Genomic DNA, 57,671 nt, shown 5'->3' on the forward strand with positions numbered 1-57,671 from the left:
CAAAAATCATTTGATTGTACAGTGCTACTTCTCCGATAGCGTAGATATTAGGATCTGAAGTTTGCATTTTCTCGTTTACGACGATACCTCCACGGATGCCCGTTTCCAAGTCGCACAATTTTCCCAGTTCATCCCTGGGGCGAATACCGGCCGAAATTATCAACATGTCCACATCCAAGGAGTCATCTTCACCAAAGTCCATACCGGTGACGACACCGTTCCCTAGAATTTTGTTCGTTGCTTTCCCGGTATGAATGGTGATGCCCATATTTTCTAGAGTCAACTGTAATACATTACTACTTCTTGCATCCAATTGCCTTGGCATCAACTTGGGGGCAAATTCTACTACATGAGGCTCAAGTCCCATATCCATAACCGCTTTGCCCGCTTCAAGACCCAAAAGTCCTCCGCCCAAAATAGCGGCTTTTCCGTTTTGTTTTTCCTGCTTTATTTTATCTGCATAGGCAAGCATATCCTCTAAATCTTCAATGGTCCTGTATACAAATACTCCCTTTTTTTCAACCCCTTGAATAGGTGGTACAAATGGGGAAGAGCCTGTGGCGAGCACCAAATAGTCATATGTGAATTCCTTATCGCTTGCGGTAGCAATGCTTTTTTTGACTCTATCAATATCAACTACGCGTTCATTGGTCACCAGTTTTATATTGTTATCGGAATACCAATTTTCAGGGGCAAGTTCCAACGCTTTCGCGTCCTGATTTTCAAAATATTCGCTCAAGTGCACTCGGTCATAAGCAGCTCTAGGTTCTTCACCAAAAACAATAAGTCCGTAATTTTTGCTTTCTTCCCTCGCTACGAACTTTTCACAAAATTTATAGCCCACCATTCCATTTCCTACAACGATTATGGTTTTCATATGCTTCGATTTAAAATAACAAAGCAATATTACGTATTAATACTTATTTTTTAAATGATAATTTGAAAAAAATTACGTATTCTTGTTGTGAAATTGATAATCAACCACTGAAAGTTAAAATGATGCATATTCCCGAAAAAGAGCCCAAAGTGACACTGGTCGGTGCAGGACCAGGCAGTAAAGACCTCATAACCGTTAAGGGCTTAACGGTTTTGCAGCAGGCCGATGTAATCCTATACGATGCGCTAGTGAGTAAAGAGCTACTTATGGGGATTGATGCTACTGTTCCAAAGATATACGTAGGAAAAAGATGCAGTGAGCATTCTTTTACCCAAGATGATATTAATATGCTTTTGGTAGAAAAAGCATTTGAGTATGGTCATGCGGTCCGATTGAAAGGAGGGGATCCTTTTGTCTTTGGAAGGGCTTCGGAGGAAATTGAATATGTGGAATCTTTTGGTATTCCGGTAACAGTAGTACCTGGGATTACAAGTGCTATATCTGTTCCAGCAAGCCAAGGAATCCCTGTGACGAAACGTGGAATAAGCAGTAGTTTTTGGGTGATGACCGCCACAAAACACGATGGTTCTTTTTCGGAGGATTTAAAGTATGCCTCGCAATCCTCGGCAACCATGGTTATCTTGATGGGAGTTCGAAAATTATGGGAAATAACGAATGAAGTCAGTAAATATAGAGGTTCATTGATGCCAATCGCTTTAATCCAAAATGGAACTTTGGATAGTGAATCCTGTACCATAGCAACACTTGGGACTATGGAAAATCACATTTCCTCTATTGATATAAGAAAACCAGGTATTATTATAATCGGTAACGTAGTAGCGGAGCATCCTTCCTTTTTTGAAGAAGAAGTGCTACGGGTTTTACACTCCAATATATAATGAATGTAGGATTATAACATTCCCTATTTAAGTTCGAAAGTCAGCTTTTAAAGTTTTTTGTTTTTTCAATTATTAAGCATTCCTCAAATTTCAGGGATGCTTTTTTTATTGTTATCAATTTTGGTATGGATGAATTCGGATTCAAATAAAAATACGTATTTAAGTATGTTAAAACTTTCAAATAAGTATAAATACGTATATAAGTACGTATGTTTGTTTTATTGAAAGCGAATAAATCAATAAATATCAAATTATGAAAACCACATTAAAGAAGTACTTAGGATTTTTACTCATGGCAATGGCTGTAGTTGCTTGTGGGGAAAAAACCAACAAGAAAGCAAAAGAGACTGCTGAAGCGGACATACCGTCAAATAATCTTGAGATAGAAAAGCCACAATTGACTTTTGGTTTTATTAAGCTAACGGATATGGCACCCTTGGCCATTGCGAAAGAAAAAGGATTTTTTGAAGATGAAGGCCTATTCGTTTCCGTTGAAGCGCAATCCAATTGGAAAAATGTTTTGGACCGTGTAATAGATGGTCAGTTAGATGGATCACATATGCTCGCAGGCCAGCCTATTGCCGCCGGTGCAGGTTTTGGTCGCCAAGCAGAATTGGTAACACCTTTTTCCATGGATTTAAATGGTAACGGTATTACCGTTTCCAACGATGTATGGTCAAAAATGAAACCAAATGTACCTAAAGGCGCTGATGGTAAACCTGTACACCCTATTAAGGCAGACGCTTTAAAACCGGTGATTTCCGAATATAAGAATAGTGGAAAACCATTTAAAATGGGAATGGTTTTCCCAGTTTCCACCCATAATTATGAAATACGATATTGGTTGGCAGCAGCAGGAATTCACCCGGGAATGTACACTGCGGATAACGTTCAAGGACAGATAGATGCTGAAGTCTTACTCTCCGTAACACCACCTCCACAAATGCCTGCGACATTGGAGTCGGGAACTATCTACGGCTATTGTGTAGGTGAACCATGGAACCAGCAAGCCGTTTTTAAAGGGATAGGGGTTCCGGTTACTACAAACTATGATATTTGGAAAAACAATCCGGAGAAAGTTTTTGTGATGACAAAGAAATTTGTGGAGGAAAACCCCAATACTGCGGTGGCCGTGACCAAAGCACTGATTCGTGCTGGAAAATGGTTGGATGAGCCAGAAAACAGACCGGAAGCGGTCAAGATTCTTTCCATGCCCCAATACGTGGGTGCAGACGAAGTGGTATTGGCAAACTCCATGACGGGAACGTTCGAATTTGAAAAAGGCGATAAAAGAGAAATGCCCGATTTTAATGTATTCTATAAGTACAACGCCACCTACCCTTTCTATTCCGATGGTGTTTGGTTTTTGACGCAGATGAGAAGATGGGGGCAAATTCCCGAAGCAAAACCAGCGGACTGGTACGATACCACTATCAAGGATATCTATAGACCGGATATCTGGAAAAAGGCAGCCGAGTTTTTAGTGACCGAGGGTCATATACCGGCAACGGATATTCCTACAACGGATGGGTATAAGCCTGCAACATCCGATTTTATTGATGGTACTATGTATGATGCCAAAGACCCTATTGGCTATATCAACAGTTTTGACATCGGTAATAAGGACGAATCCTCTTTGTAACGCTAATCTTTTAATCTTTCCAATGATGAAACAAAGTGTAACCGTAACGAAAACGAACGATTTAAAATTAGGAGGAGTCCTGAAAGCAACCCTCTATAAATTCAAACTAAAGACGCCAAAGTTTGATATTAAGACTATTTTAAAAAAAGTATTGATACCTACGCTTTCTATTTTAGTGTTTATTGGACTATGGTATGCTGGTTCCAAGGCCCTGTTCAATACGGAGGCCAATTACAAAATAGAAAAAGCCCTGGCGGACCAAGGAAAGGAAGCGGCAGATGCTATGGCGACCTGTATTGCTTCGGGCGATGTGAGTTGCCAGCCCAATACCTTGCCCTCTCCGGCGCAGGTTTGGGAATCGTTTAAGACCTTGATAAAAGATCATCAGGTCATCAGTGCCGACAAATTGGCTTTTAAAGAGAAAACGGCGGTATTGAACGAGAAACGTATAGCGCAAGGAAAGGACCCGATAACCTATACCGGAAGACCTTCTTTTGTAGATCAAATTTTTACGAGTTTAAAGACAGTTTTTGCAGGTTTCTTGTTGGCCTTGCTCATAGCGGTGCCTATTGGAATAATCATTGGACTAAGCGAAACCCTTAGGAACTCCTTTAACTGGTTGATCCAGATTTTTAAACCCGTTTCTCCTGTGGTTTGGTTGTTATTGGTTTTTATGATCGTAAAAACGATGACTAAGGATTCCAATCAGGACAGTGCGTTTATCATTTCCTTCATCAGTGTGGGGCTATGTTCCATGTGGGCTACATTGGTCAATACGGCCATGGGTGTTTCCTCGGTAGATAAAGATTATATCAATGTGGCTAAAGTATTAAAGTTGGGCCCCTTGCAAAAGGTGTTCAAAGTGATTTTACCTTCATCCTTACCCTTGATATTTACGGGACTTCGTATTACACTTTCCGTGGCCTGGATGGTATTGATAGCAATAGAACTATTGGCACAAAGCCCCGGGTTGGGATCTTTCGTATGGGAAGAATTCCAAAATGGTGCTATTGATTCCAACTCCAAGATTATTGTAGCGATGTTCATTATTGGGATTATCGGATTCCTATTGGATAGGATTATGTTGACCATTCAGAATATGGTGTCCTTTAACAAAAATGAAATCGCATAAAATAAAAAGCTATGGCGTATTTAGAACTGAACAACATCAATAAAACCTATGGGGAAGGCAACAATGCCACTGAGGTTTTAACGGATATTAATTTAAATATCAAAGAGGGGGAGTTTGTAGCGATCGTAGGCTTTACCGGAAGCGGGAAAACTACCTTGGTCAACCTCATCAACGGACTTTTAAAACCTACAAGCGGGGAAGTGCTTTTTAAGGGGAATCCCGTAGTGGATACCAGTCATGAACGCGGTGTAATTTTTCAAAATTACTCGCTTTTACCTTGGTTGACGGTAGGTCAGAATATTTCCATGGCCGTAAAGGAGGCTTTCCCTAAAAGTAGCAAAACTGAAATAAATGAGCGTGTTGCGGAATATGTGGAAATGGTGAGTCTTACACCGGCCATAAATAAAAGGCCTAAGGAGTTGTCCGGGGGTATGCGCCAACGTGTGGCTGTAGCAAGAGCTTTGGCCATGAATCCTGAGATGATCATTATGGATGAGCCATTAGGAGCCTTGGATGCCCTTACCCGAGGCAATTTACAGGATGAAATCTTAAATATCTGGAGCAAGGATAAACGTACAGCGCTATTAATCACGAATGATGTGGATGAGGGTATCTATATGGCAGATAGGATTATTCCACTACGTCCAGGGCCAAAAGCCACTTTGGGACCGGAATTTAAAATAAATATAGACCGTCCTCGAAATAAAACCGCACTGAACGATAACCCGGAATACAAGAAAACCCGAAATGCCATCATTGAATATTTAATGGATATCGGGGAAGAAAGAAAAACTAAATCTACCGAGACCTATATTTTACCGGATATAAGTCCAAAGAGTTTTGTAGCCTAACCTTAAACCCGAGAAGATGACCAATACTATAGCAGTAGATAAAAATATGACCGTAGAAAATGGAATCGTTTATCCATCTAAAGTCATGTTGAATTTAAAAGACCTCAAAAAAATATATCCCACGCCCAAGGGAGATTATGTAGTCCTTGAAGATTTGAACCTTCAGATTATGAAGGAGGAATTTGTAACTATCATAGGACATTCCGGTTGTGGAAAGACTACTATGCTTAGTATGATTGCCGGTCTCAATGAGATTTCGGGTGGGAATATTTCAGTATTGGGCAATCCTGTAAAAGGTCCCGGCCCTGATAGAGGCGTAATTTTTCAAGCCCCTAGTTTAATGCCATGGATGACGGCTTTGCAGAACGTGTTGCTCGGGGTGAACCGTGTTTTTCCCCATGCTACCAAAGCGCAGCGAACGGATATTGCCAAATACTACTTGCATAAAGTGGGGTTGGAAAATGCCTTTAACAAAAAGGCAAGTGAATTGTCCCAAGGAATGCAGCAACGCGTAGGAATAGCCCGTGCCTTTGCCATAAAGCCCAAAGTACTGCTATTGGACGAACCTTTTGGAATGTTGGATTCGCTAACGCGCGGAGAGCTACAGGACATCCTCATAGAAATTTGGAACAAGGAAAAAATTACGGCGGTCATGATTACACATGATGTGGATGAAGCTATTTTTCTGGCAGACCGCGTGGTTATGATGACAAGCGGTCCACGTGCCAAGATAGGGGATATCTTAGAAGTGGATTTTGAGCGACCCAGAACAAGAAAATCTGTCTTGGAACATGATGATTACTATGAATATAGAAAACACCTAATTGACTTTTTAGAACATTAAATAACTAATTCCAACCTTTAAAATTAACAATATGAAAAAAGGATGCATTATTGCCCTAATGGTACTGCTTACGCTACAATTTGGCTATTCACAATTTACCATAGACGGTCAGTTTAGGCCTAGAACGGAATACAGAAACGGATTCCAAACCCTAATTCCCGATGGTGCGGATGCCGGTTTTGCCATTAATACCCGTGCACGGTTAAATGCAGGTTTTACGGCAGAATCCTTCAAAGTGTACATAAGCCTTCAAGATGTGTTGGTCTGGGGAGAAAATCCGCAGATTATCCCTGTAGATGAAAACAATTCGTTTTCGCTCTTTGAGGCTTGGGCTTCCCTAAAATTAGGGGACAAATGGTCCACAAAATTGGGGAGACAGGTTATCTCCTATGATGATCAACGCTTTTTTGGAGGACTCGATTGGGCGCAACAGGGCCGTAATCATGATTTAGCATTGATTACATATCAAGGAGATACATTTATGCTAGATTTTGGGTTGGCATTTAATCAAGATTTAGATGGAAATGGAGGGCCGCTTTTTGGATTTCAAAATGAAGGAACGGCTTATCCCGCCAACAATCCCTTTCAGTACAAAACCATGCAGTACGTATATACCAAACAAAAATGGGACAGCTTTTCGGCAAGCCTTTTGGCCGTAAATTATGCGCATCAAAATTTTGATGATGCCGGAAATGCGGATGGCGTCAATAGTCTCATTACTCTGGGAACGCACTTGAATTATAAAAAGGGAAGTTTTGGTGCTGCCGCAAATGCATTTATCCAAAACGGGGAATTCTTTAATGGGGCTACAGATGTAAAAGGGGCTTATTTGTTAGGCTTGGATGTAACATATAAAGCATCTGGTAAGGTAGGTTTGGGAGTAGGTGTAGAATTGATTAGTGGGAATGATGTAAATACCACCGACAGAACGGAAGCTTTCCTGCCCACTTTTGGAACCAATCATAAGTTCAACGGATTCATGGATTATTTTTATGTAGGAAATCATGTGAATACGATCGGTCTGTTTGATGTTCACGCAAGTGCCAATTTAACCTTGGGAAAAAGCACAAGTTTGTTGGCCAAAATATTGAATTTCTCCGGTGACCAAGAGCTGCCAAGTGGCGAGAAATCCCTAGGTACCGAAGTGGATTTTGTACTTACCCAGAAATTTAAGGGCTATGCGCTCAAAATAGGATACTCCCATCTTTTTCCTGCCGATGGTATGTATGAGCTAAAAGGAATTACCGAAGATGCTGCCAAAAGCACACAAAATTGGGCTTGGGCCATGCTGATTTTAAAACCAAAATTTTTAAATACGGCCAAAGAATAAAAGATGGTATAAAGTTGAATCATTGGAAGGATGCTTCGATAAGTCATCATGGCGCTTTAGGGTGTTGTGGTGGCTTTTTTTCAGATAATAGCTCAATTATAATTAAGTATTTAAGTTTTTTGTTCCTTCACAAACCACAAACCACAAACCACAAACCACAAACCACAAACCACAAACCACTAATAACTAATAACTATTTCATTACATTTGTCCGTATAACTACGCATGTTTTGGATACGATAAAGATTGTTCTGGCCGATGATCATTTGCTCGTGCGCAATGGTATCAGGGCCTTATTGGAAAGTGAAACGGATTTGGATGTCATTGGTGAGGCCGATAATGGCAAAAAAGCATTGGAGATGGTAGCTGAAAAAAATCCCGATATTTTGATCATTGACATTCGTATGCCGGAAATGGGTGGGATAGAAGCCGTGGAAGAACTCAATAGCAGTCCAACTAATGTCAAGTGTATAATTCTTTCCATGCATGACTCGGAGGAATATATTTTAAATTCTGTTAAGGCAGGTGCCAGTGGTTATTTGTTGAAGGATACGGATAAAACGGAATTTATAAAAGCCATACATACCGTGAATGGTGGGGGCAAATATTTTAGCGGTGATATTTCCAATGTGTTGGTGAATAATTTATTGAATCCGGAAAAGGCGACTTCCGTTTTGCCTGAAGTCTCCAAAAAAGCGAAAAGCAATCCTTTTGATTTGACCAATAAGGAACTTAAAGTATTGGAATTGGTCCTGGCCGGTTTTACCAATAAGGAAATCTCCGAAAAACTACAGAATAGCAAACGTACTATTGAAACACATCGTTTTAATTTGATGCGTAAAATGGAAGTAAAAAATCTTATTGAGCTTTCTACAAAAGCTAGGGAGTTTGAGCTGGTATGATTTTGAATTACCAAAACCCCAACACTTTCCATCAATTATTATCAATCCTCAAAAATACCCCCTAACTATTATCATATCTTCACTACGTATTAGTACGTAATTTTTTAATTTTCTGCTTTATAAAAGTGCTGTTATGTCGCAGAAAAGGAATACCTACAATACTATTTGCTCTTATTGCGGAGTGGGCTGCGGCATTACGGTTCATAAAGATGCTCGGGGAACACTTTCGGTCACAGGTGACGAAGACTATCCAGTGAACAAAGGGATGTTATGTTCCAAAGGAAAGAATTTGAATTATGTTGCACAGGATATAAGCGACCGTATCCTGTATCCTGAAATGAGGTGGAGCAGAAATCACCCAATGCAACAGGTCAATTGGGATACGGCGTTTAAAAGGGCAGCGGCAGTTTTCAAGAGTATTATAGAAAAACACGGTCCCGATAGTGTTGGGTTTTATGTTTCAGGACAATGTCTTACGGAAGAATATTATCTGGCCAATAAGATTACCAAAGGTTTCATAGGGACCAATAATATTGATACCAATTCTAGGCTCTGTATGAGTTCTGCCGTAGTGGGCTATAAAAAAACGGTTGGGGAAGATGCCGTGCCCATAGCCTATGCGGATATTGAGTTGGCCGATTGTTTTTTGATAGCAGGTGCCAATCCGGCTTGGTGCCATCCTATTTTATTTAGAAGACTGGAAAAGCACAAGGAGGAAAACCCGAATGTGAAGATTATTGTGGTAGACCCAAGAAAAACACAGACCTGTGCCTTGGCGGATGTTCATTTACAGATTCTGCCGGGTACGGATGTCATTCTTTTTAATGCCATTGCCCGTTGGCTGATTGAAAAGAAGAAAATAGACCTGCCTTTCATCAAAAGATACACGGCCAATTTTGAGGCCTGTAAGCAAAGTGCCTTTCAGTTGACCTTAAAAGAAGCGGCAAAGAAATGTGGCATCTCGCTGGATAGTTTAAAACTGGCGGCGAAGCATATCGGCACGGCTAAAGGCTTTATCAGCATGTGGACTATGGGGCTCAATCAAAGTGTAATTGGTGTCTCCAAGAATGTAGCGCTATTTAATATTTCATTGCTTACCGGACAGATCGGTAAACCCGGTTCCGGTCCTTTTTCATTAACAGGTCAGCCTAACGCCATGGGCGGTCGTGAAGTAGGGGGAATGGCCAATCTTTTGGCAGTTCATAAGGATTTGAACAATGCCGAACATCGTAGGGAAGTACAAGAATTTTGGGGTGGAAAACCTATAAAACAACAAGCGGGACTAACCGCAACGGAAATGTTCGATGCCCTTGAAAAAGGAACTTTAAAGGCCATCTGGGTCATTTGTACCAATCCTGTGGTGAGTATGCCCAATGCACATAAAATAGAAAGAGCACTTGAAAAAGCCAATTTTGTAGTCGTTCAGGACATATCCCATAATTCGGAAACCACCAAATATGCGGATTTATTACTGCCTGCTGCAGGTTGGTTGGAAAAAGAGGGCACCATGACCAATTCCGAACGCCGCATCAGCTATTTGCCCAGAGCTATCGATGCACCGGGGGAAGCACTGCCCGATGCCGAAATTTTATGGCGATTTGCCCAAGAAATGGGATTTTCGGGCTTTGATTATGCTTCCACAAGTGAGGTTTATGACGAATACTGTCTTATGACCAAAGGGACGAATATCGATATTTCGGGCTTGTCATACGAGCGATTAAAGAATGAAGGGAGTTTTCAATGGCCGGTTCCACATAAAACCCATAAAGGAACTGCCCGACTTTTTGAAGAAAAACAATATTATACAGCGGATAAAAAAGCGCACTTTAATGCACCCGCCAAAATTTACAATCAGTCGGAAGAAACGAACGAAGAGTATCCCCTAATCTTAAATACGGGAAGGGTACGTGACCAATGGCATACACGGACCAAAACCGGAAAAGTAAAGCGATTGCTAACACATATTCCTACGCCCTTTCTGGAAATGAATATGGTAGATGCCTACTTGGCCAATTTAAAAGAAGGTGATATCGCCATAGTTAAAAGCAGAAGGGGCAGCGTTCAGGTAAAAGTGAAGATAAGCCCGGATATTCGTGAGAAAGTGGTATTTCTTCCCATGCACTGGGGAAAAATATTGAACAACAGTTTCAGTAGGGCGAACAATATTACGAACGATTTGGTGGATCCCATTTCCAAGGAGCCAGATTTTAAGTACTGCGCGGTAAGTGTCGAGAAGTATGAAAAGGCGTTTCGAAAAATCGTAATCGTAGGAGCAGGTGCAGCGGCATACCGATTTATACAATCATACCGGGAGAAAAACGAAACAGACGAGCTACATGTATTTTCCAAAGAACCGCATCCGTTTTACAATCGGGTATTGCTTCCGGAATATGTCAACGAGGAATTGCCTTGGGAATCGCTTCAAAAGATAAAACAGGGAGAGCTGGAAAAGCTCCAAATTAAATTATATGCCAGTAACGGTATTGCTGAGGTGGACGAGAAATCAAAAACCGTAACGGACGATAAGGGAGAAAAACACAAGTATGACCTGTTGGTGATGGCGACCGGTAGCCGGGCTTTCGTGCCCAGTGAGGTTCGTATGGATTTGCCGGGCCGTTTCACCATGCGGGAACGTAACGATGCCGACCGACTGAAACGGTATTTAGATGAAACGGGACTTCCTACGGAAGAACAGCATGTTGTAATCGTAGGTGGTGGATTGTTGGGTCTTGAACTGGCGGCATCCCTGAAAAAAATAAATATCAACATCAGCATCATACAGCGTGCCCCACGGCTCATGGAGCGCCAGTTAGACCCGGTGGCAAGCAGATTACTCGGGGAAGATGTAGCGGAAAGGGGAATTCAGGTCTATTTTGATAATGAGGTGAGTACAGTCTTTGAGGAAGAGGGAAACAGGAATTCCATTTTGGTCAACCTGAAAACGGGCCGTACCATAAAGTGCAATGCCATTGTCTATGCAATAGGCACACGACCGAATATCGCTTTGGCTAAACAGGCAAATTTAAAAGTCCAAAGGGGTGTTGAAGTAAATTCTTATCTCCAAACCAGCAATCCTGATATTTTTGCGCTAGGAGAAATTGCCGAGTTCAAAAACAACTTGTTCGGAATAACATCCGCTGCAGAACAACAGGCAGATATTGCTGCAAACTATATTCTGGGAGATTTGAGCAGTATCTATTCAGGCTCGGTTTTAATGAACATTTTAAAATTTGAAAATTTGGATTTGTGCAGTATCGGAATGGTCAATGCACCGGCCAATGACGATACTTATGAGGAAATTATTTTGATGGATGTTCGCAAGCGATTTTATAAAAAATGCATCGTAAAGGATGATACGCTCAAAGGTGCTATTCTCATGGGTGATAAAAATGAATTTGCCGAATTCAAAAGACTCATTGAAGAAGAAATAGAATTGTCCGAAAAACGGGATGAACTACTTCGCGGAGCCAATAATACCGAACCTTTAAAGGGAAAGCTGCTGTGTTCCTGTAGTCAAGTTGGTGAAGGGAATATTAGGGACACCATAGCGACGGGCTGCACAAATTTCAATGAAATATGTAAGCAGACCGGAGCAGGATTGGGTTGTGGCAGTTGTAAGCCCGAAATAAAGGCGATACTGGATAAGGAACTGAAAATGGTTACCGCATAAATATGGCTATGAATGACGATTTACATAGAATAATGCTCAAAGGCGGAGTAACCTCCCCGGGCGAATTAAAGGATATCATTACCATGCTGGAAGCTGCTGGGCTCAATGAGGTTTATTTTGGTTCTCGGCAAGATTTATTGTTCCCGCTAAAAGGACAGGAAGAGAAAACACTTGAAAGTATTTCTCAATACAACACGGATATCATCTCGGAAAGGAGTTATCAAAATATTGTTTCTTCCTATGTTTCGGCAGATGTTTTTGAGATGACCTATTGGCTTAAAGGGTCAACCTATCTTTATATTTTGGAGCGTTTTGATTATTTGCCCAAGCTTAAAATCAACATCACGGACCCTAAACAACGTTTGGTTCCCATTTTTAATGGTAATCTTAATTTTATAGCTTCGGAACAGGAAGATTATTGGTATTTGCACATTAACCTGCCCCATTATGAGTCCGTTACATTTTACCCTGTTTTGGTCTATAGTTGGGACATTGTCACCATCTCCAAAGCTATTGAGGAATATTATGAGACTACGAAGGATGTTGCTTCACTTTTTGATGTGGTAAACCAAGTAGTAGATACCAACAGCAGGACCATAGACAAAGATTTGCAAACCCCATATTTGACCTTCCCCTATTACGAGGGTATGAACCGCATGGGGCTGGACCAATATTGGTTGGGGCTGTACTGGAGAAACAATAAATATGATCTAAAATTTTTAAAGGATTTCTGTGGTTTCTGCTTGGATAACAGCATTGGTAAAATAAGCATTACCCCATGGAAATCGTTCATTGTAAAAAATATAAAACAGTCCGCCAGACAGGAATTGGAACGTTTTCTAGGCCGATGGGGAATCAATGTGAGGCATTCCCAATTGGAGATGAACTGGCACGTGCCCGTAGACGATCAGGATGCCTTGGAACTGAAGAAGTTTTTGGTGCGGAGTTTTGACCAGAATGATATCAGTACCTATGGCTTGACCTTTGGTATCAGCAACGATGTTGGAAAACGTTCTCATTTTTCATCGGTAATTATAGAGAAAAATCAGGCACCCGCCATTGTCAAGGATTTTGAGGTAAGGCCTACCTATAACGTACTGCATTTCATGAACTTTGACCCGAATACGCAATCCTATATTTCCTATGCGCAAGATGTGGATAAAATTGAGCTTCCGGGCTTGTTGATGGAATTAAGCAAAAAATATTTTGATCAATTGGGAACAGTAAATATAAAACGGGAAGAACCCATAAAGCACAAAGCCAATTTTACCAAAGTGTATCAGTGTAAGTCTTGTCTCACTATTTATGATGAGGGTTATGGCGACGAAAAGGGTGGTATAGCCCCTGGAACCTCCTTTCTAAAATTACCGGAATCCTATCAATGTCCTATGTGTGAGGGATTGAAATCAGATTATGAAGCGTTGGAAATTAGTTACAATACGACGATTTAAGTATTTAGATTTTCTAAGATCTGGCGGGTCATAAATTCTTTTTGTTCCGATGCTTTTTTTGCAAAACAAAACAGGCTTAAAGCCCTGTCCAGATTCTGATTTTCATAGGATACTTTGTAGTACTTGTTATGATTAAGATAATCTGTCAAAGCCCGAAGGCCATGAATGAAGGACATGAATATAGGCCCCAACGACAGTGAACTTAATTCTTCCTCGGAAAGAAAGGGTTTATGTAACACAATACCTTTTACGAAAGATGTAAATAAGTTTTGGTCAAAAGTAATTTTACCCAGGTCTTTCTCATCTTCGGGAGCAGTATTGACAATGGTTCTGACGGCATCTCCAAAATCATAAAAAAAATAGCCGGACATTATCGTATCCAGATCAATTAAACATAACGCCTCTTTGGAAGTTTTTGAAAATAAAATATTGTTTAGTTTGGTATCGTTATGACAGACCCTGAGCGGTAAATTTTTCAAATCGACTTTACCTAATTCTTGAAAGAACCCTTGCGCAAAAGTTATGGCTTCTTGTGCTGTTTTTAATTTTTCTTTCTGTGCCGATTGCAGCGCATCTTGAAATTGTGCTTTACGGAGTTCCAAATCATGAAACTGTGGAATCGTGTCAACAAATTCTTTTGGATTTTCCGCCTGTAGCAAAGAATGGAATCTTCCTATGATTTTACCAGCTTCAAAAGCGATTTTAGGGTTCTCGGTAGTGTCAAAGGTTGTGCTGTTAGGAATGTAATTCATTAACCGCCAGTAACCCTTTTTGTGTTTTAAAAAGGACACTTTCTTATTTGTTTGGAATAGTGTCAAGGTAACGTAGTCATCAGCTTTAAGAAGGCCAAGTGCTTTTTTTACGTTGTGCATTAATCCGTGTATGTCCTCAAAAACGGAATCATTTATGCGCTGCAAGACATATAAGGGATTGCCCTGGGCCGAGACCAAAAAAGTATTGTTGATGAATCCCGCTGTTAAGGGTCGATACGTAAAAAGGTATTGGGGAATAGAAAAACACCCTAGAATTTCTCGAAGTTCATCTAGGGTGTATGTGCTGTTTTCTAATTCCATAAAGGGGAAACGTACTGACCTTCCCTTGTTTTGTTTTGAAGGCTTTCCATCGCTTTTTCTTTATCGCTGGCATAGGTAACCCCAAACCAATCTCCACCTGAAGGAATACACTTTACCTCCACTTCATTGGCCTGAAGCATTTCCTGAATGGTAATGGGCAGATACAGTTCACTGTTCGCAATACGTTCATCATCGTTCAAAAAGATTCTGAACTCGGATTCAATTTTATCAAAAATAGAAGGTCTGCAAACCCAAAAGTTCATGCTGGCCTGTTCCTCTCCAGTAAATTCCAGACCAGTGTCTTCATCTATGATGACATCGTTTTTCTGTATCAATTTCAATCGTTCTTCAACAGAGAGCAAATCATCGCCCTGTACTTTACAAACCCCTCTGGAAACGGAGCCGTGTTCTGACAACGTATTTTTTAAGGTATATCCCAACAAGGCATAAGCGTTAGTATTGGCAGACATGAAATCTGCCGCTTTTTGATATGCCGATTGTCCATAAAAATCATCGGCATTGATGACAACGAAAGGACCTGAAATAACGTTCCTTGCGGTCCAAACGGCATGCGCCGTACCCCATGGTTTTTTACGCTCTGCCCTTGTTCCGGTAAATTCCACCCCATCCGGTAAATCCGTTAATTCTTGGGCCAGGACATTTAATTGAACATGTTTCGGAAGTCTAGTGCTCAAATGCTCCTCCAAGAAAGTAACATTTTCTGCTTTGGTAATCACGACAATTTGTTCAAAGTTATTCTTGATGGCATCATACATGGCAAATTCCATCAAGAACTCCCCCTTGGGTCCCAAATCATCAAACTGTTTTAGTTTTCCGTATCTACTACCGCTTCCAGCGGCCATTAAAAGTAATGTCATGGTTGACTTTGTTTATGTTGCAAAAATAGGCATTGTCCCTAAACACATGAAATATTTGAAGATGTGTATATTAAGTTGAGGTTATTTTATCCATTCTATTAACTTTTTCATAATTTATAACGAAATATAACGGGGCACTTATGACTACGAGAAGAGACTTCATCAAAAATACAAGTTTGGCAGGAGCGGGATTATTTGCGATTCCGTCATTCGCTACCAAAAGATTTCATGAGAACGATAAATTAAATGTAGGCCTTATAGGGGTTGGTCTTCGTGGGACCAATCACTTATCCAACCTATTATTGCGAAAAGATGTGAACATCACCGCAATATGTGATGTAGACCCTACAAGGGTAGCATTGGCGAAAAATTTGATTTCGGAAGCAGGTTTTAAGAAGCCTATGACTTTTGGAAAGAACAATGATGATTATAAAAATCTCTTAATGCTTAAAGGGGTAGACGCGGTCATCATTTCTACGCCTTGGTTGTGGCATACAAGAATGACGGTAGATGCCATGGAGGCCGGAAAATATGCCGGGGTAGAGGTGTCTGCCTCAAATACCTTGGAAGAATGTTGGGATTTGGTGAATACGCATGAAGCTACCGGTACGCATATGATGATTCTAGAAAACGTGAATTATCGCAGGGATATCATGGCCGTACTAAAAATGGTGAAAGAAAATATTCTTGGAGAGTTGGTACATTTTAGATGTGGATACCAACATGATTTAAGACACGTGAAATTCAATGATGGTAAAACGGCTTATGGAAAAGGGGCGGAGTTTGGCGAAAAAGGAATTTCGGAAGCCAAATGGCGTACCGCGCATTCGGTCAAAAGAAATGCGGATGTGTATCCTACGCACGGATTGGGACCTATTGCGGTGATGGCCGATGTGAACCGTGGAAATCGCTTTGTTTCTTTGACTTCCCATGCCACAAAGGCCATTGGTCTTCATAATTATATCGTTGACGTTGGAGGAAAGGACCATCCGAATACCAAAGTGAAATTTAAACAGGGAGATGTTATCACCACAACCATAGATACGGCCAATGGTGAAACAATTATCATTACCCATGACTGTAATTTGCCAAGACCTTATTCCTTGGGTTTTCGGGTACAAGGTGCAAAGGGATTATGGGAGGTAGATGGGAATAGGATTTATATTGAAGGCCAGTCAGAACCCCATGAATGGGACGAAGCTACTGCTTGGCTAGAAAAATACGACCATCCTTTATGGAAGAAATATGGGGAATATGCATCGGGAGCCGGGCATGGTGGGATGGATTTTTTTGTGCTGAATTCTTTTATAGAGTCTGCCAAGGCGAATATGGCCCCGCCCTTGGATGCCTATGATGCCGCAGCATGGAGTGCCGTGACCCCTTTATCTGAAGTTTCTATTGCCAACAACGGCGAACCTCAGGATTTTCCTGACTTTACCAGAGGACTTTGGATGAAAAGGAATCCCTATAATTGGATGAAAGCTACCTTTTAAAAAATCATAACCTGATAATTATCATATTTTATGGAAGCATAAGGCAATAGGTTTGTAAAAAACCTTAACAGCCTATGTGTAGTCTTGTTCAAAAGTATAATGTTCCCGGCCCTAGATATACCAGTTATCCAACGGTTCCTTACTGGGATATCCACTCGTTTTCAGGAAAAAAATGGGAAGCTTCAGTTCAAAAAAGTTTTATAGAATCCAATAATCAGGAGGGTATCAGCTTGTACATACATCTACCATTCTGCGAAAGTATGTGTACATTTTGTGGTTGTCACAAACGCATTACAAAAAGGCATGATGTGGAGCTACCTTACATATATTCCGTGTTAAAGGAATGGTCCTTATACTGTAATTTATTTTCAGGACGCCCCACGGTGAAGGAATTGCATTTGGGTGGCGGTACACCTACTTTTTTCAGTCCGGAAAACCTAAAAGTATTGATCAATGGTATTTTTAAGAGAGCGGATAAAGCAACAGCCTATGAGTTTAGTTTTGAAGGGCATCCCAATAATACCACAAAAGAACATTTACAAGCTTTATATAATGTTGGGTTTAGAAGGGTCAGTTACGGGGTTCAGGATTATAATGAGACGGTTCAAAAAGCAATACACCGCGTGCAACCTTTTGGGAACGTAGAAAGGGTTACCAATTGGGCTCGGGAAATAGGCTATATCTCAGTTGGGCACGATATTATTTTTGGGTTGCCGCATCAGACATTGGAACATGTGATGACGACCATTCAAAAAACAAAAGAATTGATGCCGGACCGTTTGGCTTATTACAGTTACGCGCATGTGCCCTGGTTAAAAGGAAACGGACAAAGAGGCTATCGGGATTCGGATTTGCCGACCGCAGAACAAAAACGCAGGCAATACGAAAAAGGAAAAGGTTTATTGCAAGCGTTGGGCTACACAGAAATAGGGATGGATCATTTTGCCCTTAAAACGGATGCGCTTTACAACGCAGTGGAAAAAAACGAACTGCATCGTAACTTTATGGGATATACCGCTTCCAAGACCCAGCTAATGGTCGGTTTGGGTGCGTCAAGCATAAGCGATAGTTGGTATGGATTTGCGCAAAATGTCAAGAACGTAGAAGAATATCAACATTTGGTAGAAAGTGATATCATTCCCATTTTCCGCGGACATATTTTAACCTCCGAAGATGAAAAAGTAAGAAAGCATATTTTAAACCTTATGTGTAGGTTAGAAACCTCTTGGTCCGATAAGGAGCTATATTTTGATGATTTGTCACAGGTCCTGCATAGGCTTGTTGAAATGCTAAACGATGGTTTGTTGGAAATGAGTGAACATCGACTTAAAATAACGGAAAAAGGGAGGCCCTTTGTCCGCAATATAGCTATGGCCTTTGATTTAAGATTGCACGAAAAGGAAATGGAAACACGTCTGTTTTCAATGACGGTCTAGTGAATTAAAAGTATATATCTACTTTGTTTAAATCCTCTAAAATAGAATTGTTATGAAGAATATAATTGTCCCAATAGATTTTTCCGGTCAATCGGAATACGCGCTAGAAGTAGCCGCTACCATGGCAAAGAAAAATAAGGCTACCATCTATGCGATTCATATGTTGGAGCTGAACGAAGCCATAATCTCTTCAGGAGAAAGTGTTCACCCACAACATACCGTATTCTTGATCAAATTGGCGGAAAAAAGATTTACAGAGTTTTTGGAGAAGCCTTTTCTAAAGGATATTGAAGTGGTACCTATAATTAAACATTTTAAGGTATTCAAGGAAGTAGGGGAAGTTGCGGAAGAATGTAATGCGGACCTTATAGTTATGGGGAGTCATGGTACGGAAGGCCTTAAAGAAATTTTCGTTGGCTCCAATACGGAGAAAGTAGTACGCAATTCAGATGTCCCCGTTTTGGTTATTAAATCGAAATTTGAAAACTTCGACCCCCAGCAGATGATTTTTGCCTGTGATTTAAAAGAAGAAAATATTCATGCTTTTCAAAGGGCTATGGCCATAGCAGAGTTCATGTCATGTGAACTAAAACTTGTCTATGTAAATACTCCCGGAGATGATTTTTTAAGTACTACCGAAATCCAGGAAAAGATAGAGACTTTTTGTAAGATTACTGGTCATGATGTACTCATCGCTATCCATAATGATTATTCCGTAGAGAACGGGGTACTCAATTTTGCCAAGGAAGTGGATGCGGATATCATTGGAATCCCCACACATGGGCGTAAGGGTCTGTCACATTTCTTTATGGGGAGTATTGGGGAAGATGTAGCCAATCATGCGGTATTGCCCGTGCTCACCTTTAAAATTTAAGATAGTAGTTCTACTATTTTATACATTGGTTTTAAAAGAGGGTGAAAGGCCCTCTTTTTTTGGTCGATAGTTTCATTTTAGCGATTATTTATGATTTAAAAAGGGGGAATACTTCTTTTGGGACGTAGCTTTGCAAATTATTAAAGCCCAAATCTGGATGAAGGATTTAATCATAGCTATGTTATGGAGTATATCACCTTTCGGAGAGGCCAAAGTGGGTATTCCTTATGGATTGGCTCAGGGTGTGAATAGTTATTTGGTGCTTTTGGCCTGTTTTATAGCAAACGTTCTGGTATTCCCGATCATGTATTTTTTTCTAAGGCACATCAATAAATATCTCCTTAAATGGAATTTTTACAAGAAGTCGGCTATATATGTTGCGCGTAAGGCCAAAGTAGGGTCTGGGGATAAAATCAAAAAGTACGGTTTTTATGGTCTCATTTTTTTTGTAATGCTTCCCGTTCCCGGAACTGGCGTCTATGCCGGTAGTATTGCAAGCTATCTTTTTAATATCGAAAAGAAACGGGCTTTCGTGGCCAATACCATAGGCATATTTTTATCTTCGCTCATTGTTTGGACCGCTACTTTACTGACAATGAAAGGAATGGCTTAAGGTTTATTGTTTTGTAAGTTGTGAATTCTAATTTTGCCAATCGATTTCTAACTTTATGAATATCATTATTGATTTCACTAATGTTAATTATCCGCAGTTTTGAAATTTCCAAAAATTAATGACATAAATAATAATCCAATTCCAATACCTACAAAAGAACCTTTTGCTAAATCAGACACTTCATAGTATTGAGAAAATACTCGTGAAGCAGCAATGACAAACATTCCAATAGATAATAGAATTAATGTTTTTCTTTTAGTTATTTTTTTCATTTTACTCAGATTTAAATAGTTTGTATTTCAATTTAGATATTCGTTACAGATTTTTTGTCGAATGATTGTCAATGGAATCTGTATATGGCCTGTGGGGGCAGCCCCACGGGTAGGTCATCGTTGCGCTCATGGGTTACATGAAAAGTTGGAGGCTGTGCTTTTTGGCTATTGAGCATTGCTTGTAAGATAGGAAAACCTGTATCATGGGGGGCGACGTACAGATTCCATTGGGAGACATAGAGCGAAAAAGGCGCGTCCCGTACGCCTAACTTTTTTTTGCGTACCGGTAGGTCTTGATCCCTAACGGTTTTAAATTAGAGTAGCAGTGTGTATAAGCCCTAGTTCAGCAAGTAAAGATTGAATAGAAAACGCGTAAGGATTTTGCAAGTATGCTTGCACCAACAATTGATTTATTAGTGTTGTAGCCAGTTGTATTTTATAAAATTTCTTTTGTTAAATTATGTATATCATTTATTAATCGTTCAATTTCTTTATTGTTCGTTCCATCATAAATTCCACGTATTTGTTTTTTCTTATCCACGAGTATAAAATTCGGTGTATGAATAAAATCTTGAAGTCCTCCATCGCCTTGTTCTACAACAGCAAAGTAGCTTTTTCTGGCTAATTCGTAAATGTGTTTTTTATTTCCGGTAGTTATATTCCATTTGGAGTCTATCACACCTTTTTCGGTTGCATATTTTCGTAATACAGGAATACTATCAATAGTTGGAGTTACAGATATGGACAAGAACATAATATCTTCATTTTTTAAAAATTGATTTTGTAGTTCAGCTATATTAGTCGTCATTATTGGGCAGATGGTGGGGCAACTTGTGAAAAAGAAATCGACCACATATATTTTATCCTTATAATGGTTTTGAGTTATCGTATCTCCATTCTGATTTATTAATTTAAAATCCGCAACGGTATGATTTTTACTTGTGTTTTGTAGACCTGCATCAACCAATTCTGGATTAAAATCTGATGGATTATAAACTGGCAATTCTTTTGTTTGATTACAAGAGATTGCGAAGCATGTTATAAAGGCCATAGACATTAGATATGATATTTTAAATCTCATATTAAATAATATTCTTCTTAAGAAAATCATTTGCTTCTTTAATTTCTGGTCTATCGCTATTTACCTTCTTGGTTTGCTTAAGTAAGCTTTCAAAATACAGTGTTGCTTTTTCCATATCACCAGATTGTTTCGCAGCCAGTGCTGCACCATAAATACCATTGAACCTGTTTGGACGCCTATCTAAATTTATTTCATAAGCCGTTAAAGCATCTTGTGGTTTATTCAATTCTAATAACATATCTGCTAAAAGTTCATCAGCTGGTAAGATTTCACCTGGGGTTACGGGATGTTTGGATGTTTTACTTTCCATATCTGCAGCAATGGTCATAAGAGATAACGCTATATCATGATTACCCTTTTTCAATTCCATCCACGCTTCAATGGTTTTTATTTGGATAGCGACTTGGTTCGCTTTATAGGCATCTTCCAATGTTATCAATTCTTGTTCAAAAGAACGTAATAAGTCAAGCTCATTTTGAGCAGATTCTAAATTATTGATATGAATATTTCCCAAAGCTCTTGCAAAATGTAACAATGATTTTTGCCAAGGGAATTTCTGCCACTCTAATCCCGCAATTTGAGGTAACTCAATACTTGCAGCTTCTTTCCAATTTTTGTTTTCCACAGCTAAACGTGCAGGAATAGCAGCGGCCGTATATGCGATTTTAAAGTTTGGCGGAAATATTTCGCTAAAAGATTTAAGATACTCGTATTGTTCATTAGCAAGTTTATTGTTTCCTACCTGCAAATAGGCATAAACCAAATAGCCCATGGCATGTACTTCTTCATCCCAATGCGCTCCAGGTAAAATGCTTTCTGCATAACAAATTGCTGATTCAGCAGAACTAAGATTAGTGTCAATTGATTCATTCCAAAGACCCAGACGTGTAAATATATGTGATGGCATATGTTGGGCATGTGCAGAATTTGGTGCGATATCTGCATAGCGCCTTGCTGTGCTCAGTCCTAGTTTGGCCAATTCCGGATAATCATAAGAATGAATAATATAATGTGCTATTCCTGGGTGATTCGGTTCTGTTATAAATAATTTTTCCAGTATTTTCCCAGCTTCTTGTTGTTTTGAATAGGTTTTATCAGAAGGAACAGCTGAAGCTCGAAGTGCCAAAGCATAAAAAATGGCGATTTCTGTATCGCCTTTATCTTCTTCATACATATCTTGCATCTTTTTTGCATAGATTTCTTTTCTGGATTGATTGTCAACGGTCTCCCAATCTTTATAGAACGCGCCAATAGCTTCTAAATACTGTTCTGCTTTTTTGGATTTGGGCAATTGTTTAGCTACGGCAAGCAGTTTTGTCCCTTTTTCTAAAACTGATTGTTCTGGCGGTGCCCATAATCCGTGATAAATACTCATGGCAACTCCCCAATATGCCATAGCACATGTAGGGTCTTTGTCTATAACTTTCACAAATGCTTTTTCTGCTTCAATATATTCAAAGGAATGAAGCAAAGAAATAGCAAGGTTGAAAGTTTCTCTTGTTTCATAACTACAGGGCTCAGAAAAATTGACGTTTCCAAACTCACCATTACCACACAGCTGTAGTTCACCTCTCAGTAGATTTAACGATGATAAATTTGCATTTGGCGTGTTGTTTTTACAGGAAGAAACTAGAAAAAAGAGAATAGCCCCTAGACTTAGTAAAGTACTTTTAGAATATTTCATTTCATAAGGTACTGAATTAATTTTTAAGGGTTTGGGGCTATTGGGGATATGTAGCGAAAAAAGGGAGGCGTACGGGGTACACTGTCTTTTGCGTACCGATAGGTCCATTATCCCCCAACGGTAATGTTTATAATTGGTTGTGGATTTTTCCAACGGAAAATATCCACTTTTTTCGTTAAAAACAAAGTCTCCGTTTATTCTATTTGGAAAATCTATACTTTAATCTGAAAAAAGGATTTGCTAATAGAAACAGTATATAAAACCTATATCTGTTGTTTATTAAACGTATTAAGAAACGGTGATAAGTTTGATTAAAATCATGCCCTAAAAAATGAGTAATTGGATAGGATTTTATATCTGAAATTTCCTTTACTATTAATTTTACTTCATTGAACCTGATAGTTGATTTAATCATTCTCATCATGGCTAAAAAAACAAATGATTGTTGTTTGGTTTTTATCTGTTCTATGGTGTTCGGATTTGTTTCTCTGGTCTTCAGATCATTTATTATATTATTGAAATAGATAGCTGCGTTTTTAAAATCCCTGGTCAATTTAAGATAGTGAGCCGGTTCTTTACTTGTCATGGCAGAGCCAGGAGCAATTCTATAGTTATGTGCCATCAAGTTATAGTGGGCTATTCTTTTAGCTTTCAGAAAGAGGTGTAACATAAAAATAGCATCTTCCATCCATTGTCCCTCAAGGAACTTCAAATTTGTGGCAACCAGGAATTCTCGTTTTATAAAAAACCACCAGACCGCACTACTATGGGCCATAGATGCGATATAGTCCTCTCCACTGATTATTTTTGACAGGGTAGCAGATTCCTTGGTTTTAGAAGAAGAATTACTGGGACCGGATTTGATGGTTTTAAAAGTTGTTGAATTGAATGTCATAACATCTAAATTGTTTGTTTCAATGACATTAACAAGTTGGGATAATACATTGGTTGTCAAAAAATCATCAGGGTCTAAAAAATAGATATATTCTCCCTTTGCTTTTTCCAGTCCATAATTTCTGGCGCTGCCCACTCCGGCATTTTTTTGAACATATAAATGGACGTTGAAATAGTTTTTACAATATGATTTTGCTATATCCTCACTTTTGTCTTCCGATCCATCATTAACTAATATGATTTCATAATCTTCTTGATTTAAATCTTGATCAATAAGACTGTCGATACATTGAGAAATGTATTTTTCAACGTTGTAAATAGGCAATATAATACTAAGTCTCATTTAGTAGTTAATCTATGTATTCGAGCTTGAAATTATTTGAGAATAGGTATATCGTCCCAATTCTTTCGAAGGATGGCGTACGAAAATACAAATGTTTTGAAAGTATATTTTATTTTTACTTTGAATTTGTGAACAATTAAAATACATAAGGTTTTAGAAATAGGACAAAGCGTTTAGTTTTGCATTTTTTTAGTCATGGAGAAATTGATAGTGGGCGATAAAATGTACAATGTGGAACAACAGGGCTTTGATGATTTTGCCCGATATACATTTTTGGAGGTGGTACGCCTTACGGAGACGTTGGCAATTTTAAAGAACGGCGTGCGCTTGGTGAACAGGGCCAAGCCTTCCTATATTATGGAAGATGTGGGTTATTCCGTATCCCGAAAAAAAGGCTCGCATTGGCATAAGGTTTCGCTAAACGCCATCCGAAAAGCACAACTGGAAAACGAGAAGATAAAAGTGCATGATTGGTTTGCGGCCAAGGAATTCACATTAGCTGAAAAACAACTCATTTACGAACAATTTGCTAAAACCAAAACACTGGTTCAATCTTGATTTTTCCGATGTTGATAGATTTGTAGGTATAGCATGGTACTCATTTTTTGAGCCCTGTTTTTAGCAATCCATGCGGTTTCGCCCTCAAAAAGCGTATCAATGGTCTCAAACCAGATGTTCAGCCACAGGCCAAAATGTTCTGAAGAGATAGAGTGGTGCATTTTCTCGTCCATTTCTTGGTGGGCGGTTACTGGATTGCCGTGGTATTTTCGCTTTAGAAAAAGTTGGGTCTCCCAAAAATCCGTCAACAACTCCAAGTGCGCTTCCCAATCAACAATAATGTTATTAAAAATTGGCCCCAACGTGTCGTCCTTTCTAATTTTTGAATAAAAGGTTCTGACCAAGGTTTGTACATCGTCCCTATCGGTTATTGCTTTTTTTGCATTGGTATTATCCATTTTTGAATCGCTTATGGGCATCGCGTTCCAATTGTTCCCTATAATCTGGATGGGCTATGGAAATTAAAGCTTTGGCCCGCTGTTTTAAATTTTTTCCAAAAAGATCTACAATTCCATATTCCGTGGCAACATAATGTACATGTGCTCTGGTAGTAGTGACCCCGGCACCTTGTTTCAGGTAGGGCGTAATCTTGGAAACACCTTTGGCCGTAACGGAAGGCATGGCAAAAATAGGTTTTCCGCCAGGGGACAAAGAGGCTCCGCGAATAAAATCCATCTGTCCGCCAACACCGGAGTATTGTCTGCTTCCAATGGTGTCTGCACAGATCTGTCCTGTAAGATCTATTTCAATGGCACTGTTTATAGCAGTGACCTTGGGGTTTTTTCTAATAATGGCGGTATCGTTTGTATAACCGGCTTCCTTGAAATGTACTAGTGGATTGTCATCTACAAAATCATATAGCTTTTGGGAACCCACGGCAAAACAGGTCACTATCTTTCCGGTTTTCACCTCTTTGTCCTCACCTGTGACCACTCCCTTTTCAATAAGTGGGAGCACCCCGTCCGAAAACATTTCGGTGTGAACGCCCAAGCGTTTGTGATGCTGAAGGTTATTGAGTACTGCGTTCGGAATGTTCCCGATGCCCATTTGTAGGGTAGCCCCATCTTCGATAAGCTCGGCTACATTTTTTCCAATACTGCGCTCCACTTCGGAAATTTCCGTGATGCCATGGGTATGGATAGGGGCATTTACGGTAACGGCACAATCAATATTTTTTATATGGATGATGCCGTCCCCATGGGTGCGCGGCACAAAAGGATTTATCTGTGCAATTACTTTTTTTGCGGTCTGTATGGCCGGTAGGGCAATATCTACGGATACGCCCAAGGAGCAAAAGCCATGCTTGTCCGGTGGGGAAACTTGCACCATGGCCACATCCAAGGGTAGAATCCGCTTGCGGAACAATAAATGTATTTCACTTAGAAAAATAGGAATATAATCTCCTTGCGTACTGTTCACTATATTGCGGACGTTGCCACCTACAAAGCAGCTGTTCATTCTAAAACTATTGCTATAGGGTTTCCGTGCGTATTTGGCATCGCCCTCGGTGTGTATGGAAATGATTTCTACGTTCTCCAGTTCGTGATATCGCTCACAAAGGGCATCGACCAAAGTATTGGGTGTCATGGCAGCTCCTTGTATAAATACGCGATTGCCTGATTCTATAAGGGAAGCAGCCTCCGCTACTGATACTGTTCTCATAATTTTTTCAATTTAAAAATGCAAATATCAGCAGCAAAAGAATACTAGAACATGATAATATTCATAGTAATGGGATAATTTATTTTCCGAGATGTTTGTTGTAGAATTTCCAACTTTCAGCAGCTACGTCCCGTCCCAATTCCAGTCCAGCTATATTGTCGGATTGTATATGGTATCCCCCCATAACGCGGGATATTCCCGCCATATTCGCTGCTTCCGTAAAAGTAGGGAATTTGATGGTGACGGGTTTTCCAAAATTAGAGGAGTCCGTTTCCGTTAAGGAACCGGGAATGAGCGTTACTTCCTCTCCAAAATAATCATCTCCCGTAAAAAGGCGTAACACTTCTCCGCAGGCACCACTTATGGTACTGTGACCGGAAGTATAACTGGGAAAAGGAGGACAAAGGAAAACATCGGGAGAATAGGGTCTCCATTCTTCCCCTTTCATTTTTACGACACCCTTTCCGGGTCCGCCCCAAGCCTTGATAATCTGGTCTTGGTAATAATCGTGTACCAGCGCATAGGGCCTTGCATAATCATAGAACATTTTAGAATCCCAACTAGCTATAAAGGCATCCATGGCGGTAATTTCCGTTAGAAAGTACATTTTAACATCGTCATCCAAAGTGTGGTTGTCCCTCCGGGAAACATCCTGTGCAAATTTTAGCCAATGTCCCGCTTGTTGAACGGACTGCGGCCCATCTCTCATGAATTCTACGAGCGCCTTGTCTTCATCCGTAAGGTTGGCCTGTAAATCTATGACTTCCCTGACCTCTTTCTCCAATTGTTTGGAACCTACCATAGGTGGTGGACCGGGACGGAACTGTGCCGCGGATTGTAAGGTAATCGGTTTTACCAATTGCCAATAAGGCGTTAGGCATCCCGGGGCGTATTGGCCACCTTTACCATCCGAGAAATATTTTGGTTGCCAACGGTTAATGTCCGTATTCTCATCTGCGGAATTTACCGGTTGATAGTTCGTGTAGTCAAAATAGGGTTCTCCGTTGGAACCTTCAACTTCCCCATATTGATTGCTACCATCATTTTTCCGAGCTTCTATTACTGCTTTGGCGGCCAAGTTCCCAATGCCTACAGGTGTGTTCGGGTCCAAGGATACATCGTCCGGATCCAACCCAAGTTCTTCCATTAAACCACGGAACATTTCAGTATCGGAATAATAATATTCCATCATGGCTCCAAAGGCGGCGTAACTAATTGCGATTTCCTTGTTTTTCAACGTCCGTTCTTCAGAGGGTCTACGCGCAACATCAGCTAAATAAACCGGAAGTGCACTTTTGTCATAGCGGGACCACGCATCAAAAATAGAGGTAAAAATCAATCCTAAATATCTGGACGTTATCGTAGGTCTGGGTTTAAAACGTTCCGTATCCGAGGCCGTGGCATCCAATGCCATTTTGCCCCATTTGTAGGCCACGTTTTCAGTACCCGTTGGTTCTTGGTTATTACTTTCCTGTGACGATAAAGGTCGGACAGTCGCTAAAACAAATAAAATTAATATTGCTCTTATAAATTGTTTCATAATTGGTTCGTTTATAATCAATCAAATATATAAATCGGTCAAGTTTTCTCAAAAAGATGGATTCAAAACTTCCATCATAAATGTATAAAGCTCGTGCATTTGTGGTTTCCCCTTTTTTTTGCCCGCTCTGCCAAAGGCATAAAGGATAAACCAAAGGATAATCATAAAAACCATAAGCCCCACCTGCAGACCATAAGGTTTCCCCAAAGAAGCACTGGAATAGGCCCATATTCCCAAGATAATGAACAAAGTGGCCACCCCAAAATGCAAGAACATAAAGAAGGTCCACAAAGTAGGATTGGGACCAAAAAGCCCATAGACCTTACTATTTTTTAAATCGATTTCAATAATTTCCAGTTGAAGCTGGGGCGACCAAAAATGGATTTCCTTGGAATTGAACTTAATGAACACATGGTCGTCCAACCGCTTAATAACAAATGGATGTTTCTTGATGGTCTCAAAAGCGGTCAGTACAGTTTCTTTTTCTCCAAGGAGCTCAAATTGAAACCGGGGCCTGAGTACAATATCATTTGGGATTACTTTCATGGGAATCAGGGATGACATTCCATTTGCGCAGTAACCAGCTCCGTAACAGGTTTAGGGGACACATAAGGAATGCCGAGTCCTAAACCTCTTAAGATAAATAACGCCCCCATCACAACCACAAAAACAGGGACTAATTTTTTTATCCGCTTTTTGGTATTTTGTTTAAGGATACCGCTAAAATAGATAGCAGAGGTCATTAACGGAACGGTCCCTGCCCCGAATAAAATCATATACAGACTTCCTTCCCACACATTGCCCATAGCTATGGCACCGAACAGGGCCATATACACCAGGCCACAAGGAAGAAAACCGTTTAAAAAACCAATGGTGAAGAAGGTGTCCGCCGTTTTCTTCTTTAATTCTTGTCCCAATCTATTTTTAAGGTTGGAAACAATCTTATAAAACGGTTTGGACAGGTTGTATTTGCTAAAAATGCGATGCGGTAACAATATGATAAGAATCATAAGTACACCAATGCCGATGGAAAGATGCTGTTGGATGCCAAATACGTAAAGCCCTTTTCCTAGCAACCCAAAAATCAATCCGATAATACCATAGGCCATCAAGCGACCCAAATGGTATAGAAAGGTCTGTCCGAATTTCCTGTAGGAATCGGTTCTGTCTACCGGCAGCATAAAGGCAATAGGGCCACACATACCAATACAGTGTAGACTTCCCATAAAACCTAATATGATAGCGGACAACAACATTAATAGGTTATTTTTTCTTTATGTAAATACTGTTCTTCATTGTATTCCCAAGCTACAGCAATGTCCCAGCGGCCATCCAACAAGCGTTTGTCAGGTATGAGCAAATATGAATTGGACAAACTTACGGGTAAGTCAAAATCCAAGTGCTTATTAGATGGCCTATAGAAGGACACTGTTCCTTGTATATTTTCGGGGTTCATATCTTTTGGGAATACTATTTTTAGACCATCCGTAACCTTGGTCACCCATAGCTCCGCATTTTTTTCGGAAGCATTGTTCTGAGCATTTATTTCCGTTTGATATTCCAATTCTTTCTTGTAATAGTCTGCCGTTACCAACTCGTGATTGGAATGTGTTTCAATGGACATTCTAACCACAAAAAATAGAATAAACCCAATGAACCCAATAAATGCCAATACGATTCCCGTTCCCCAATGTAGTTTCATAACCTATACTTATTTTAGTTAATGATGCTAAGGCAAGACAAAATGCTTTACCTATAACTCCTCGGTGCCATAAATGCGGTGAGGGTGGTCTCGATCAATTCCCCATCACTATAGACCCCGATTTTTATTTTTTCTTTATCGCTTTTAACAGCGGCATTGTTTATCTCTACGAACAGTGTACCTTCCGCCAAATCTTGAGCGGGAACGGTAAAAAGTTCGTTTCTTACTAGTTTTATAGCTCCTTTATGTGACAAAAGTTGAAAGCTCACACCTTCTACATCATCAGAAGTTTTATTTACCAATTTATAGGTGTACACATTACTGATAATATTTCCTTCTTTGTGTTCATACAGCTGCCCCGGTAATCTGAGGATATTGGCTTCCAGGTCGTTCCTTAAAAAAAGCATTCCTGCCAAAACCCCGATCAGAATGGTCAACACCGCAGTGTAACCTTTTAATCTTGGAGTAAACTTGAACTTCTCTTTTTTTACGATTTCGTCCTCACTGGCATACCTGATTAATCCTTTAGGAAGATTTACCTTTTCCATAATGGTATCGCACTCATCAATACAAGCGGTACAGTTCACGCATTCCAACTGGGTTCCGTTTCTAATATCGATTCCCGTAGGGCATACGTTTACGCATTGAAAGCAATCAATACAATCGCCGTGTCCCAACGCATTTCGATCCTCATTTTTACGCCATTTTTTTCTACCGTTCTCCGCTTCTCCTCTTTTATGGTCATAAGCCACTACAACGGACTTGTTGTCCAACAATACACCTTGCATTCTCCCGTAGGGGCAGGCAATGATGCAGACTTGTTCCCGGAACCAGGCAAAGACAAAATAGAATACCGCCGTAAAAATCAAGAGCGATATCAAAGTGCTCAAATGTTGAAAAGGTCCATCGATCACATAACGTACCAACCGGTCACTTCCTATTAAATAGGCCAAAAACACATTGGCGATAAGGAATGAAATGATGAAAAAAATCGTCCATTTTAAGATGCGTTTCCTAATCTTTTTTCCATCCCATGGTTGCCTGTCCAATTTGATTTGTGCGCCGCGGTCCCCATCTATCCAATATTCTATTCTTCGGAAGACCATTTCCATAAAAATAGTCTGTGGGCACATCCAACCGCAAAAAATACGGCCATAGGCTACGGTGAACAGCGCAATAAAAATGACCCCTATAATCATGGATATGACAAAAAGGTGAAAATCCTGTGGCCAAAACGGGAAACCAAAAATATTGAATCGGCGTTCCAACACGTTGAACATCAAAAACTGGTTCCCGTTTATTTTAATAAAGGGCGATGCAAAAAGAAAGGCCAATAAAAAGTAGCTTACGTATTTACGGTATTCGTAAAACTTGCCACTGGGCTTTTTAGGAAATACCCAAGCGCGTTTGCCTTCCTCATTGATCGTTCCTATGGAATCCCTAAAATTATCTTGCTCTTGTGACATTAATTATGACCCAATTTTTCATTCCCGTGAAGGTGGGAATCTGTTTAATGTTAGTTCCATGTTTGCTGCGACTTAGGCTTTCAACCCCTCCGCTTTTTCTATCCGCCTTATGGCGGAGAAAACCACCTCCCCTCGTCTGAGGGGAGGTGCCATTTACTTTTGGTTTACCGCAACCGTCGTTGAATCGGTTACTATTACCGTGGAATCTTTTTCTTGCTCAGGGGCCTCTCCTTTTACAGGGGCATCAGGGTCCGCCCAAATCTCACCCTCTGCCGCTTTTGGATTGGCTGGCATGGTTCCTTGAAATTGCAATACATAACTTGCTACCTGTGCTATTTCAGCTGGTTTTAGTATTTGTTTCCAGGCTACCATTCCCTTACCGTCACGCCCTCCTTCCGAAACTGTATTGAAAACGTTCTTAATGCCGCCCCCTAAAATCCAATATTCGTCGGTTAGGTTAGGTCCGATACCGCCACCACCGTCTGCCATATGACAGGCCACACAGTTAGTCTCGAAAATAGTTTTACCGGTAGCAATATCGGAAGCATCTGTCAGCAGCGTAACTGTGCTGGCATCCACCAAACCCTTAGCGGTTAATTTATAAGCTTCTACCTCCAACTTTGCTGCGGCCATTTCCTGCTCAAATTCCAGTTCTTGATCATAATCATTGAAAATATGAAACCGTACCAAGTATATTAATCCAAAAACAATAGTAGCATAAAACATATACACCCACCATGGTGGTAATTTGTTGTCCAACTCTTTTATGCCGTCATAATTATGGTCCAAAATGATTTCGCCCTCTTCCTCAATAGGTTTGGAACCGAGCAATTTCACATACATTTTTTTACCCCAGGCCCATTCCCATTTTTGGGATTTGGATTTTAAATACCGTTCCTTGGCTTCTTCGGATAGTGTATGGAACATCACATTTTCTATAGAGGCCAAAATGAGTTCAATGCCTATTAATAGCAATAATACAAAGCCCAAGAACAGGCCTGCCATAGGAAATGCCAAGAATGCGGGTTGTTCTCCGGAATCGATGAAATACTCCATCAATCCGAAGACTATAAAAAATAGTACAATGACTCTTAGCCATGAAATGGAACTGCTTCTCATATCTCTGTATTTTGTTGGTTGTTGTTGTCTAACGGTAATTCGCTCACCTCTTTGATATAGCTTTTGGAGGCGGTAAAGACCCACCAAAAAAGCACTACGAAAAAGACGAAGAAAATTAATAACGATAGCATCGGGTAGGTGGCTACACCTTCTATGCTTTCCATATATCCTTTTACAAATTTTAGCATGGCCTATTTATTTTGCGATAGTAATTTTTCTGTATCCTTAATTTTAATGTCCGTACCCAGACGTTGTAGGTAGGCAATCATCGCTACAATTTCGCGATCCCTCATTTGAACGAATTCTTCCCCGTTCTCAACGGCATATTTTTTATCGGCATCATAGGATGCTGCAAAATCCGGATCGGTGTATAAATTCTTTTCAATCTGGAGTGCCTGTGCAGCCATATTATCCTGCGCATTGGCAATATCATCTTCGGTATACGGTACGCCAAGGCTTACCATGGCTTTCATTTTGGCCTCCGTATCACTGCGGTCATGTTCATTTCTTACGAGCCAAGCATATGAAGGCATAATAGAACCGGAAGAGGTAGATTGTGGGTCGTACATATGGTTTAAATGCCAATTGTCCGAATATTTTTTACCGACTCTTAGCAAGTCGGGTCCGGTACGCTTGCTCCCCCAAAGAAACGGATGGTCATACACGAACTCTCCTGCCTTGGCGTACTCGCCATATCGTTCCACCTCGCTACGGAAAGGTCTTACCATCTGGGAGTGGCAACCCACACAGCCCTCACGGATGTATAAATCCCTGCCCTCCAATTCCAACGGGGTATAAGGTGTAACACTAGTAATTGTGGGTATATTCGATTTTACCAAAATGGTGGGTACGATCTGGATGATTCCTCCAATAAGGATGGCAATCGTTGCTAAAACGGTTAACTGTACAGGCTTACGCTCCAACCAGGTATGGAAGGTTTCCCCGGCAATCCTTCTTTTGGAAACCCTTGTGAGCGCAGCAGCTTCTGCCAGTTCATCCTCAACCTTGGCACCGGAGCGTATTGTAACAATAATATTGTAGACCATTACCAGCGCCCCTAAAATATACATGCTTCCCCCAATGGCACGCATCCAGTACATGGGCATGATTTCATTTACGGTTTCCAAGAAGTTTCCGTACACCAGTGTTCCATCCGGATTAAAATCTTTCCACATTAAAGCTTGAGTGAATCCGGCAACATACATAGGTAGGGCGTATAGAATTATGCCCAATGTGCCTATCCAAAAATGGAAATTGGCAAGGCCCGTGGAGGCCAATCTGGTTTTGAACATTTTTGGCACGAGCCAATAAATCATCCCGAAGGTCAAGAACCCGTTCCATGCCAAGGCACCAACGTGTACGTGCGCTATGATCCAATCGCTAAAATGCGCAATGGCGTTTACGTTTTTAAGGGACAACATAGGGCCTTCAAAAGTGGCCATACCGTAACCCGTTATCGCCACGACCATAAATTTTAAGGTCGGGTCCGTTCGTACTTTGTCCCAAGCACCGCGCAAGGTCAATAATCCATTGATCATACCGCCCCAAGAGGGAGCGATCAGCATTACCGAAAAGGCAACACCCAAATTTTGTGCCCAATCCGGTAAGGAGGAGTACAACAAGTGATGGGGTCCCGCCCAGATGTAGATGAAAATCAAGGACCAGAAATGCACTATGGATAACCGATAGGAATATACCGGTCTATTCGCTGCCTTTGGAACAAAATAATACATCAACCCTAAGAAAGGTGTGGTCAGGAAAAATGCCACTGCATTATGCCCGTACCACCATTGTACCAAAGCATCTTGAACGCCCGCATAAACGGAGTAACTTTTTAAGGCCCCAACAGGAAGTTCCAAACTGTTGAAAATATGTAATACCGCAACGGTAACAAAGGTGCCCAAGTAGAACCAAATGGCCACATACATATGCCGTTGTCTTCTTTTGATGATCGTTCCGATGAGGTTTACCCCAAAAGCGACCCAAACCAGTGCAATGGCAATATCTATGGGCCATTCCAACTCGGCATATTCCTTGGAGGTAGTATAACCCAAAGGAAGGGTGATGGCCGCGGCCACAATAATAAGCTGCCATCCCCAAAAATTGAAATTGCTCAGAAAATCACTGAACATCCTCGCCTTCAACAAACGTTGGGTGGAATAATAGACCCCGGCAAAAATGGCGTTTCCTACAAAGGCAAAAATAACCGCATTGGTGTGCAATGGGCGCAAACGCCCAAAACTTAACCAAGAAATACCATCGGTCAAGTTGGGAAACATAAACATAAAGGCCAATAATAGTCCCACCGACATCCCTACGATACCCCAGAGCATGGTGGCGTAGATGAACTTTTTTACGATTTTATTATCGTAATAAAACTGCTGTACTTCCATAGTTGATTAGTTATTTGATTCTATTGATTTATCCAATTCTGATTCTTCGCCCAACTTTTCGGTGTTTACCAATTCATCTTCAAAAAGCATTCTTACGGAAGGTGTATATGAATCATCATACTGTCCATTCTTGACCGAAAAAATAAATGCTGCAAAAAAGATGACCGCAACAACAATGCTGATGGCCAACAATACATATATAACACTCATACCTACCTGAATTCTGGTGTAAAACTACGCTCCAAGGATTTCAAAAAACATGACATATATCAGGTTTTGGCTTAAAAATGCTGAACAGAGCATGTTAGGTATTTAAGTAATTGATTTATAGTGATTTAATATTAATATCGTTCTAGCTAAAACTCCTTTTTTCGAACTTGAAAATAGAGAGCAGAACGGCCACCAATACTAAATTCTTTATGATATATTGTCCTACCAAGGTCAACGCTATAGGACTGCCGTTAAAGGATATTTCGCTAAAAAAGAAGAGCGGCGTAAAAGTGCAGACCAAGTGTGCCAAGGCCACTAAAATCATTTGTTTTCTATAAATATTGAACAAAAAAGAAATACCGATAAGCACCTCTACCAATGCCAATAAAATGATGGACAAACCTTGTGGAACAACACCGAAAGTAAGTTCATGGATAGTATCTATCGCCAGCCCTTCCGCCGGACTTAACTCAGGAAAAAATTTAAGGGTGCCAAACCATAGATAGACAATTCCTAAAGAAAGGGACAGTAATTGAACGGGCTTTAAATTTTTGAACATTATTATTTGATTTTAATGAAGTTTTCTCCCTAAAAGATTCGTCATTACCGTGGCGAAGGCCACAACGCTGATAGAGCTCAAAGGCATTAGAATTGCCGCGATGACCGGTTGCAACTGTCCCGTAACGGCAAAATAAAGACCAATAAGATTATAGCAGAGCGATAGGACAAAACTCAACTTGATAATTTTCATCGCTTTTTTGGAGGCTAAAATGTATTTGTGGATATTTTTAAATCGTGAAGCATCCAAGATGCCATCACAGGCAGGGGAAAAAACATTTACGTTTTCTGATATGGCAATGCCTACTTCCGCTTGTGCCAAGGCTCCGGCATCGTTAAGCCCGTCCCCGACCATAAGCACCTTTTTTCCACTTTGCTGTAGGGATTGGATAAATTCAAGTTTGTCCTCGGGTTTTTGGTTAAAATAGAGTGGAGTAAGTTTGGGCAACAACTCCTGAAGTCTTTGTTTTTCACCTTCGTTATCCCCGGATAAGATGGCCAAGTGAATATCGGAAGACATGGTTTTGAATAATTCGGAAACGCCCTCACGATATTCATTATGAAAAATATAGCGTCCCAAATAAGCGTTGTTATTGCTTATGTGTACCGAAGTATTCAATTCATTTGAAAGTTCTTCTTGCCCCACAAAAGCTGCCGAACCAATTTTCATGTGTTCTTCTCCAACGCTTCCGGTTACGCCCTTGCCCAAATATTCTTGATAATCATCTAAAGTGATGATATTCTGTTCTGCCAACATGTTATAAAGACTTCTGCTCAAAGGGTGGTTGGAAGCACGTATCGTATTTTTTAATAGTGACGCTTCGGCTGCCGTAAGGGGCATGCCTTCATAGGTAGCCGTATTTTTTAGCGCAGTGGTAATCGTACCGGTTTTGTCAAAGACAGCGGTGTTGATGTGTGCCAACTGTTCAATGGTCTGTGTGTCCTTTAGATAGAATTTGTTTCTACCAAAGATTCGTAACATGTTTCCTAAAGTAAAAGGCGATGCCAGCGCAATGGCGCAGGGACAGGCGATAATCAGTACGGCCGTGAAAACGTTCATGGCTTTGTTCGGGTCCAAGAACAACCAAAAGGAAGTAGCCACCAGGGCAATGGTCAATACGGTAATTGTAAATCGTTTTCCGATACGGTCCGTGATGGTCTGGAACGCACTGGATTTATCTTTCTGAAAAACCGAATTGCTCCATAACTGTGTGAGGTAACTTTGGGAAACGGATTTTAAGGCTCTCATTTCAATGGCACCTTGCAGTTGTTTGCCTCCGGCAAAGACTTTATCGCCAGATATCTTTTGTACAGGTTCGGATTCTCCGGTCACAAAACTGTAGTCGATACGGGCATTACCGCCCATCAAAACCCCATCTACCGGAATCAATTCTTCGTTTCTGATCAACAATCGGTCGCCTTTTTGAATGTTGTGTACCTGTGTTATTTCTTCTCTTCCATGGGTAGTAATTCTCGTTACGGCTATGGGGAAATAGGATTTGTAATCGCGTTCAAAAGATAAAAAAGAGTAAGTTTTCTGTTGGAAAAACTTACCCAATAAAAGAAAGAATAGGAGTCCGGTGAGGCTGTCAAAAAAACCAGGTCCCCATCCAAAACTAATTTCTAAAGTACTCCTCAGAAAAAGGACTAAAATCCCCAGTGCTATCGGTACATCTATATTCAATAATCTGGAACGCAACCCTTTAAAGGCCGAAATAAAATAATCCCTTCCCGAATAAAAAACAACGGGCAATGAGAAAATAAACATCAACCAACGGAAGACATCTTGGTATTGATTGAGCCAAAACTCCCCGCCGTTGGACTGGCTTGTTTGCAAATCAAAATAATCCGGAAAGGAGAGGAACATTACATTCCCGAACGCAAAACCTGCTACACCCAATTTGTAAATAAGGCTGCGGTCCGTTTTCTTTTTGGTGTTGTCATAATCATCTAACGAGATATAGGGTTCATAACCGATCTTGGATAACAATAAAACCAGTTCCTTTAGCGAAATGCTATTGCTTTTATAGGTAATGCGAACTGTTTTCTTTGGAAAATCTACTTGTGAGCCACTAATGGCAAGATTAAGTTTGTTTAGGTTTTCAAGTACCCAGATACAGGAGCTGCAGTGGATATGCGGAATATAAAGATTGATGATCTGAACGGTACCATCATTGAATTCCGTTAGTTTTTCAACAATAGCAGGAGTATCGAGAAAATCGTATTTTCCTTCAATTTTGCTTGGAGTTGCCCCAGCGTTAGACTGTAGATCATAATAATAGGATAGATCATTGGAAGCAAAAATCTCGTAGACCGTTTTACATCCATTACAGCAGAAGTTCTTCTCATCAAAAATAAGTTGTGTGCGGCCACAATCGTCACCACAGTGATAACAGTTTGGTTTGTCCGTATTTTTGCTCATACCTAACACAAAGGTCAATTGCATTCTCTTTTTAAAACATGATAATTGTCAGGTTTTGATTATCTTTTGCAAAGTACTTTTGTAATTCAGGTATAAAGTCAAGTAAAATGGAAAGCAGATGTGAAAATTGTATCATAAGGCAGTTCAACGCCTTAAGGGCAATGAGCAAGGAAGAATTAAAACAGGTTTCCGATTCCAAAAGCACCCGTAAAATCAAAAAGGGCGAAGCGTTATTTGAAGAGGGTGAAAAACTGGACGGTGTTTTCTGTGTACGTAGCGGGGTATCAAAATTATCTAAATTAAGTGAGAACGGTAAAGACCAGATCGTTAAGTTGGCAGCTAAAGGTGAGGTGATCGGGCAGCGTTCTGTCGTTGCCGAAGAAAGTGTCAATCTAAGTGCCAAGGCGGTCAGTGATATGGAAGTTTGTTTTATTCCAAAAGAAGGTATCGTAAAGGCTTTGCATACCAATCCAAATTTCACGTTAGAAGTGTTGCGCCATATGGCCCATGACCTTAAAGAAGCGGATGACGTCATCGTGAACATGAGCCAAAAATCCGTAAAGCAACGTATAGCGGAGGCTTTTTTGTATCTGAACACTAATTTTGGGAGCGATGGGGAAGGTTTCCTAAACCTCACCCTTTCAAGGGAGGATATTTCAAACGTGGTGGGTACGGCCACAGAGTCTTGCATTCGTATCATATCCGAATTAAAAAAAGCGGGACTTCTAAAAACCTCCGGTAAAAAAATCGGAATTGTTGATGAAAAATCCTTGAAAAAGCTAGCGGAAGGCTACTAGCACAAAGATTTCATTTCAAAACCTGACAATTATCATAGTTTTCGTTTGTATGCGGTTCTAATTTTACATTATAAATAAAATGTAGGATTAGATGAAACAGGTTTTAATTCCAACGGATTTTTCTGAGAATGCTTGGAACGCAATTGAATATGCACTGTCTTTATTTGAGAAAGAAGCATGTACTTTTTATATATTGAACACCTATACCCCGGCTATTACCAGTAGTAGATTTATGGCCGCATCTATGGAAGGTGGTTTGTTGAACAATGCTGCACACAGATTTTCTGAAGATGGCCTCAAGACTATCTTGGAACGAATAGAAAAGGAACACCCAAATAACAAACATGGGTTTAAAATTATTTCTTCCTTCAATCTATTGACGGATAAAATCCTGGAGACCATCTCCGATTTCAAAATAGATTTAGTGATTACAGGTACCAAGGGCGCTAGTGGTATTGAAGAAGTCTTTATGGGCAGCAATACGGTAAGAATCATTAAATCGGTCAAGGATTGCCCCGTACTGGTGATACCTCAAAATTTCACCTATCAAAAACCGACCGAGATTGCTTTTGCCACGGATTTTAATCGTTTTTACACCCTCTCCGAACTGCAGCCTTTACTGGAAATGGCCAAGGCTTTTGGCGCGGTAGTACGCATTGTTAACGTACAGTATGAAATAAAAAAATTAACGGAACTTCAACTGTTCAATCTAAGTATGCTCCGAAAATATCTGAAAGATGTGGAGCATTATGTGCATACCGTTTCAGAACTCAATTCGGTTTCAAAAACATTGGAACTGTTTTCAGAAGAATTGGGGATACACTTGCTGGCTATGCTCAATTACCAACATAGCTATATGGAGCGACTTACGAGAGAACCCATCGTTAAAAGAATGGCATTCCACACGCAGAACCCATTATTGGTGATTCCAGAATTGAGCATGACCTTTTCCAATAAAGCCACCAAATCAGAAGGGGCAATATCCTTTACGGGTTGACCCGGTCTTTAATGGGAGCGTCCTCGTAGAAATCTTCAAAAGTTTTATTGGTACTATAATTGTCAGTTAAAACCTTGTAAACCATATATACAACGGATAGTTGACCTAATACCGTAATATAGAAAACCCAGTTAAACGGAAAATTCATGGTGGCCATTATTGTCACGGTGATTAAAAGTAGGGTGACCATCGTTACCCAAAACATAGCATTGCGTATCATTTTTCCATTAAAGATAGGTCATCCTTAAAACGAGAGGTGTTAAAGCCATTTTAAAATTTGCTACAATTTTTTTTGCATCAATAGATTGAATTTTTAAGGACAAAATCGATTTATAGAAAACCTTTGCTATCTTTACGGCGTTGTGTTGTGCTCCGAACAACGTTTGGAGCATTTTGTGTTTATCGGATTAATTCGATAATATCAATGAAAGGCTTTCCATTTGGGAGGCTTTTTTTGTTATATTTCCATTCTTAACGTAATTCATAAATGAACGGGAAAAGCCGTTTTAATTTAAATATGTTCCAATGAAAAAAATATTTCTCCTCATTTTTGTCATCGTTCTTACTTCTTTCAATGAAAAAGAAAAACAAAATACGTTTTCAAAATTCGAGGTCCATAGAGGAACCAATATAGCGCACTGGCTGTCCCAGACAAAGACAAAAGGCGCAGAACGCGAGGCATTTTTTACGAAAAGCGATGTTGCCGAAATCGCCAAAATGGGTTTTGACCACCTTAGGGTTCCCATAGACGAGGAAAACATGTGGGATGATAACGGCAAACCTTACGAAGATGCTTTTCAGTTGTTGGAGAATTGCATCAATTGGGCTGCGGAATACAAATTACGGGTTATCGTAGACATGCATATTTTGCGTTCCCATTATTTTAATGCCGAGGTCAAACCCTTATGGACGGAACCTGCGGAGCAAGAAAAATTCTTTGATCTTTGGCGACAACTTTCCAAGCGTTTAGGGAAATTCCCGAACGGACAAGTAGCTTATGAATTGATGAACGAGGCCGTTGCCGATGATAATGAAACCTGGAACAAGCTTTTGGTGAAGGCTTTTGAGGCTATCCGTGAGCTGGAACCGGAACGTACTATCGTAATTGGGTCCAATAGATGGCAATCTGTTAATACTTTTGATGAGCTTAAAGTACCTGCCAATGATAAAAACATTCTTTTAAGCTTTCATTTTTACGAGCCCTTTTTGTTGAGCCATTACAGCGCCGGATGGACTAAATTGAAAGATTATGAAGGTCCCGTGCATTACCCTGGAGTGATTTTGACAGATGAGGAATTCATGCGTTTATCGGACGAGGACAAAATGGTTACGGAAGAATGGAAAGGGAAAACATTCAACAAAGAAGTTATGTTGGCCATGTGGAAAAAACCTTTGGTAAAGGCAAAAGAATTGGGTCTGCCCCTCTATTGTGGAGAATTCGGAATCATGGCCACTGCCCCTGAAAAAGACCGTTTGCTTTGGTATAAAGATATGGTCGCTCTTTTTGAGGAAACGGGCATAGGATATGCAAACTGGAATTACAAAAGTGATAATTTCGGATTGATCGACGGTAACAAGAGAAACGAGGACTTAATAAAGATTATGACTTCAAAAAAGTAATGAATGGAGAAAGAAAACTAATTTTGTTCACATATTTTTTCATTTATAATATTCATTACTTTTTTCGCTAAATCCAAGATTATATCCTTTCAAAGAAAATTGTTTGGATTTACTTTTAGATAGAACTTGAACCAGATTATAAAAAGCGATTATGATTTTTGATTTGATAAAGAAGAGACGTTCCGTTTTTCCTGTGCAGTACAATGATAAACCTATAGCAAAAAGGGATATTGAAAAAATACTTGAAGCGGCCAACTGGGCACCCAACCACAGGAAGACCGAACCATGGCGATTTAAGGTAATGACGGGGGATAAAAAGGCAAAACTAGGGGAATTTTTATCGAACACTTATATTGATGTTACGGTAAAACCCAAGCAAATGAAATCTAAAAAACTTATTGAAAACCCGAAAAAAGCAGGTGCCATTATCGCTATCTGTATGCAACGAGATTTTAGCGAAAGTATTCCGGAATGGGAGGAGATTGCCGCAACGGCAATGGCCGTGCAAAATATGTGGTTATACTGTACGGAAATGGGGATCGGTAGTTACTGGAGTTCGCCCGGACTCATAAAATACATGGATGATTTTCTGCCAATGGAAGAGGGAGAAAAATGTTTGGGATTTTTTTATATAGGGTATACGGATATAGAAATCCCGGAACAAACAAGAGGACCTATAGCGGATAAGGTTATTTGGATGGATTAAATAGTTCCATCTTTGACTATGAGCGTGCTGAGCTTAGTGAAAAATATATTTTTGTCATCTACATGCACTAATAATACATTACATTTTTCTTTTTTTCCATAAGCTTTATGAATAGTCTGTTCTTGCTTAAAATAAATGGCAATATTGTGATTGCTAGTGTTTTTATGTAGTCCAAGATTACCTACTTTTAAAACTTTGGTTGATGGTATTTCTTTGTTGCATAGCCTCACTTCTTCAATATTTTTCAAGGCTATTTTGGTTCTAGATATCAGACCATTTTTTAAAATGAGCTGCTTTGCTGTAAGCAAAGAGGGATTCAATATAAGGGCTTTTATATGGGCAAAAATCATTAAAACGGTATAAATGCTTGTAGCGGTAAGTATCCACGCCAAAATATTGCTCCATTGAACTAATACCATATGAAAAGAAATGGTCTCGATGAGGATAATCAATATAAAAGCTATGGATAAGGCTATAGCGGCATTTTCCTTATAATTGGTAAAGGTGGTGCAGGAAAATTTCTTCTTTCGCCATGTTAAAAAAGCATAATACAGCATGGTGATTTCTGACGTAAATAGAGAAGTAAATTTTGAGTTTCCCAATGATTCCTCTACACTTTCAGCACATATTTCTTGAAAATCCATTTCCGAACGAGTATTGGATTTAAAAACTTTTACACCTTTATGGATTTTGAAAACCAAGGTGCAAAATATCGTTAATTCTAACAGTGGAAACAAATACGTTTTGATATAATTTAGATGTTCATGTTGGCTTTTGGGCAGTAAAAAAGAAGATAATACAATACCGATCATAAAAAATGGCACTACTTGTAATTTGGAACGCCTGCTTTTTCTAGAAAGGTAAAGAAATAGCAAGGGAGCCGTTAATATAAGGTCATAGGTAATTCCTATAGCAATATCTGGATAATAGTCAAGTAATGGGCTAATGGCAATACTTAAGGAAGAAATTATTACCACTAATGGTAGGCCATAAATTATAAAATTACTGGTGCCGAGTTTTGATATATCCATATTGTTTTTTTAATTAAAATAAGGAAATAACGCAGCTTTATAATCCCATGCTTTAGAAATAAATAATCCCAAGAAAATAATTGCCACAACGAACTTCATAAAAGTACCCGTTAAGAATCCGAGAAAAGAACCAAAGGCCGCTTTTAATGCAGTTTTATTGTCCGCTTTCGCAGAGAGTTCTCCTAAAAACGCCCCTATGAAAGGGCCAATAATAATACCACCCGGGATAGGGGCCAAGAGCCCAACGATCAATCCGATAGTAGTTCCGATCATTCCTGCCCTTGTTCCTCCAAATTTTTTGGTGCCAATGGCCGGAATAATATAATCCAAGGCGAAAATGACAAGGGCTACGGTCAACGTGATGCCCAAAAACCACCAATTCATAGAGACGGCATTGGTAAGGTGTAACAATAATAGCCCTATCCAACTTACCGGAGGTCCGGGTAAAATAGGTAAAAAACTACCTAAAATGCCTATGAGCATAAAAATAAATCCTACGATTAGCAGAGCAATGTCCATGATTCAATTTTCATTTCAATAATAAGACTAAAAGTAATCTCTTTTGTTACAAGAAAAGAGGGATGAATCAAATTTGTCAACTAAAATATTAGTTTAAACTAAATAATTAGTTATATTTGAACTTCAGTCGAACTAAAAACTTAGTTAAATGAAACAATTAACAAAAGCGGAGGAAGAGGTAATGCAGCTTCTGTGGGAGCTTAAAAAGTGTAATGTGGCCGCTATTATAGAAAAACTTCCATCGCCAAAACCCGCATATAATACGGTTTCTACCATCGTGCGTATTCTGGAGAGCAAAGGGTTTGTGGACCACGAACAAGAAGGGAAAGGGTATCTGTATTTTCCGGTGGTTCAAAAAGCGGATTATAGTAACCAGTCTATCAATAAGTTGGTTGATGGATATTTTCAAGGCTCCTTTAAAAGTATGGTTTCTTTCTTCATGAAAAAGAACGATGTCAGCCTTGCGGAATTGGAATCGATTATGAAGGAAATCAAAAAAGACGAAAAATGATCCAATATATTTTAGAAAGCATCGCTTTTCAGTTGCTGTTCCTCATCATTTACGATCTGTTCTTGAAAAGAGAAACCTTCTTTCAATGGAATCGCGCTTATTTGATAGGAACCTATGTCCTTTCCATGTTATTGCCTTGGGCGAAAATAGAAGCGATGAAAACTACCATCCCCGAAACGTTTATAACCTATCCAGCGTTCTTGTGGAGTAAAAATAACGCTACAGTAGTGCTTTCAAATATAAAGGATACACCTTTTTATATTTCATGGGAATATGTGGTACTATTGGGTGGAATGCTTTTGGCTACTTTATTTTTCGGTCATAAGTTGTATCAGATTTATAGATTGCGGCAAAAAGGGGAAATCCAATATTTTAAGGATTTCACGCAAGTAATTATTAGAAACAGTTCCATTGCTTTTTCTTTTTTTAAATCGATATTCCTTGGAGACAAAGTAATCGAAAAAGAACATCGGAATATTGTACAACATGAGTTGGTGCATATTCGGCAAAAGCACTCTTATGACCTATTATTTTTTGAATTGATGCGTATTGTAGCGTGGTTCAATCCTTTGGTATATGTCTATCAAAATCGTATTTCAGAATTGCACGAGTTCATCGCGGATGCCTATGTAGCAAAAAACAATAAAAAGGAGCAATATGAATTTTTATTGTCCCAAGTTTTTCAGACACAAAATATCTCATTTGTCAATCAATTTGCGGTAAAATCATTAATCAAAAAACGAATAGTTATGTTACAAAAATCAAGATCAAGAAAAATCTGGCGGTTCAAATATTTGGCCATCCTGCCATTGGTGGTCGGTATGCTGTTTTATACTTCCTGTGAACTGGATGAAAAGACAGCTCCAGAGGACAAGGGACAAACCATTAAAGTGATGGACATGAACCAATTGACCACAGCCGAAGAGCTTAAAATTAATGAAACTTTAAAAACCTTGTCTTCTGGTCAGCAAGAGTGGGAACTGCGTGTTGTTGATAAAGCTGGTGACGAAGTAAAATTTGTCAATGATAATACACCTGGGAATTATATTTCAGGTTTTTTTGGAGAACGCATAAAAGCGAAAATGGTCATTAATTCGAAAATATCCGCCGAGGATTTTTTTGGAGCCAATGCCATGGTAGTTCCTTTTTCAGTTGTAGAGCATGTACCCGTATTTCCGGGTTGCGAAAATGTTGAAGATAAAAGGTCATGTTTTCAGAAAATGATGCAAAAGCACATTAGTAAAAACTTTCGATATCCAGAAGAAGCCCAAAAACTAGGTATTGAAGGTCGTGTAAGCGTTATGTTTATAGTTGCCAAAGATGGTTCTATACAAGGTTTACGCAAGAGAGGCCCGGATAAATTATTGGAAGATGAAGCGGAACGTATTATCAGGAAATTGCCTAAAATGGTGCCTGGACAAAAAGAGGGTAAGAATGTTAGTGTCGCGTATTCCATACCTATCTCTTTTAAATTGAACTAGTATTGAGAAAAGCGTTCATTTTATTTTTAGTAGTCAGTCTAGAAGCCGGGGCGCAAACCTCGGCTTTGTCCGTTGCGGATAGTCTTTATGCAACTAAACCTATCTTCCCAAATAGTTCGTAAAAGGATTAAGGAATTGAAAATTCAAATGCACCTAGATACCGATTAAAGTGCCTAAAAAATCGTAATTTCCGCTACACTTTAGCAGGATGAAAAGGGTTTTCTTCTTATTGGTTTTTTGTAGTTTGGTCTCTTGTCAGTTCTTTGAATCTAAGGAGAAAAGAACACAGGAAATTATTAATGCGAAACTGCAACAAATAGATTGGAACACGGTGGATTCTTATCCGTTGTTTGCCGATTGTGATGAAACAGTTTCTAAAACTAACCAGCGCATTTGTTTTGAAGATAAACTGACCTCTCATTTTGAGAGCGCCCTGAACGAGTTCGAATTCACTGTGAAAGAAGATACCGACCCTTTGGTGATGGTAATTTTCGTGGTGAATGCAGAAGGAAAGATCATTATCAAAAATATTGAAAAAGACCCCGCAATTACAAAGCAAATGCCGGAGTTCGATGGCATTATTTCACAGAGTTTGAAAAACTTGCCTACTATTGCACCTGCCCTAAAAAGGGGTATTCCCGTAAGTACAAAATTTAGGATCCCCATCCATTTAAATACAAAATCATAGTTTGGCAAAGGAGAAAATCATTCTAGGAATTGACCCAGGAACTACCGTCATGGGCTTTGGCATCATAAAGGTGGTCAATAAAAAAATGGAATTCATTCAAATGAATGAACTGCTCCTAAAGAAATACGCGGATCCCTACGTGAAGTTAAAACTGATTTTTGAACGCACCATAGAACTCATAGATACCTTTCACCCGGATGAGATTGCCATAGAGGCTCCCTTTTTCGGGAAAAATGTCCAATCCATGCTCAAACTGGGTAGGGCCCAAGGGGTAGCCATGGCCGCAGGGTTGTCCCGTCAAATACCCATCACCGAATACCTGCCTAAAAAGATTAAAATGGCCATCACCGGAAATGGGAATGCCACGAAAGAACAAGTCGCCAAAATGCTTCAGGGCATGTTAGGTTTAAAAACACTGCCAAAAAACCTAGATAGTACTGATGGTTTGGCCGCCGCCGTTTGCCATTTTTATAATGAAGGCCGTGTTGAGGTGGGGAAAAACTACACGGGATGGAGTGCTTTCGTGAAACAGAATAGCCCCCCGACCCCCAAAGGGGGAGTTAAGAACGCTACTATTGTTAATTTGCGTGGGCAAAAAAAGAAACTTTAGCAAGTTTTGGTTAAAACAATTAACAATTAACAATTAACAATGTCTTTAAATAAGAACCCTTTAGCTCATAAATCTTATGATTTTGCATTGAAAATTGTGTTGTTATATAAAGAGCTTATTTCAATTAATAAAGAATATGTGTTATCCAAACAACTGCTGCGTTCAGGAACTTCGATCGGCGCAAATATCTCAGAGGCAAATGGGGCAATATCAAAAGCGGATTTTTCTGCGAAAATATCAATCGCTTACAAAGAAAGTTTAGAAACCAAATATTGGCTTTCATTGCTTAAAGATTCAGATTATTTAGATAAGGTAAAAGCAGATTCGCTTATTGAGAGTGCAGATGAATTATCAAAAATCATGTTTTCAATTTTGAAAACAACGAGAATATCGAAATAATTGATTATTGTTACCTGCTAATTGAATATTGTTTTGCCAGGAATTTACATCCACATCCCTTTTTGCAAGCAGGCCTGTCACTACTGTGATTTTCACTTTTCAACCGTAATGGACAAAAAAGAGGTGATGATCAAGGCATTGTGTGAAGAATTGAAACTGAGGAAAAAGGAGTTTGAAAACGAGAAAGTGGCAACCATTTATTTTGGTGGCGGTACACCTTCGGTTATGGAAACGCACGAGATTGAAGAAATAATAGCATCGGTGTATTCAAATTATGAGGTGATCAAAAACCCTGAGATTACTTTGGAAGCCAATCCGGATGATTTGTCCGAAGAAAAAATCATTCAATTATCCAATAGTCCTATCAATCGGTTGAGCATTGGCATACAATCCTTTTTTGAAGAAGATTTAAAATTGATGAATCGGGCGCATTCGGCCACTGAAGCAATAGTGTCCTTGTCTTTGGCGACTCAATATTTTGATAATATCTCCATCGATTTAATATATGGTATGCCCAATATGACACATGCTAGATGGGAGGAGAATATTGATAAAGCACTTTCTTTTAATGTTCCCCATATTTCCAGCTATGCTTTAACTGTAGAACCCAGAACGGCTTTGGCCAAGTTTGTAGAAAAGGGTATCGTAACCCCGGTTGACGATGAAGTGGCGCAGGAACATTTCAACATCCTTTTGGATAAAATGAAAGGTGCGGGTTATGAGAGTTATGAAATTTCCAACTTTGGGAAACCTGGGTATTTTTCCAAGAACAATACGGCCTATTGGCAACAGAAAAAGTATTTGGGAATAGGCCCATCCGCACATTCTTTTGATGGGGAACAGAGGGGTTGGAACATCAATAACAATACAAAATACATCAAAGCGATAACGAAAGGTAATCTGCCCATAGAAATAGAACAACTAACCACAAGGGACAAGTATAATGAATATGTAATGACAGGTCTACGCACCATTTGGGGCGTTTCTATAAAAAAGATTACAGCTGAATTTGGTGAAAAATATGCGGAGTATCTCCATAATCAATCTGAAAAATACGTGGAAGAACATCTCTTGTATTGGGATGGAGATATACTACTCGCCACAAAAAAAGGGAGATTTTTAGCGGATGGCATTGCTGCCGATTTGTTTATGGTAAAAATGAAGTAAATTTGAATAATGTCAAGGGGTATGTTCTGTCTGTTCGAGCGCAGTCGAGAACTATCAAATTACTAACCTTTAAAAAACGTCTTGACGCCGCTTGAAGAGACCCTAAGTTTTGAAAGCCAAAATCACACATAAAAAAAAAGAATACCAAATAGATCTGTCGGCACCGTTGGATATTTCTATGCCGTTACAGGGCAATGCTTCCAGTGTGAACGCATGGTACGTGAATCCTCCTGAGATAAAACCCCATACGGAGAATGATTTTATAGGGAGTGTTTCTGCAGGTGCTTCCACCAATTTTAACAACGTACAATTTAACCCACATGCACATGGTACGCATACGGAATGTGTGGGGCATATTACGGAGGACTTTCACTCCATAAATCAAAATTTGGATACATTTTTCTTTTTTGCCAAAGTGATAACGATTGCTCCGGGCAAATGGGAAAATGATTTTGTCATTAGTAAAAAACAGTTGGAAAATGCCATTGGAGATACGATATGCGAGGCGCTTGTCATAAGAACGTTGCCCAATACGGATGCCAAATTAAGCCGACAGTATTCATATACGAATCCGCCATATCTTTTAGAGGAAGCGGCAATTTATCTTAGAGAAAACGGAGTGGGGCATCTTTTAATAGATCTGCCTTCGGTGGACAAGGAACAGGATGAAGGTGCGTTATTGGCGCATAAGGCCTTCTGGAATTTTAATGGAGATATCCGTTACGGGGCCACTATTACGGAATTAATCTATGTTTCCAACGCTATAACGGACGGTCTGTATTTTCTGAACTTGCAAGTAGCCCCTTTTGAAAACGATGCCAGCCCTAGTAGGCCAGTACTTTATAAAATAGAATAATATGAAAAATCTTATTAGACTAGAGGAATTGGCCATGTTGGTACTTGGTATTTTTATGTTCGGGCTTTTGGGATACCAGTGGTGGTGGTTTTTGGTACTGATTCTGGCTCCGGATATCGGTATGTTGGGCTATTTAGTAAACCAGAGGGTCGGGGCCATAGCCTATAATCTGTTTCATCATAAGGGCTTGGCCATACTCATCTATTTTTTAGGGATGTATCTTTCCTTACCCATTATACAATTAACTGGAGTTATATTATTTTCGCATGCCTCCATGGACCGCGTCTTTGGCTACGGACTAAAATATAATAGCGGTTTTAACCATACCCATTTGGGCGAAATAGGAAAGAAAAATAGATGATATGTTAGAAGCTTTTTTAGGTCTTATTTTAGGTGGAATCATCATGTACTGGCTTTTTTCGTTCTTTAAAAAGAAGGAGAGTAAAGAGCTTACTAGCCACCAATCTACCGTTTTGCTGGAAAAAATAAGGTCGGTCTGTAAGTTAATGACGGTCGAAGGCGATTTTGCCGAAATCTACAAGTACGAGAACACGCGAGAGCGTTTTATGAGCTTGGTAAGCAGTAAGAAAAAAGCATTGATCGTTATTAAGGCGAAAGCTCAAATAGGATATGACCTAAAGAAAATATTGATGGATGCCGATGAAAACAACAAACGTATCATCCTTAAAAATTTTCCGCAGCCAGAAGTATTGTCCATAGAACCGGAACTCGATTTTTACGATATAAAAAACGGAATGTTCAATTCCTTTACACCTGAGGATCTGACCAGCCTTAATTTGGAGGCCAAAAAGCATATCAAAGAGAAAATTCCTGAAAGTGGATTGATGCAGACGGCAAAAAAGGAAGCTTGGGAAACCGTATTGCTCATAGAGAAGATTGTAGGTACCATTGGTTGGAAATTGGATTATTCCGCTTTGGAGATTCCTGAAAAACAATTAGAGCGGTTAAGGGAATAATCGTTTGCAAATGCTAACTTTAGCAAATAAAATTACCACGATACGACTATGAAAAAATTAGCAACTATAGTATTTTTGGCCCTATCATTCACAACATACGCCCAAAGCAATAAAGACATGAAAAGTTTTGATTCCAATTTTGCCCATACTGTTTATTTTTGGTTGGCAAACCCGGATAGTACAGCAGATTGTGAGGCCTTTGAAACTTCGCTTCAGAAGTTTTTGGACAACTCGGCCTATGCCAAGACAAAATTTATCGGGAAACCGCCAAAAGCCAGCAGGGATGTGGTAGACGGTTCTTTTACATATTCCTTGATCGTCACTTTTGAGTCGGCCGAAGCCCAACAGAACTATCAGGACGAAGCCCCTCACAAATTGTTCATAGCGGAATCTAGCAAACTATGGACCAAAGTAATCGTCTATGATTCCAAGGGTATAAACTAAATCCATGCATGTAGAGGAATTCAGGGAGTATTGTTTGGGGAAAAAAGGAGTAACGGAAAGTTTTCCTTTTGACGAACAGACCCTTGTCTTTAAGGTAATGGGAAAAATGTTTGCTCTGTGCGGTCTAGAGCGTATACCCGATCAAGTAAATTTAAAGTGTGATCCAGAGCGGGCCATTGCATTGCGCGAAGCGTATGACGGCGGCGTTATAGCGGGTTGGCACATGAGCAAAGTGCATTGGAATACGGTGATGTTGGAAATGGTGCCGCCAAAACTCATTGTTGAACTCATTGACCATTCCTACGATTTGGTGGTTTCTAAATTCACCAAAAAATTAAAATCGGAGCTAGATGCTCTTTCCTAAAAAATGAGATGCATTAGAATACCTTGGATACGTCAAGAATTGGCCAAATAAAAACATAAAGGTATTATTTTAAAAAGCGTTTGAATGCAGGAATTACTTTCCTTTTACCAAAATCGGATAAAAAAAAATAGCGCACTGTTAGGCGATGTAAAGAAGAAACTTTTTGCCTCTAGCATGATAAGGCTCACTGTTTTTCTTCTTTCTGTTGTGGGGCTATATTTCTTTTTTGACCAGATTAAAATCGTAACCGGTATTGTAATCGTTACGATCATACTTTTTCTTTTTCTGGTTTCTAGGCATTCGGACTTACAGTACCAAAAAGCAAAGCTACGATCATTGGTAAAAATAAATGAACAAGAGATTGCCGTATTGCAAAGAAAATATTTTGATTTGCCCGAAGGCAATGAGTACAAAGATCCGTCACATCATTTTGCCCAGGATATTGATCTGTTCGGGAGAGGTTCGTTTTATCAATATATAAACAGGACCGTATTGCCGGCCGGTAGCGAGAGATTGGCTTCTGTTCTAAAGGAAAATGTCATAACGGATGTTGTTGAAAAGCAGAACGCCGTTCAGGAATTGGGAAACATGCCTGAGTGGAGACAGGAATTTTTGGCCATAGGAGGATTGACACAATCTGAAACGGAATTGAATGCCCTTATTTCTTGGTTGAAAAATTACAAATCTTTTGTTCCCAAAACGATGCGTTATATTCCTTTGGTTTTTTCTTTGGCTTCCATTGGGGCGTTGGCACTGTTTTTTCTAGATCAAATTCCAGAATCGTTCTTGATTTACTGGGTACTATTCGGATTGATGGTTACCGGGATTTTTACTCGAAAAATCACCAAACTAGGAAATGATGCCGGTAAGTTGCAATCAACCTTTCAACAATATGGAAAGCTGGTGGCCATTTTGGAGGAAACGTCGTTTAAAAGTACATTGTTACATCACCAAAAAGAACGGTTAAAGGCAGAAAATAAAAATGCCTCAGCGGTACTGGAGCAATTTTCCAAACTTTTGGCAAACTTGGACCAGAACAATAATTTTATCTATTTGATATTTGGCAATGGGCTATTCCTTAGGGGATTGACTACATGTTTCAACATTGAAAAGTGGATTAGCGCCAATAAGGATTTTGTGAAGGATTGGTTTGATGTTATTTCCTTTTTTGATGCACAGATCACCTTGGGAAACTTTGCTTTTAATCATCCTGATTATACATTTCCAAAGATTAACAAAGATGGGAATATTAAAACAGAAGGTGCGGGCCATCCCTTATTGCATCCCCAAAAAAGTGTATTGAACGATTATGAAATCAAAAAAGAGGAATTCTTCATCATAACCGGGGCCAATATGGCGGGTAAAAGTACATTTTTACGAACGGTATCGTTACAAATCGTCATGGCAAATATTGGGCTGCCGGTCTGTGCTAAAAATGTTGCATATACCCCGATAAAGTTGATTACCAGCATGCGGACCACGGATTCCTTGACCGACGATGAATCCTATTTCTTTTCGGAATTAAAGCGACTCAAATTTTTGGTAGACGAGATACAGGAAGACCGTTATTTTATTGTTTTGGATGAAATCCTGAAAGGAACCAATAGTACGGATAAAGCTGAGGGCTCGCGTAAATTTGTAGAACGTTTGGTGGCATCCAAGGCTACGGGAATCATCGCCACACATGATTTGAGCCTATGCGAGATTGCAGAAGAACTCCCACAGGTGAAAAACCACTATTTTGATGCAGAAATTATAGCTGATGAACTTCATTTTGACTACAAGTTCAAAAAAGGCATTTGCCAAAATATGAACGCCTCTTTTCTTTTAAAGAAGATGGAGATTGTCGATTAAGGAAAATAACAATATAATTTCCCCCTTTGGGGGTCAAGGGGCTTATGGATTCGTTAACACAAATAGTTTTAGGTGCTGCGGTAGGGGAAGCCGTTCTAGGTAAAAAAGTGGGCAATAAGGCCATGTTGTACGGTGCTGTTGCGGGCACTATTCCCGATTTGGATGTCATGGCACGTTATTTTACCGATACGGTCACCGCTACGGAATGGCATAGGGGTTTTAGTCACTCCATTCTTTTTTCGGTTTTGTTCGCTCCTATTTTTGGTTGGTTGGTATGGAAACTGAACCCCAAGAGCAAAGCGGTGTGGAAAGATTGGTCTTGGCTCATGTTCTGGGGATTGTTTACCCATCCTATTTTGGATGCATTCACCACTTGGGGAACACAATTGTTTTGGCCTTTTGATTTGCGTTTGGCCTTTCAGAATATATTCGTAATCGACCCGCTGTATACGGTCCCTTTTTTGATTTTTGTCATTTTGGCCCTATTTCAGAAAAGAACGTCTCCTAAAAGACGAAAATACAATTGGCTGGGAATAGGAATTAGCTCAGGCTATCTCATACTAACATTGATTGCAAAAGGTTTCGTTTTCAAGAAATTTGAGCATAGCCTAACAGTACAGGGAATTGTTTATACCGATATGGATATAAGGCCAACTCCATTTAATACCATCCTTTGGACGGCCAATATTGATACGGAAGATGCCTACCTCATTGGGAATTATTCTTTTTTTGATACCAAACCGATAACCTTTACAAAGTATCCCAAAAACCGAGACCTCTCAGGTGATTTACAATCATATGATAAGGTAGAGCGACTTATCGCCATTGCTGAAGGTTGGTACACCATCACTCAAAAAGAGAAAGAATTATTCTTCAATGATTTGCGTTTTGGACTTATAAGTGTATCGCCGGACGAGAAAAAATTCGCTTTTTCATACCGATTAATTCCTAACGGCGATGATATTTTAGTAGAAGAGCGGCCAAAGTTCCAACGAGATGCCAAACGACTTTTTAAGGAACTCTGGAAACGTATCTGGGGCAATTGATATTATAAGTTTTTCACCTGTACCTCATGAAATTTATCGGCTTGGATACGTAGTAATTCCTCCGCTTTTTTCTTTTTATACCCATATAGTTCTTCTTCGCCTTTTAAGTCCTCATATATCTTTTGGTTAATGTCTCCATCTGTAGTAACAATAAGTTTGCGCTGTGCTACTTTCTGTGTTACCCAAGAGCCAAGAATACTTTCTTCTTCTTCCAATTTCACATCATATTCCCCTTTTGGTGCCAAAAGCTTGGCGATTATTGGAGATGTTTCAATAGCAAGAAACAATAGAAAAATAAAGAAAGAAGGAAACCAAGGTAATTCATCTAACGCCGTAATGCGCGCCATAAGTCCGTCAAAACCGTCAATAATAGGTTGGGAATTTTTTACAACGTCGGTGTATTCTGTGTTCAATACTGCAATCTGCGTTTCTATTCCTGCTATTTTTTCAGCGTTGGTCGTCTTCAATGTTTTAAGCTCCGCTAAGGCGGTATCATGTTTTTCGCGCTTCTCCGCATAAACGGGCCCCTTGCCCAATAATTTTGTGCCGGCAGTACCTTCCGCCTCTGAAATATAAATATCGTACAAGGCATTGGTTTCTGCCTCTTTTGTGGCGATTTCATTTTTGAGCGAAGCAATGTCCTGGTTCAACTGGGTTACCTTGGGTGTGTACTGTAATGCCAATTGTTCCTTGTTGGCCAAGGTCATTTCATTTTTCTGTTCCAACAAAACCTGATTGATTTCCTTTTCAAAAATCTTCATTTCCAACGGTTTGGAAATAACGATAGCGATGATAATGGCCAGAAGAATTCTTGGAGTGGCCTGCAACACTTCTTTTCCAAAATTATCCCTCTTTTTGATAGTGGAAACGATGAAACGGTCTAAATTAAAAATGAGAAGTCCCCAAATAAACCCAAAAAATACAGCTGTATAAACGGAATCGAAAACAGTATAAAGGGCATAACTGCTTGCAATGAAGGCCATGACCGCAGTAAAGAAAACAGTTGCTCCTATTCCTGCATATTTGTTCTGTTCTCCTTGGGAACATGTTTTTAAGATGTTGGAATCCGCTCCTGAGCAGCCAATAAAAAAGTTTTGTAACATAGGATATTGTTTTTTGATTGATGATGGTCTTACCTGTTAGAACGTCATTTCCTCAAATTTGTTACACAAAAAACCTCCGAAAAGGAGGCTTTAACTCATATTTGTGATTTTGGATTATTTTACGGGAATAGGTTGCTTTGACAATTTTACGATAGGCCTTTTTCCTTTGGAATTTCTCACATCCATATTGATGCTTTTATTTTTCTTTAAAAGGGCTATGGCCTCGTCAGAAGTTATTTTTTTGCCTTCATAATAGAACGTAGCATCTTTTTTCGCCAGTTGAATAGCAAAGTCCAAAGGTGACTTGGGTTCCGGTGGAGTAGGGGGTGTTGAAACGTAAGTTACACTATTGTTCAATTTAATAGGACCTCCGACAACATCATAAGGATCTTGTTCTTCTATTATTTTTTGAATGGTGTTCAGTGCTTCCTCTTTTTCATTTGGCGCACTAGGAGGCATAGGAGGTTTTGGCGGTTCTGGAAAATGGGGAAATGGTTCGGCATCTGCTTTTTGCTTATCGGACATTAATCCATAGATATATTCCAAACGGTCTACCTCATCTATTAAAATACGCATATGGTTTTTATCCATTTCATTATATTTTTTGGCAAGGGCATTGTATTCGGCCATTTGCTTTCTGGACGCCCCGTCCTGATCCGTTTTGGGTAGGCATTCTGGAAAGGGTTGTGCATCTTCTTTTTGGTACACGTTCATTTTTCGATATATCGTTTCCAATACCTCTACTTCTGCTAACGGAATATTTCGTTCTTCTATGGCAACCGTATTATATTTTTTGGCCAGTTCATTGTATTTAGCTATTTCCGCTAAAGTAGCTGTTTTCTGAATTTCTCTGTTATCCGGTGAATTCACTGCTACTAATTTGGTTTCGCTAAACCCTAAAAGGAGTATTGCCAGCAAAGGCAACAGTAGCAAGCTTCTAAGTAATACTGCTTTTTTTGATGTGTGTGTTTTCATGACTGTAAATCGTTTTTTGATTGATGAATAATTAATGGCGTTGGCCATCTTTGACTGATACTTGTTCTGACTATCGAGTGATATGTATGATAGCAATGTATTTTGATAGGTGGTCTTATCTATATTTTTATTGAGCACAGATTGGTCGGCGAGGAACTCATGGTTTAGCTTGATGGCCTTTTTGAATAGCTGAATAAGTGGATTGAACCAAAAGAAGACTTGAAGCAGTTCAATACATATTACATCACAACTATGCATTTGTTTTGCATGGGTTTCTTCATGTAGCATGACTTCTTTTGGAATTTCGTTTAACGCTAGCTTTTGTCTGTTCAGAAAAATATAATTGAAGAAAGTATGTGGTGGAAAGTTCTCTCTCAATAAAACCCGAATGAAGCTTGTAGATTTTTGTTTGGGGTTACTACGAATTCGTCCAATAATCTGGCCAAGGTTTTTAATAAATCTAAGTCCGAAGAAAATAAATCCGAAGACATAAAAAGCCCACAGAGTTGGTTCAACATCCAAAACATCATTTTCTAGCGTTGGCGGTACACCTATATAATCATAGTCAGAGACCATAGATTGTTGCGATGCAGTAGGTTCAACCATTACAAATTCCGTAAAAACGAGTGCAGGAATCAAGAGCGATGTTCCTATGGCCAAAAGAAGATAAAAGCGCTTAAAAACGTGCATGTTTTCCTTCTCCAAAAGAAGTTTATAGAAGATAAAGAAAATGGCCATGCAGGCTGTAGATTTTAAAATGTATACGAACATGATTACTTCTTTTTGATTTCGCTATCGATCAATGCCTTTAATTCCTCAAGTTCCTTTTTACTTAAGTCTGTTTCTTTTGCAAAAAAAGATGCAAACTGACCGGGACTGTCATTAAAAAAGTTTTTGATAAGCCCGTTAACATGTTTTGAAAAATAATCTTTCTTTTTCACGAGGGGATAGTATTCCCGCGACCGACCAAAACTCTTGTAGGCCACAAAACCCTTGTCCGCCATCCGCTTTAAAAGTGTAGCAACCGTAGTGGTTGCAGGTTTTGGTTCTGGATAGGCATCCAACAGATCTTTCATAAAAGCTTTTTTTTGCTTCCAAATGATGTTCATTAGTTCTTCTTCCGTTTTCGATAATTGCATTTCTACGTTCTTAGAATTAACTCTACAAACATAGAATAAATATTTTAATTCTACAAATGTAGAGTATGAATAATTTTGTAATGCGTAAGATGTAATCTGTGAAATACTGTTAAGTTGTCGTCTGTACTAAGTATTTAGTACTAAGTAAATAGTAACAAGTTTATTTGTGCTTATGGTATGAAATAGATTCTTAACCATCAACCATCAACCATCAACCATCAACCATCAACCATCAACCATCAACCATCAGCATTCATTTCCGTAAAATACTGATAGAAATAAGGAATCGTTTCTATACCTTTTAAGTAGTTCCAAACCCCAAAATGTTCGTTAGGGGAGTGGATAGCATCACTATCCAGTCCAAAGCCCATCAAAATCGTTTTACTTCCAAGTTCTTGTTCAAAAAGTGAAACGATTGGAATACTGCCGCCACTACGTTGAGGTACAGGTTTTTTACCAAAAGTAGTCTCATACGCCTTGGATGCAGCTTTATAACCTATGGTGTCAATCGGAGTTAC

The 57,671-nt window shown here is 39.6% G+C and carries 58 protein-coding genes (2 of these 58 only partly in view); 31 read left to right on the top strand and 27 right to left on the bottom strand.

What is annotated here, in order from left to right:
• Window positions 1-877, bottom strand: partial view of a nitrite reductase large subunit NirB gene (nirB, locus tag ACKWBX_RS02990; RefSeq protein ID WP_413967157.1) — the 5' portion only. The gene continues 1,637 nt to the left of window position 1, outside the view; 877 of the gene's 2,514 nt are visible here — the first part of the coding sequence; its start codon is at window positions 875-877; the stop codon falls past the left edge of the window.
• A gap of 62 nt (window positions 878-939) precedes the next feature.
• On the opposite strand from nirB, the gene cobA reads away from it, so the two are divergent.
• The 9 genes from cobA to ACKWBX_RS03035 all read left to right on the top strand — a co-directional run bounded on the left by cobA (window position 940) and on the right by ACKWBX_RS03035 (window position 13,598).
• Complete coding sequence (gene cobA / locus ACKWBX_RS02995) at window positions 940-1,776, top strand: uroporphyrinogen-III C-methyltransferase (protein ID WP_413967158.1); 837 nt, start codon at window positions 940-942, stop codon at window positions 1,774-1,776.
• 253 nt (window positions 1,777-2,029) lie between these two features.
• The gene (locus ACKWBX_RS03000) at window positions 2,030-3,418 is read left to right on the top strand and encodes a CmpA/NrtA family ABC transporter substrate-binding protein (protein WP_413967159.1); all 1,389 of its coding nucleotides are present in this window, start codon (window positions 2,030-2,032) and stop codon (window positions 3,416-3,418) included.
• Between the two features lie 25 nt (window positions 3,419-3,443).
• Window positions 3,444-4,550, top strand: coding sequence for an ABC transporter permease (locus ACKWBX_RS03005; protein ID WP_413967160.1), 1,107 nt, complete (start codon window positions 3,444-3,446; stop codon window positions 4,548-4,550).
• Window positions 4,551-4,561: 11 nt separating this feature from the next.
• On the top strand, window positions 4,562-5,401 hold the full coding sequence (locus ACKWBX_RS03010) for an ABC transporter ATP-binding protein (protein ID WP_413967161.1): 840 nt from the start codon (window positions 4,562-4,564) through the stop codon (window positions 5,399-5,401).
• Window positions 5,402-5,417: 16 nt separating this feature from the next.
• Window positions 5,418-6,245, top strand: a complete 828-nt coding sequence (locus ACKWBX_RS03015; RefSeq protein ID WP_413967162.1) for an ABC transporter ATP-binding protein — start codon at window positions 5,418-5,420, stop codon at window positions 6,243-6,245.
• 31 nt (window positions 6,246-6,276) lie between these two features.
• Complete coding sequence (locus tag ACKWBX_RS03020) at window positions 6,277-7,575, top strand: alginate export family protein (protein WP_413967163.1); 1,299 nt, start codon at window positions 6,277-6,279, stop codon at window positions 7,573-7,575.
• A 230-nt stretch (window positions 7,576-7,805) separates the two neighbouring features.
• The gene (locus tag ACKWBX_RS03025; RefSeq protein WP_413967164.1) at window positions 7,806-8,477 is read left to right on the top strand and encodes a response regulator transcription factor; all 672 of its coding nucleotides are present in this window, start codon (window positions 7,806-7,808) and stop codon (window positions 8,475-8,477) included.
• A gap of 133 nt (window positions 8,478-8,610) precedes the next feature.
• Window positions 8,611-12,147, top strand: a complete 3,537-nt coding sequence (locus ACKWBX_RS03030) for a molybdopterin-dependent oxidoreductase (protein ID WP_413967165.1) — start codon at window positions 8,611-8,613, stop codon at window positions 12,145-12,147.
• Window positions 12,148-12,155: 8 nt separating this feature from the next.
• Entirely contained in the window at window positions 12,156-13,598 is a 1,443-nt protein-coding gene (locus ACKWBX_RS03035) for a rubredoxin (protein ID WP_413967166.1), read from the top strand.
• On the opposite strand, the gene ACKWBX_RS03040 is transcribed toward ACKWBX_RS03035, so the two are convergent.
• Together ACKWBX_RS03040 and ACKWBX_RS03045 are read right to left on the bottom strand one after the other, a co-directional pair.
• On the bottom strand, window positions 13,595-14,671 hold the full coding sequence (locus tag ACKWBX_RS03040; RefSeq protein ID WP_413967167.1) for a phosphotransferase enzyme family protein: 1,077 nt from the start codon (window positions 14,669-14,671) through the stop codon (window positions 13,595-13,597). The two genes, ACKWBX_RS03035 and ACKWBX_RS03040, sit on opposite strands and share 4 nt — an antisense overlap.
• On the bottom strand, window positions 14,662-15,549 hold the full coding sequence (locus ACKWBX_RS03045) for a nucleotidyltransferase family protein (RefSeq protein ID WP_413967168.1): 888 nt from the start codon (window positions 15,547-15,549) through the stop codon (window positions 14,662-14,664). The genes ACKWBX_RS03040 and ACKWBX_RS03045 overlap by 10 nt, the downstream gene beginning before the upstream one ends.
• Before the next feature lie 140 nt (window positions 15,550-15,689).
• Here ACKWBX_RS03045 and ACKWBX_RS03050 point away from each other — a divergent pair, with 140 nt between their 5' ends.
• The 4 genes from ACKWBX_RS03050 to ACKWBX_RS03065 all read left to right on the top strand — a co-directional run bounded on the left by ACKWBX_RS03050 (window position 15,690) and on the right by ACKWBX_RS03065 (window position 19,965).
• On the top strand, window positions 15,690-17,042 hold the full coding sequence (locus tag ACKWBX_RS03050) for a Gfo/Idh/MocA family protein (protein WP_413967169.1): 1,353 nt from the start codon (window positions 15,690-15,692) through the stop codon (window positions 17,040-17,042).
• A gap of 74 nt (window positions 17,043-17,116) precedes the next feature.
• Window positions 17,117-18,478 carry an oxygen-independent coproporphyrinogen III oxidase gene (gene hemN, locus ACKWBX_RS03055; protein WP_413967170.1) on the top strand — a complete coding sequence of 454 codons (1,362 nt, stop codon included), beginning with the start codon at window positions 17,117-17,119 and terminating at the stop codon, window positions 18,476-18,478.
• Between the two features lie 52 nt (window positions 18,479-18,530).
• The gene (locus tag ACKWBX_RS03060; protein WP_413967171.1) at window positions 18,531-19,352 is read left to right on the top strand and encodes a universal stress protein; all 822 of its coding nucleotides are present in this window, start codon (window positions 18,531-18,533) and stop codon (window positions 19,350-19,352) included.
• 157 nt (window positions 19,353-19,509) lie between these two features.
• A complete protein-coding gene (locus tag ACKWBX_RS03065) occupies window positions 19,510-19,965 on the top strand; it encodes a COG2426 family protein (protein ID WP_413967172.1) in 456 nt (151 codons plus the stop codon).
• Window positions 19,966-20,048: 83 nt separating this feature from the next.
• On the opposite strand, the gene ACKWBX_RS03070 is transcribed toward ACKWBX_RS03065, so the two are convergent.
• From ACKWBX_RS03070 to ACKWBX_RS03085, 4 genes are all read right to left on the bottom strand, one after another.
• Complete coding sequence (locus ACKWBX_RS03070; protein WP_413967173.1) at window positions 20,049-20,237, bottom strand: hypothetical protein; 189 nt, start codon at window positions 20,235-20,237, stop codon at window positions 20,049-20,051.
• A gap of 436 nt (window positions 20,238-20,673) precedes the next feature.
• On the bottom strand, window positions 20,674-21,318 hold the full coding sequence (locus tag ACKWBX_RS03075; protein WP_413967174.1) for an SCO family protein: 645 nt from the start codon (window positions 21,316-21,318) through the stop codon (window positions 20,674-20,676).
• A gap of 1 nt (window position 21,319) precedes the next feature.
• Window positions 21,320-23,002 carry a tetratricopeptide repeat protein gene (locus ACKWBX_RS03080; protein ID WP_413967175.1) on the bottom strand — a complete coding sequence of 561 codons (1,683 nt, stop codon included), beginning with the start codon at window positions 23,000-23,002 and terminating at the stop codon, window positions 21,320-21,322.
• A 199-nt stretch (window positions 23,003-23,201) separates the two neighbouring features.
• A complete protein-coding gene (locus ACKWBX_RS03085; RefSeq protein ID WP_413967176.1) occupies window positions 23,202-24,239 on the bottom strand; it encodes a glycosyltransferase in 1,038 nt (345 codons plus the stop codon).
• A gap of 195 nt (window positions 24,240-24,434) precedes the next feature.
• Between ACKWBX_RS03085 and ACKWBX_RS03090 the strand changes: the two genes are divergently transcribed.
• Window positions 24,435-24,797, top strand: coding sequence for a pyruvate kinase (locus ACKWBX_RS03090; protein ID WP_413967177.1), 363 nt, complete (start codon window positions 24,435-24,437; stop codon window positions 24,795-24,797).
• On the opposite strand, the gene ACKWBX_RS03095 is transcribed toward ACKWBX_RS03090, so the two are convergent.
• The 13 genes from ACKWBX_RS03095 to ACKWBX_RS03155 all read right to left on the bottom strand — a co-directional run bounded on the left by ACKWBX_RS03095 (window position 24,788) and on the right by ACKWBX_RS03155 (window position 37,893).
• Window positions 24,788-25,195 (bottom strand): group III truncated hemoglobin, encoded by a 408-nt coding sequence (locus ACKWBX_RS03095; RefSeq protein WP_413967178.1) that lies wholly within the window; start codon window positions 25,193-25,195, stop codon window positions 24,788-24,790. The genes ACKWBX_RS03090 and ACKWBX_RS03095 overlap by 10 nt on opposite strands.
• Window positions 25,188-26,459, bottom strand: a complete 1,272-nt coding sequence (locus tag ACKWBX_RS03100; RefSeq protein ID WP_413967179.1) for an acetyl-CoA hydrolase/transferase family protein — start codon at window positions 26,457-26,459, stop codon at window positions 25,188-25,190. Before ACKWBX_RS03100 ends, ACKWBX_RS03095 begins: the two co-directional genes overlap by 8 nt.
• 79 nt (window positions 26,460-26,538) lie before the next feature.
• Entirely contained in the window at window positions 26,539-27,999 is a 1,461-nt protein-coding gene (locus ACKWBX_RS03105) for a vanadium-dependent haloperoxidase (RefSeq protein ID WP_413967180.1), read from the bottom strand.
• A 48-nt stretch (window positions 28,000-28,047) separates the two neighbouring features.
• Window positions 28,048-28,545 (bottom strand): GTP-binding protein, encoded by a 498-nt coding sequence (locus ACKWBX_RS03110; RefSeq protein WP_413967181.1) that lies wholly within the window; start codon window positions 28,543-28,545, stop codon window positions 28,048-28,050.
• A 5-nt stretch (window positions 28,546-28,550) separates the two neighbouring features.
• Window positions 28,551-29,255 (bottom strand): sulfite exporter TauE/SafE family protein, encoded by a 705-nt coding sequence (locus ACKWBX_RS03115; RefSeq protein ID WP_413967182.1) that lies wholly within the window; start codon window positions 29,253-29,255, stop codon window positions 28,551-28,553.
• The gene (locus tag ACKWBX_RS03120; RefSeq protein WP_413967183.1) at window positions 29,255-29,701 is read right to left on the bottom strand and encodes a FixH family protein; all 447 of its coding nucleotides are present in this window, start codon (window positions 29,699-29,701) and stop codon (window positions 29,255-29,257) included. Before ACKWBX_RS03120 ends, ACKWBX_RS03115 begins: the two co-directional genes overlap by 1 nt.
• A gap of 47 nt (window positions 29,702-29,748) precedes the next feature.
• Window positions 29,749-31,167, bottom strand: a complete 1,419-nt coding sequence (ccoG, locus tag ACKWBX_RS03125; protein ID WP_413967184.1) for a cytochrome c oxidase accessory protein CcoG — start codon at window positions 31,165-31,167, stop codon at window positions 29,749-29,751.
• A gap of 153 nt (window positions 31,168-31,320) precedes the next feature.
• The gene (locus ACKWBX_RS03130) at window positions 31,321-32,286 is read right to left on the bottom strand and encodes a cbb3-type cytochrome c oxidase N-terminal domain-containing protein (protein WP_413967185.1); all 966 of its coding nucleotides are present in this window, start codon (window positions 32,284-32,286) and stop codon (window positions 31,321-31,323) included.
• Window positions 32,283-32,474: a CcoQ/FixQ family Cbb3-type cytochrome c oxidase assembly chaperone gene (locus tag ACKWBX_RS03135; protein ID WP_413967186.1), complete on the bottom strand. Its 192-nt coding sequence runs from the start codon at window positions 32,472-32,474 to the stop codon at window positions 32,283-32,285. Before ACKWBX_RS03135 ends, ACKWBX_RS03130 begins: the two co-directional genes overlap by 4 nt.
• Window positions 32,475-32,477: 3 nt before the next feature.
• A complete protein-coding gene (gene ccoN / locus ACKWBX_RS03140; protein ID WP_413967187.1) occupies window positions 32,478-34,679 on the bottom strand; it encodes a cytochrome-c oxidase, cbb3-type subunit I in 2,202 nt (733 codons plus the stop codon).
• Between the two features lie 6 nt (window positions 34,680-34,685).
• Complete coding sequence (gene ccoS / locus ACKWBX_RS03145; protein ID WP_413967188.1) at window positions 34,686-34,889, bottom strand: cbb3-type cytochrome oxidase assembly protein CcoS; 204 nt, start codon at window positions 34,887-34,889, stop codon at window positions 34,686-34,688.
• 142 nt (window positions 34,890-35,031) lie between these two features.
• Complete coding sequence (locus ACKWBX_RS03150) at window positions 35,032-35,448, bottom strand: hypothetical protein (RefSeq protein ID WP_413967189.1); 417 nt, start codon at window positions 35,446-35,448, stop codon at window positions 35,032-35,034.
• 12 nt (window positions 35,449-35,460) lie between these two features.
• Window positions 35,461-37,893 (bottom strand): heavy metal translocating P-type ATPase, encoded by a 2,433-nt coding sequence (locus ACKWBX_RS03155; RefSeq protein WP_413967190.1) that lies wholly within the window; start codon window positions 37,891-37,893, stop codon window positions 35,461-35,463.
• Between the two features lie 83 nt (window positions 37,894-37,976).
• Here ACKWBX_RS03155 and ACKWBX_RS03160 point away from each other — a divergent pair, with 83 nt between their 5' ends.
• Together ACKWBX_RS03160 and ACKWBX_RS03165 are read left to right on the top strand one after the other, a co-directional pair.
• Complete coding sequence (locus ACKWBX_RS03160; protein WP_413967191.1) at window positions 37,977-38,666, top strand: Crp/Fnr family transcriptional regulator; 690 nt, start codon at window positions 37,977-37,979, stop codon at window positions 38,664-38,666.
• Window positions 38,667-38,757: 91 nt separating this feature from the next.
• The gene (locus ACKWBX_RS03165; RefSeq protein ID WP_413967192.1) at window positions 38,758-39,663 is read left to right on the top strand and encodes a universal stress protein; all 906 of its coding nucleotides are present in this window, start codon (window positions 38,758-38,760) and stop codon (window positions 39,661-39,663) included.
• Here ACKWBX_RS03165 and ACKWBX_RS03170 read toward each other — a convergent pair.
• A complete protein-coding gene (locus ACKWBX_RS03170) occupies window positions 39,653-39,883 on the bottom strand; it encodes a hypothetical protein (protein ID WP_413967193.1) in 231 nt (76 codons plus the stop codon). The two genes, ACKWBX_RS03165 and ACKWBX_RS03170, sit on opposite strands and share 11 nt — an antisense overlap.
• Before the next feature lie 305 nt (window positions 39,884-40,188).
• Here ACKWBX_RS03170 and ACKWBX_RS03175 point away from each other — a divergent pair, with 305 nt between their 5' ends.
• Both ACKWBX_RS03175 and ACKWBX_RS03180 read left to right on the top strand, forming a co-directional pair.
• Complete coding sequence (locus tag ACKWBX_RS03175) at window positions 40,189-41,283, top strand: glycoside hydrolase family 5 protein (protein ID WP_413967194.1); 1,095 nt, start codon at window positions 40,189-40,191, stop codon at window positions 41,281-41,283.
• Window positions 41,284-41,434: 151 nt separating this feature from the next.
• A complete protein-coding gene (locus ACKWBX_RS03180; RefSeq protein WP_413967195.1) occupies window positions 41,435-41,989 on the top strand; it encodes a nitroreductase family protein in 555 nt (184 codons plus the stop codon).
• On the opposite strand, the gene ACKWBX_RS03185 is transcribed toward ACKWBX_RS03180, so the two are convergent.
• On the bottom strand, window positions 41,986-43,020 hold the full coding sequence (locus ACKWBX_RS03185; protein WP_413967196.1) for a hypothetical protein: 1,035 nt from the start codon (window positions 43,018-43,020) through the stop codon (window positions 41,986-41,988). The genes ACKWBX_RS03180 and ACKWBX_RS03185 overlap by 4 nt on opposite strands.
• Before the next feature lie 9 nt (window positions 43,021-43,029).
• Window positions 43,030-43,539 (bottom strand): DUF456 domain-containing protein, encoded by a 510-nt coding sequence (locus ACKWBX_RS03190; RefSeq protein ID WP_413967197.1) that lies wholly within the window; start codon window positions 43,537-43,539, stop codon window positions 43,030-43,032.
• 148 nt (window positions 43,540-43,687) lie between these two features.
• On the opposite strand from ACKWBX_RS03190, the gene ACKWBX_RS03195 reads away from it, so the two are divergent.
• From ACKWBX_RS03195 to ACKWBX_RS03255, 13 genes are all read left to right on the top strand, one after another.
• The gene (locus ACKWBX_RS03195; protein WP_413967198.1) at window positions 43,688-44,050 is read left to right on the top strand and encodes a BlaI/MecI/CopY family transcriptional regulator; all 363 of its coding nucleotides are present in this window, start codon (window positions 43,688-43,690) and stop codon (window positions 44,048-44,050) included.
• Window positions 44,047-45,531: a TonB family protein gene (locus ACKWBX_RS03200; RefSeq protein WP_413967199.1), complete on the top strand. Its 1,485-nt coding sequence runs from the start codon at window positions 44,047-44,049 to the stop codon at window positions 45,529-45,531. Before ACKWBX_RS03195 ends, ACKWBX_RS03200 begins: the two co-directional genes overlap by 4 nt.
• 208 nt (window positions 45,532-45,739) lie before the next feature.
• Window positions 45,740-46,219 carry a hypothetical protein gene (locus ACKWBX_RS03205; RefSeq protein ID WP_413967200.1) on the top strand — a complete coding sequence of 160 codons (480 nt, stop codon included), beginning with the start codon at window positions 45,740-45,742 and terminating at the stop codon, window positions 46,217-46,219.
• 1 nt (window position 46,220) lies between these two features.
• Window positions 46,221-46,829 carry a crossover junction endodeoxyribonuclease RuvC gene (gene ruvC / locus ACKWBX_RS03210; RefSeq protein ID WP_413967201.1) on the top strand — a complete coding sequence of 203 codons (609 nt, stop codon included), beginning with the start codon at window positions 46,221-46,223 and terminating at the stop codon, window positions 46,827-46,829.
• A 39-nt stretch (window positions 46,830-46,868) separates the two neighbouring features.
• The gene (locus ACKWBX_RS03215; protein ID WP_413967202.1) at window positions 46,869-47,228 is read left to right on the top strand and encodes a four helix bundle protein; all 360 of its coding nucleotides are present in this window, start codon (window positions 46,869-46,871) and stop codon (window positions 47,226-47,228) included.
• A gap of 33 nt (window positions 47,229-47,261) precedes the next feature.
• The gene (gene hemW / locus ACKWBX_RS03220) at window positions 47,262-48,395 is read left to right on the top strand and encodes a radical SAM family heme chaperone HemW (RefSeq protein WP_413967203.1); all 1,134 of its coding nucleotides are present in this window, start codon (window positions 47,262-47,264) and stop codon (window positions 48,393-48,395) included.
• Window positions 48,396-48,504: 109 nt separating this feature from the next.
• Window positions 48,505-49,251: a cyclase family protein gene (locus ACKWBX_RS03225; protein WP_413967204.1), complete on the top strand. Its 747-nt coding sequence runs from the start codon at window positions 48,505-48,507 to the stop codon at window positions 49,249-49,251.
• Between the two features lies 1 nt (window position 49,252).
• Complete coding sequence (locus ACKWBX_RS03230; protein ID WP_413967205.1) at window positions 49,253-49,612, top strand: DUF4260 domain-containing protein; 360 nt, start codon at window positions 49,253-49,255, stop codon at window positions 49,610-49,612.
• Window position 49,613: 1 nt separating this feature from the next.
• Complete coding sequence (locus tag ACKWBX_RS03235) at window positions 49,614-50,228, top strand: DUF4230 domain-containing protein (protein ID WP_413967206.1); 615 nt, start codon at window positions 49,614-49,616, stop codon at window positions 50,226-50,228.
• 48 nt (window positions 50,229-50,276) lie between these two features.
• A complete protein-coding gene (locus tag ACKWBX_RS03240; RefSeq protein ID WP_413967207.1) occupies window positions 50,277-50,672 on the top strand; it encodes a Dabb family protein in 396 nt (131 codons plus the stop codon).
• Between the two features lie 4 nt (window positions 50,673-50,676).
• Entirely contained in the window at window positions 50,677-51,036 is a 360-nt protein-coding gene (locus ACKWBX_RS03245) for an MmcQ/YjbR family DNA-binding protein (RefSeq protein WP_413967208.1), read from the top strand.
• 84 nt (window positions 51,037-51,120) lie between these two features.
• Window positions 51,121-52,890, top strand: a complete 1,770-nt coding sequence (locus tag ACKWBX_RS03250; protein ID WP_413967209.1) for a MutS-related protein — start codon at window positions 51,121-51,123, stop codon at window positions 52,888-52,890.
• Between the two features lie 44 nt (window positions 52,891-52,934).
• Window positions 52,935-53,936 carry a metal-dependent hydrolase gene (locus tag ACKWBX_RS03255; protein WP_413967210.1) on the top strand — a complete coding sequence of 334 codons (1,002 nt, stop codon included), beginning with the start codon at window positions 52,935-52,937 and terminating at the stop codon, window positions 53,934-53,936.
• Between the two features lie 2 nt (window positions 53,937-53,938).
• On the opposite strand, the gene ACKWBX_RS03260 is transcribed toward ACKWBX_RS03255, so the two are convergent.
• The 4 genes from ACKWBX_RS03260 to ACKWBX_RS03275 form a co-directional block, all read right to left on the bottom strand.
• Window positions 53,939-55,039, bottom strand: a complete 1,101-nt coding sequence (locus ACKWBX_RS03260; protein WP_413967211.1) for a DUF4407 domain-containing protein — start codon at window positions 55,037-55,039, stop codon at window positions 53,939-53,941.
• 114 nt (window positions 55,040-55,153) lie between these two features.
• Entirely contained in the window at window positions 55,154-56,785 is a 1,632-nt protein-coding gene (locus tag ACKWBX_RS03265) for a M56 family metallopeptidase (protein WP_413967212.1), read from the bottom strand.
• A gap of 2 nt (window positions 56,786-56,787) precedes the next feature.
• A complete protein-coding gene (locus ACKWBX_RS03270) occupies window positions 56,788-57,153 on the bottom strand; it encodes a BlaI/MecI/CopY family transcriptional regulator (protein WP_413967213.1) in 366 nt (121 codons plus the stop codon).
• Window positions 57,154-57,392: 239 nt separating this feature from the next.
• A protein-coding gene (locus ACKWBX_RS03275; protein WP_413967214.1) for a dipeptidase crosses the window boundary here: on the bottom strand, window positions 57,393-57,671 show its end. 1,116 nt of this gene lie beyond the right edge of the window; 279 of the gene's 1,395 nt are visible here — the last part of the coding sequence; the start codon falls outside the window, past its right edge; it ends in the stop codon at window positions 57,393-57,395.

Origin of the sequence: Maribacter algae (assembly GCF_047345745.1) — a bacterium.
GTDB lineage: Bacteria > Bacteroidota > Bacteroidia > Flavobacteriales > Flavobacteriaceae > Maribacter.

What these genes read in the sequence shown, in the direction of transcription:
- ACKWBX_RS03035 (WP_413967166.1), top strand. Translation starts at nt 12,156, where the DNA reads ATGAATGACGATTTACATAGAATAATGCTCAAAGGCGGAGTAACCTCC.
- ACKWBX_RS03000 (WP_413967159.1), top strand. Translation starts at nt 2,030, where the DNA reads ATGAAAACCACATTAAAGAAGTACTTAGGATTTTTACTCATGGCAATG.
- hemN (WP_413967170.1), top strand. Translation starts at nt 17,117, where the DNA reads ATGTGTAGTCTTGTTCAAAAGTATAATGTTCCCGGCCCTAGATATACC.
- ACKWBX_RS03175 (WP_413967194.1), top strand. Translation starts at nt 40,189, where the DNA reads ATGAAAAAAATATTTCTCCTCATTTTTGTCATCGTTCTTACTTCTTTC.
- ACKWBX_RS03160 (WP_413967191.1), top strand. Translation starts at nt 37,977, where the DNA reads ATGGAAAGCAGATGTGAAAATTGTATCATAAGGCAGTTCAACGCCTTA.
- ACKWBX_RS03090 (WP_413967177.1), top strand. Translation starts at nt 24,435, where the DNA reads ATGGAGAAATTGATAGTGGGCGATAAAATGTACAATGTGGAACAACAG.
- ACKWBX_RS03245 (WP_413967208.1), top strand. Translation starts at nt 50,677, where the DNA reads ATGCATGTAGAGGAATTCAGGGAGTATTGTTTGGGGAAAAAAGGAGTA.
- ACKWBX_RS03045 (WP_413967168.1), bottom strand. Translation starts at nt 15,549, where the DNA reads ATGACATTACTTTTAATGGCCGCTGGAAGCGGTAGTAGATACGGAAAA.
- ACKWBX_RS03105 (WP_413967180.1), bottom strand. Translation starts at nt 27,999, where the DNA reads ATGAAACAATTTATAAGAGCAATATTAATTTTATTTGTTTTAGCGACT.
- ACKWBX_RS03060 (WP_413967171.1), top strand. Translation starts at nt 18,531, where the DNA reads ATGAAGAATATAATTGTCCCAATAGATTTTTCCGGTCAATCGGAATAC.
- ACKWBX_RS03165 (WP_413967192.1), top strand. Translation starts at nt 38,758, where the DNA reads ATGAAACAGGTTTTAATTCCAACGGATTTTTCTGAGAATGCTTGGAAC.
- ACKWBX_RS03235 (WP_413967206.1), top strand. Translation starts at nt 49,614, where the DNA reads ATGTTAGAAGCTTTTTTAGGTCTTATTTTAGGTGGAATCATCATGTAC.
- ccoN (WP_413967187.1), bottom strand. Translation starts at nt 34,679, where the DNA reads ATGGAAGTACAGCAGTTTTATTACGATAATAAAATCGTAAAAAAGTTC.
- ACKWBX_RS03265 (WP_413967212.1), bottom strand. Translation starts at nt 56,785, where the DNA reads ATGTTCGTATACATTTTAAAATCTACAGCCTGCATGGCCATTTTCTTT.
- ACKWBX_RS03085 (WP_413967176.1), bottom strand. Translation starts at nt 24,239, where the DNA reads ATGAGACTTAGTATTATATTGCCTATTTACAACGTTGAAAAATACATT.
- ACKWBX_RS03020 (WP_413967163.1), top strand. Translation starts at nt 6,277, where the DNA reads ATGAAAAAAGGATGCATTATTGCCCTAATGGTACTGCTTACGCTACAA.
- ACKWBX_RS03115 (WP_413967182.1), bottom strand. Translation starts at nt 29,255, where the DNA reads ATGTTGTTGTCCGCTATCATATTAGGTTTTATGGGAAGTCTACACTGT.
- ACKWBX_RS03195 (WP_413967198.1), top strand. Translation starts at nt 43,688, where the DNA reads ATGAAACAATTAACAAAAGCGGAGGAAGAGGTAATGCAGCTTCTGTGG.
- ACKWBX_RS03075 (WP_413967174.1), bottom strand. Translation starts at nt 21,318, where the DNA reads ATGAGATTTAAAATATCATATCTAATGTCTATGGCCTTTATAACATGC.
- ACKWBX_RS03230 (WP_413967205.1), top strand. Translation starts at nt 49,253, where the DNA reads ATGAAAAATCTTATTAGACTAGAGGAATTGGCCATGTTGGTACTTGGT.
- ACKWBX_RS03250 (WP_413967209.1), top strand. Translation starts at nt 51,121, where the DNA reads ATGCAGGAATTACTTTCCTTTTACCAAAATCGGATAAAAAAAAATAGC.
- ACKWBX_RS03205 (WP_413967200.1), top strand. Translation starts at nt 45,740, where the DNA reads ATGAAAAGGGTTTTCTTCTTATTGGTTTTTTGTAGTTTGGTCTCTTGT.
- ACKWBX_RS03270 (WP_413967213.1), bottom strand. Translation starts at nt 57,153, where the DNA reads ATGCAATTATCGAAAACGGAAGAAGAACTAATGAACATCATTTGGAAG.
- ACKWBX_RS03120 (WP_413967183.1), bottom strand. Translation starts at nt 29,701, where the DNA reads ATGAAACTACATTGGGGAACGGGAATCGTATTGGCATTTATTGGGTTC.
- ACKWBX_RS03030 (WP_413967165.1), top strand. Translation starts at nt 8,611, where the DNA reads ATGTCGCAGAAAAGGAATACCTACAATACTATTTGCTCTTATTGCGGA.
- ACKWBX_RS03040 (WP_413967167.1), bottom strand. Translation starts at nt 14,671, where the DNA reads ATGGAATTAGAAAACAGCACATACACCCTAGATGAACTTCGAGAAATT.
- ACKWBX_RS03200 (WP_413967199.1), top strand. Translation starts at nt 44,047, where the DNA reads ATGATCCAATATATTTTAGAAAGCATCGCTTTTCAGTTGCTGTTCCTC.
- ACKWBX_RS03080 (WP_413967175.1), bottom strand. Translation starts at nt 23,002, where the DNA reads ATGAAATATTCTAAAAGTACTTTACTAAGTCTAGGGGCTATTCTCTTT.
- ACKWBX_RS03135 (WP_413967186.1), bottom strand. Translation starts at nt 32,474, where the DNA reads ATGCTAAAATTTGTAAAAGGATATATGGAAAGCATAGAAGGTGTAGCC.
- ACKWBX_RS03255 (WP_413967210.1), top strand. Translation starts at nt 52,935, where the DNA reads ATGGATTCGTTAACACAAATAGTTTTAGGTGCTGCGGTAGGGGAAGCC.
- ACKWBX_RS03100 (WP_413967179.1), bottom strand. Translation starts at nt 26,459, where the DNA reads ATGAGAACAGTATCAGTAGCGGAGGCTGCTTCCCTTATAGAATCAGGC.
- ACKWBX_RS03130 (WP_413967185.1), bottom strand. Translation starts at nt 32,286, where the DNA reads ATGAGAAGCAGTTCCATTTCATGGCTAAGAGTCATTGTACTATTTTTT.
- ACKWBX_RS03180 (WP_413967195.1), top strand. Translation starts at nt 41,435, where the DNA reads ATGATTTTTGATTTGATAAAGAAGAGACGTTCCGTTTTTCCTGTGCAG.
- ACKWBX_RS03260 (WP_413967211.1), bottom strand. Translation starts at nt 55,039, where the DNA reads ATGTTACAAAACTTTTTTATTGGCTGCTCAGGAGCGGATTCCAACATC.
- ACKWBX_RS03005 (WP_413967160.1), top strand. Translation starts at nt 3,444, where the DNA reads ATGAAACAAAGTGTAACCGTAACGAAAACGAACGATTTAAAATTAGGA.
- ccoG (WP_413967184.1), bottom strand. Translation starts at nt 31,167, where the DNA reads ATGTCACAAGAGCAAGATAATTTTAGGGATTCCATAGGAACGATCAAT.
- ACKWBX_RS03240 (WP_413967207.1), top strand. Translation starts at nt 50,277, where the DNA reads ATGAAAAAATTAGCAACTATAGTATTTTTGGCCCTATCATTCACAACA.
- ACKWBX_RS03155 (WP_413967190.1), bottom strand. Translation starts at nt 37,893, where the DNA reads ATGCAATTGACCTTTGTGTTAGGTATGAGCAAAAATACGGACAAACCA.
- ACKWBX_RS03015 (WP_413967162.1), top strand. Translation starts at nt 5,418, where the DNA reads ATGACCAATACTATAGCAGTAGATAAAAATATGACCGTAGAAAATGGA.
- ACKWBX_RS03065 (WP_413967172.1), top strand. Translation starts at nt 19,510, where the DNA reads ATGAAGGATTTAATCATAGCTATGTTATGGAGTATATCACCTTTCGGA.
- ACKWBX_RS03070 (WP_413967173.1), bottom strand. Translation starts at nt 20,237, where the DNA reads ATGAAAAAAATAACTAAAAGAAAAACATTAATTCTATTATCTATTGGA.
- ccoS (WP_413967188.1), bottom strand. Translation starts at nt 34,889, where the DNA reads ATGAGTGTTATATATGTATTGTTGGCCATCAGCATTGTTGTTGCGGTC.
- ACKWBX_RS03095 (WP_413967178.1), bottom strand. Translation starts at nt 25,195, where the DNA reads ATGGATAATACCAATGCAAAAAAAGCAATAACCGATAGGGACGATGTA.
- ACKWBX_RS03050 (WP_413967169.1), top strand. Translation starts at nt 15,690, where the DNA reads ATGACTACGAGAAGAGACTTCATCAAAAATACAAGTTTGGCAGGAGCG.
- ACKWBX_RS03215 (WP_413967202.1), top strand. Translation starts at nt 46,869, where the DNA reads ATGTCTTTAAATAAGAACCCTTTAGCTCATAAATCTTATGATTTTGCA.
- ACKWBX_RS03010 (WP_413967161.1), top strand. Translation starts at nt 4,562, where the DNA reads ATGGCGTATTTAGAACTGAACAACATCAATAAAACCTATGGGGAAGGC.
- ACKWBX_RS03185 (WP_413967196.1), bottom strand. Translation starts at nt 43,020, where the DNA reads ATGGATATATCAAAACTCGGCACCAGTAATTTTATAATTTATGGCCTA.
- ACKWBX_RS03170 (WP_413967193.1), bottom strand. Translation starts at nt 39,883, where the DNA reads ATGATACGCAATGCTATGTTTTGGGTAACGATGGTCACCCTACTTTTA.
- ACKWBX_RS03150 (WP_413967189.1), bottom strand. Translation starts at nt 35,448, where the DNA reads ATGTTCAAAAATTTAAAGCCCGTTCAATTACTGTCCCTTTCTTTAGGA.
- ACKWBX_RS03110 (WP_413967181.1), bottom strand. Translation starts at nt 28,545, where the DNA reads ATGAAAGTAATCCCAAATGATATTGTACTCAGGCCCCGGTTTCAATTT.
- ACKWBX_RS03190 (WP_413967197.1), bottom strand. Translation starts at nt 43,539, where the DNA reads ATGGACATTGCTCTGCTAATCGTAGGATTTATTTTTATGCTCATAGGC.